Origin of the sequence: Pseudomonas sp. RL_5y_Pfl2_73 (assembly GCF_963970515.1) — a bacterium.
Classification (GTDB): Bacteria; Pseudomonadota; Gammaproteobacteria; order Pseudomonadales; family Pseudomonadaceae; genus Aquipseudomonas.
Genome location: NZ_CAXAPD010000007.1, coordinates 56,324 through 113,994, shown reverse-complemented (window position 1 = coordinate 113,994; position 57,671 = coordinate 56,324). Strand labels below are relative to the sequence as shown.

At 61.4% G+C, this 57,671-nt stretch carries 50 protein-coding genes and 1 pseudogene (2 of these 51 running past the window's edge); 31 read left to right on the top strand and 20 right to left on the bottom strand.

The features are described 5' to 3' along the window. A protein-coding gene (locus AACY42_RS09165; protein WP_339478754.1) for a bifunctional 5-dehydro-2-deoxygluconokinase/5-dehydro-2-deoxyphosphogluconate aldolase crosses the window boundary here: on the bottom strand, window positions 1-1,705 show its 5' portion. 233 nt of this gene lie to the left of the window's left edge; only the first 1,705 of its 1,938 coding nucleotides appear in the window; its start codon is at window positions 1,703-1,705; the stop codon falls past the left edge of the window. A 312-nt stretch (window positions 1,706-2,017) separates the two neighbouring features. Between AACY42_RS09165 and AACY42_RS09160 the strand changes: the two genes are divergently transcribed. Together AACY42_RS09160 and AACY42_RS09155 are read left to right on the top strand one after the other, a co-directional pair. Next, window positions 2,018-2,941 carry a MurR/RpiR family transcriptional regulator gene (locus AACY42_RS09160; RefSeq protein ID WP_014337867.1) on the top strand — a complete coding sequence of 308 codons (924 nt, stop codon included), beginning with the start codon at window positions 2,018-2,020 and terminating at the stop codon, window positions 2,939-2,941. Between the two features lie 29 nt (window positions 2,942-2,970). Further along, a complete protein-coding gene (locus AACY42_RS09155; protein ID WP_339478753.1) occupies window positions 2,971-3,582 on the top strand; it encodes a glutathione S-transferase in 612 nt (203 codons plus the stop codon). A gap of 152 nt (window positions 3,583-3,734) precedes the next feature. Here the strand turns inward: AACY42_RS09155 and hcnC are convergent, their stop codons facing one another. Genes hcnC through hcnA form a run of 3 tightly spaced genes read right to left on the bottom strand, consistent with a single transcriptional unit; the run spans window position 3,735 to window position 6,719 of the window. Further along, window positions 3,735-4,994: a cyanide-forming glycine dehydrogenase subunit HcnC gene (hcnC, locus tag AACY42_RS09150; protein ID WP_339478752.1), complete on the bottom strand. Its 1,260-nt coding sequence runs from the start codon at window positions 4,992-4,994 to the stop codon at window positions 3,735-3,737. Beyond that, complete coding sequence (gene hcnB, locus AACY42_RS09145; RefSeq protein WP_339478751.1) at window positions 4,987-6,396, bottom strand: cyanide-forming glycine dehydrogenase subunit HcnB; 1,410 nt, start codon at window positions 6,394-6,396, stop codon at window positions 4,987-4,989. Before hcnB ends, hcnC begins: the two co-directional genes overlap by 8 nt. Further along, a complete protein-coding gene (gene hcnA, locus AACY42_RS09140; protein WP_445261565.1) occupies window positions 6,393-6,719 on the bottom strand; it encodes a cyanide-forming glycine dehydrogenase subunit HcnA in 327 nt (108 codons plus the stop codon). Before hcnA ends, hcnB begins: the two co-directional genes overlap by 4 nt. 277 nt (window positions 6,720-6,996) lie before the next feature. Between hcnA and AACY42_RS09135 the strand changes: the two genes are divergently transcribed. Further along, window positions 6,997-7,680 carry a response regulator transcription factor gene (locus AACY42_RS09135; RefSeq protein WP_339478749.1) on the top strand — a complete coding sequence of 228 codons (684 nt, stop codon included), beginning with the start codon at window positions 6,997-6,999 and terminating at the stop codon, window positions 7,678-7,680. Beyond that, window positions 7,658-9,049, top strand: coding sequence for a sensor histidine kinase (locus tag AACY42_RS09130; RefSeq protein WP_339478747.1), 1,392 nt, complete (start codon window positions 7,658-7,660; stop codon window positions 9,047-9,049). Before AACY42_RS09135 ends, AACY42_RS09130 begins: the two co-directional genes overlap by 23 nt. Before the next feature lie 195 nt (window positions 9,050-9,244). Here the strand turns inward: AACY42_RS09130 and AACY42_RS09125 are convergent, their stop codons facing one another. From AACY42_RS09125 to AACY42_RS09110, 4 genes are all read right to left on the bottom strand, one after another. Further along, window positions 9,245-9,493, bottom strand: coding sequence for a DUF1652 domain-containing protein (locus AACY42_RS09125; RefSeq protein WP_339478746.1), 249 nt, complete (start codon window positions 9,491-9,493; stop codon window positions 9,245-9,247). 239 nt (window positions 9,494-9,732) lie between these two features. Continuing rightward, entirely contained in the window at window positions 9,733-11,217 is a 1,485-nt protein-coding gene (locus AACY42_RS09120; RefSeq protein ID WP_339478745.1) for a helix-turn-helix transcriptional regulator, read from the bottom strand. Between the two features lie 234 nt (window positions 11,218-11,451). Continuing rightward, on the bottom strand, window positions 11,452-12,735 hold the full coding sequence (locus AACY42_RS09115) for a Zn-dependent hydrolase (protein ID WP_339478743.1): 1,284 nt from the start codon (window positions 12,733-12,735) through the stop codon (window positions 11,452-11,454). 89 nt (window positions 12,736-12,824) lie between these two features. Continuing rightward, the gene (locus AACY42_RS09110) at window positions 12,825-14,309 is read right to left on the bottom strand and encodes an NCS1 family nucleobase:cation symporter-1 (RefSeq protein ID WP_339478742.1); all 1,485 of its coding nucleotides are present in this window, start codon (window positions 14,307-14,309) and stop codon (window positions 12,825-12,827) included. A 613-nt stretch (window positions 14,310-14,922) separates the two neighbouring features. Between AACY42_RS09110 and hydA the strand changes: the two genes are divergently transcribed. The 4 genes from hydA to AACY42_RS09090 all read left to right on the top strand — a co-directional run bounded on the left by hydA (window position 14,923) and on the right by AACY42_RS09090 (window position 20,525). Continuing rightward, window positions 14,923-16,362: a dihydropyrimidinase gene (hydA, locus tag AACY42_RS09105; RefSeq protein ID WP_339478741.1), complete on the top strand. Its 1,440-nt coding sequence runs from the start codon at window positions 14,923-14,925 to the stop codon at window positions 16,360-16,362. 182 nt (window positions 16,363-16,544) lie between these two features. After that, window positions 16,545-17,912 carry an NAD(P)-dependent oxidoreductase gene (locus AACY42_RS09100; RefSeq protein ID WP_339478740.1) on the top strand — a complete coding sequence of 456 codons (1,368 nt, stop codon included), beginning with the start codon at window positions 16,545-16,547 and terminating at the stop codon, window positions 17,910-17,912. Next, the gene (gene preA / locus AACY42_RS09095; RefSeq protein ID WP_339478738.1) at window positions 17,913-19,187 is read left to right on the top strand and encodes an NAD-dependent dihydropyrimidine dehydrogenase subunit PreA; all 1,275 of its coding nucleotides are present in this window, start codon (window positions 17,913-17,915) and stop codon (window positions 19,185-19,187) included. A 240-nt stretch (window positions 19,188-19,427) separates the two neighbouring features. Further along, a complete protein-coding gene (locus tag AACY42_RS09090) occupies window positions 19,428-20,525 on the top strand; it encodes an RHS repeat-associated core domain-containing protein (RefSeq protein WP_339478737.1) in 1,098 nt (365 codons plus the stop codon). A 76-nt stretch (window positions 20,526-20,601) separates the two neighbouring features. On the opposite strand, the gene AACY42_RS09085 is transcribed toward AACY42_RS09090, so the two are convergent. After that, window positions 20,602-21,222, bottom strand: coding sequence for a TetR/AcrR family transcriptional regulator (locus AACY42_RS09085; RefSeq protein ID WP_339478735.1), 621 nt, complete (start codon window positions 21,220-21,222; stop codon window positions 20,602-20,604). Between the two features lie 127 nt (window positions 21,223-21,349). Continuing rightward, window positions 21,350-21,694, bottom strand: coding sequence for a DUF6124 family protein (locus tag AACY42_RS09080; RefSeq protein WP_077507713.1), 345 nt, complete (start codon window positions 21,692-21,694; stop codon window positions 21,350-21,352). A 785-nt stretch (window positions 21,695-22,479) separates the two neighbouring features. On the opposite strand from AACY42_RS09080, the gene AACY42_RS09075 reads away from it, so the two are divergent. The 7 genes from AACY42_RS09075 to AACY42_RS09045 all read left to right on the top strand — a co-directional run bounded on the left by AACY42_RS09075 (window position 22,480) and on the right by AACY42_RS09045 (window position 29,633). Next, window positions 22,480-23,781, top strand: coding sequence for an OprD family porin (locus AACY42_RS09075; protein WP_339478732.1), 1,302 nt, complete (start codon window positions 22,480-22,482; stop codon window positions 23,779-23,781). Window positions 23,782-23,955: 174 nt separating this feature from the next. Continuing rightward, a complete protein-coding gene (locus AACY42_RS09070; protein ID WP_339478731.1) occupies window positions 23,956-24,777 on the top strand; it encodes an NAD-dependent epimerase/dehydratase family protein in 822 nt (273 codons plus the stop codon). A gap of 42 nt (window positions 24,778-24,819) precedes the next feature. Next, entirely contained in the window at window positions 24,820-25,725 is a 906-nt protein-coding gene (locus AACY42_RS09065; RefSeq protein ID WP_339478730.1) for an SMP-30/gluconolactonase/LRE family protein, read from the top strand. A gap of 56 nt (window positions 25,726-25,781) precedes the next feature. Continuing rightward, window positions 25,782-26,750: a TRAP transporter substrate-binding protein gene (locus tag AACY42_RS09060; RefSeq protein WP_339478729.1), complete on the top strand. Its 969-nt coding sequence runs from the start codon at window positions 25,782-25,784 to the stop codon at window positions 26,748-26,750. Window positions 26,751-26,826: 76 nt separating this feature from the next. Continuing rightward, a complete protein-coding gene (locus AACY42_RS09055; protein WP_339478727.1) occupies window positions 26,827-27,354 on the top strand; it encodes a TRAP transporter small permease in 528 nt (175 codons plus the stop codon). Beyond that, window positions 27,354-28,634, top strand: coding sequence for a TRAP transporter large permease (locus tag AACY42_RS09050; RefSeq protein ID WP_339478726.1), 1,281 nt, complete (start codon window positions 27,354-27,356; stop codon window positions 28,632-28,634). Before AACY42_RS09055 ends, AACY42_RS09050 begins: the two co-directional genes overlap by 1 nt. A gap of 129 nt (window positions 28,635-28,763) precedes the next feature. Next, a complete protein-coding gene (locus AACY42_RS09045; protein ID WP_339478725.1) occupies window positions 28,764-29,633 on the top strand; it encodes an aldose 1-epimerase in 870 nt (289 codons plus the stop codon). A 239-nt stretch (window positions 29,634-29,872) separates the two neighbouring features. On the opposite strand, the gene bkdR is transcribed toward AACY42_RS09045, so the two are convergent. Beyond that, complete coding sequence (gene bkdR / locus AACY42_RS09040) at window positions 29,873-30,361, bottom strand: Bkd operon transcriptional regulator BkdR (RefSeq protein WP_339478724.1); 489 nt, start codon at window positions 30,359-30,361, stop codon at window positions 29,873-29,875. A gap of 192 nt (window positions 30,362-30,553) precedes the next feature. On the opposite strand from bkdR, the gene AACY42_RS09035 reads away from it, so the two are divergent. The 6 genes and pseudogenes from AACY42_RS09035 to AACY42_RS09010 all read left to right on the top strand — a co-directional run. After that, window positions 30,554-31,789, top strand: coding sequence for a 3-methyl-2-oxobutanoate dehydrogenase (2-methylpropanoyl-transferring) subunit alpha (locus tag AACY42_RS09035; RefSeq protein ID WP_339478723.1), 1,236 nt, complete (start codon window positions 30,554-30,556; stop codon window positions 31,787-31,789). A 1-nt stretch (window position 31,790) separates the two neighbouring features. After that, window positions 31,791-32,849, top strand: coding sequence for an alpha-ketoacid dehydrogenase subunit beta (locus tag AACY42_RS09030; protein ID WP_060741703.1), 1,059 nt, complete (start codon window positions 31,791-31,793; stop codon window positions 32,847-32,849). After that, window positions 32,850-34,118 carry a dihydrolipoamide acetyltransferase family protein gene (locus AACY42_RS09025; RefSeq protein ID WP_339478718.1) on the top strand — a complete coding sequence of 423 codons (1,269 nt, stop codon included), beginning with the start codon at window positions 32,850-32,852 and terminating at the stop codon, window positions 34,116-34,118. A gap of 18 nt (window positions 34,119-34,136) precedes the next feature. Further along, window positions 34,137-35,519 carry a dihydrolipoyl dehydrogenase gene (gene lpdA / locus AACY42_RS09020; protein ID WP_339478717.1) on the top strand — a complete coding sequence of 461 codons (1,383 nt, stop codon included), beginning with the start codon at window positions 34,137-34,139 and terminating at the stop codon, window positions 35,517-35,519. Between the two features lie 198 nt (window positions 35,520-35,717). Continuing rightward, complete coding sequence (locus AACY42_RS09015; RefSeq protein WP_339478716.1) at window positions 35,718-36,737, top strand: branched-chain amino acid aminotransferase; 1,020 nt, start codon at window positions 35,718-35,720, stop codon at window positions 36,735-36,737. A gap of 199 nt (window positions 36,738-36,936) precedes the next feature. Continuing rightward, window positions 36,937-37,251 (top strand): annotated as a pseudogene (locus AACY42_RS09010) (AraC family transcriptional regulator); the annotation flags it as partial. Between the two features lie 84 nt (window positions 37,252-37,335). Here AACY42_RS09010 and AACY42_RS09005 read toward each other — a convergent pair. Continuing rightward, window positions 37,336-38,091, bottom strand: a complete 756-nt coding sequence (locus AACY42_RS09005) for an ArsR/SmtB family transcription factor (protein WP_339478714.1) — start codon at window positions 38,089-38,091, stop codon at window positions 37,336-37,338. Window positions 38,092-38,173: 82 nt separating this feature from the next. On the opposite strand from AACY42_RS09005, the gene AACY42_RS09000 reads away from it, so the two are divergent. Continuing rightward, the gene (locus tag AACY42_RS09000) at window positions 38,174-39,310 is read left to right on the top strand and encodes a cytochrome P450 (protein WP_339478712.1); all 1,137 of its coding nucleotides are present in this window, start codon (window positions 38,174-38,176) and stop codon (window positions 39,308-39,310) included. 13 nt (window positions 39,311-39,323) lie between these two features. Here the strand turns inward: AACY42_RS09000 and AACY42_RS08995 are convergent, their stop codons facing one another. Next, window positions 39,324-39,665 carry an FKBP-type peptidyl-prolyl cis-trans isomerase gene (locus tag AACY42_RS08995; protein ID WP_003202944.1) on the bottom strand — a complete coding sequence of 114 codons (342 nt, stop codon included), beginning with the start codon at window positions 39,663-39,665 and terminating at the stop codon, window positions 39,324-39,326. A gap of 146 nt (window positions 39,666-39,811) precedes the next feature. Between AACY42_RS08995 and AACY42_RS08990 the strand changes: the two genes are divergently transcribed. Continuing rightward, the gene (locus AACY42_RS08990) at window positions 39,812-40,870 is read left to right on the top strand and encodes a M4 family metallopeptidase (RefSeq protein ID WP_339478709.1); all 1,059 of its coding nucleotides are present in this window, start codon (window positions 39,812-39,814) and stop codon (window positions 40,868-40,870) included. After that, window positions 40,870-41,193: a protealysin inhibitor emfourin gene (locus AACY42_RS08985; protein WP_339478707.1), complete on the top strand. Its 324-nt coding sequence runs from the start codon at window positions 40,870-40,872 to the stop codon at window positions 41,191-41,193. The genes AACY42_RS08990 and AACY42_RS08985 overlap by 1 nt, the downstream gene beginning before the upstream one ends. Here AACY42_RS08985 and AACY42_RS08980 read toward each other — a convergent pair. Continuing rightward, the gene (locus AACY42_RS08980; protein ID WP_339478705.1) at window positions 41,190-41,498 is read right to left on the bottom strand and encodes an RcnB family protein; all 309 of its coding nucleotides are present in this window, start codon (window positions 41,496-41,498) and stop codon (window positions 41,190-41,192) included. The genes AACY42_RS08985 and AACY42_RS08980 overlap by 4 nt on opposite strands. 279 nt (window positions 41,499-41,777) lie before the next feature. On the opposite strand from AACY42_RS08980, the gene AACY42_RS08975 reads away from it, so the two are divergent. Continuing rightward, window positions 41,778-42,881 (top strand): DNA alkylation repair protein, encoded by a 1,104-nt coding sequence (locus AACY42_RS08975; RefSeq protein ID WP_339478704.1) that lies wholly within the window; start codon window positions 41,778-41,780, stop codon window positions 42,879-42,881. A 6-nt stretch (window positions 42,882-42,887) separates the two neighbouring features. Here the strand turns inward: AACY42_RS08975 and AACY42_RS08970 are convergent, their stop codons facing one another. Beyond that, window positions 42,888-44,954, bottom strand: coding sequence for a putative bifunctional diguanylate cyclase/phosphodiesterase (locus tag AACY42_RS08970; RefSeq protein ID WP_339478703.1), 2,067 nt, complete (start codon window positions 44,952-44,954; stop codon window positions 42,888-42,890). Between the two features lie 322 nt (window positions 44,955-45,276). On the opposite strand from AACY42_RS08970, the gene pncA reads away from it, so the two are divergent. Both pncA and AACY42_RS08960 read left to right on the top strand, forming a co-directional pair. Beyond that, window positions 45,277-45,930, top strand: coding sequence for a bifunctional nicotinamidase/pyrazinamidase (gene pncA / locus AACY42_RS08965; protein WP_339478702.1), 654 nt, complete (start codon window positions 45,277-45,279; stop codon window positions 45,928-45,930). 41 nt (window positions 45,931-45,971) lie between these two features. Next, a complete protein-coding gene (locus AACY42_RS08960) occupies window positions 45,972-46,613 on the top strand; it encodes a DUF1345 domain-containing protein (RefSeq protein ID WP_339478701.1) in 642 nt (213 codons plus the stop codon). Between the two features lie 140 nt (window positions 46,614-46,753). Here the strand turns inward: AACY42_RS08960 and AACY42_RS08955 are convergent, their stop codons facing one another. The 4 genes from AACY42_RS08955 to AACY42_RS08940 all read right to left on the bottom strand — a co-directional run bounded on the left by AACY42_RS08955 (window position 46,754) and on the right by AACY42_RS08940 (window position 51,445). Beyond that, the gene (locus AACY42_RS08955; RefSeq protein WP_339478699.1) at window positions 46,754-48,055 is read right to left on the bottom strand and encodes an ATP-binding protein; all 1,302 of its coding nucleotides are present in this window, start codon (window positions 48,053-48,055) and stop codon (window positions 46,754-46,756) included. A gap of 4 nt (window positions 48,056-48,059) precedes the next feature. Then, the gene (locus AACY42_RS08950) at window positions 48,060-48,761 is read right to left on the bottom strand and encodes a response regulator transcription factor (protein WP_339478697.1); all 702 of its coding nucleotides are present in this window, start codon (window positions 48,759-48,761) and stop codon (window positions 48,060-48,062) included. Between the two features lie 217 nt (window positions 48,762-48,978). After that, window positions 48,979-50,163 (bottom strand): pyridoxal phosphate-dependent aminotransferase, encoded by a 1,185-nt coding sequence (locus AACY42_RS08945; protein ID WP_339478696.1) that lies wholly within the window; start codon window positions 50,161-50,163, stop codon window positions 48,979-48,981. Between the two features lie 145 nt (window positions 50,164-50,308). Next, on the bottom strand, window positions 50,309-51,445 hold the full coding sequence (locus tag AACY42_RS08940) for a glycerate kinase (RefSeq protein WP_339478695.1): 1,137 nt from the start codon (window positions 51,443-51,445) through the stop codon (window positions 50,309-50,311). A 193-nt stretch (window positions 51,446-51,638) separates the two neighbouring features. Here AACY42_RS08940 and AACY42_RS08935 point away from each other — a divergent pair, with 193 nt between their 5' ends. The 3 genes from AACY42_RS08935 to AACY42_RS08925 all read left to right on the top strand — a co-directional run bounded on the left by AACY42_RS08935 (window position 51,639) and on the right by AACY42_RS08925 (window position 57,305). Continuing rightward, a complete protein-coding gene (locus AACY42_RS08935; protein ID WP_339478694.1) occupies window positions 51,639-52,661 on the top strand; it encodes an aldo/keto reductase in 1,023 nt (340 codons plus the stop codon). A 152-nt stretch (window positions 52,662-52,813) separates the two neighbouring features. Beyond that, complete coding sequence (gene rarD, locus AACY42_RS08930) at window positions 52,814-53,698, top strand: EamA family transporter RarD (RefSeq protein ID WP_339478693.1); 885 nt, start codon at window positions 52,814-52,816, stop codon at window positions 53,696-53,698. 118 nt (window positions 53,699-53,816) lie between these two features. Next, entirely contained in the window at window positions 53,817-57,305 is a 3,489-nt protein-coding gene (locus AACY42_RS08925; protein WP_339478692.1) for a calcium-binding protein, read from the top strand. A gap of 65 nt (window positions 57,306-57,370) precedes the next feature. Here the strand turns inward: AACY42_RS08925 and AACY42_RS08920 are convergent, their stop codons facing one another. Then, window positions 57,371-57,559 (bottom strand): hypothetical protein, encoded by a 189-nt coding sequence (locus AACY42_RS08920; protein ID WP_339478691.1) that lies wholly within the window; start codon window positions 57,557-57,559, stop codon window positions 57,371-57,373. Window positions 57,560-57,647: 88 nt separating this feature from the next. Between AACY42_RS08920 and AACY42_RS08915 the strand changes: the two genes are divergently transcribed. Further along, a protein-coding gene (locus AACY42_RS08915; protein WP_339478690.1) for a membrane-targeted effector domain-containing toxin crosses the window boundary here: on the top strand, window positions 57,648-57,671 show its start. Its footprint extends 2,646 nt past the window's final position; 24 of the gene's 2,670 nt are visible here — the first part of the coding sequence; it begins with the start codon at window positions 57,648-57,650; the stop codon falls past the right edge of the window.

Sequence of the window (57,671 nt, the reverse complement as noted above, 5' to 3'; positions counted from 1 at the left end):
ACGGGTCGCGTTGCTGGATCAGCTCATCGAGCTGTTTCCATTCCTCCGCGCTCTGGGCTTCGATCTTCCACCACGCGGGAAAAATACCCAGGTTATAGAGGCGCTTGAGGGCACGATAAAGCACGTCCGGGTGCGGCGATGGATGATCCTTGGGCGCAATGACTTCCAGCAGCAATTCATGGCCGCTGACCTGGGAAGCCTTGTACAACCCCATCAATTGCGCTTCCTGCTCCAGACGCAGCAGTGGTTCGTCATCAGGGTGAAACTGCACCAGGCACTTGATGATCTGTTCCTGTGGCCAGGCGATCAGGTTGCTGCCAATGGAGCGCCCGTGTTCGAACGCCAGTGGCCGCGAACCCTGCACTTCCACCGGCCGCGCCACCCACCAGCCACGTCCGGTGGCAGCGTTCAGCGAGTCCTGGCCGAAGCGTTGGTCGGCCAACAGACCGACGTCGGCCTCGATGCCTTGGCGTTGCAAGTCGGCTTCGACCCGCTCCACCGCCTGGATGAACAGTTGTTTGAGGTCACCGATGCAGCTCAGGTCGCGGCCGCCCTTCTGGGCCAGCTCCACCAGTTGCCAGCGATGGTCGAAAGCAAAGATAAACAGTTGTTTCCAGGCCTTGCGGGGCACGCTGACCTGGTGCAGCCGTTGCAGCACGACATCCTGGTCCGGCCGGGTGATCGGCACCGGGCTCTTGAATAAATAGTCGAGCTCGGCCCGGGTCGGCATCGCCGGGGCACAGGCATGGCGCGACACCACCAGGCCGCCGCAGGCATTGGCCAACTGACAGCAGCGCTCATCGCTGGCGTCCTCCAGCCAACCGGCGAGGAACCCCGACATGAATGCATCACCGGCGCCTAATACATTCAAGACCTCGACCCGGACGCCAGGGTAAAGGGCCCCGTCTTCAAGGCGGGCCGGGATGGCGCCATGAATCACCGTGCAACCTTGCGGGCCAAGCTTGACCACCAGGGTCGCCGCCGTCAGCGAGCGCACGGTGCGCAAAGCGCTCAGCAGGTCTTCGCTGCCGCCGGCGATCAGGAATTCTTCTTCAGTGCCAACAATGAGGTCGAAACGCGGCAGAATGCCTTGCACATGCTGACTGACCTTCTGGTCGGCGACAAAACGGGTTTCCCCGTCAGCCTTGCCTGCCAGGCCCCAGAGCACCGGCCGATAGTCGATGTCCAACACGCATTTGACGTTGTGCTTCTGAGCGTAATCCAGCGCCTGGACACTGGTCTTGTAGACGCCATCGGTAGAGAAATGGGTGCCGGTGATCAGCAAAGCCTTGCTGGAGGCAATGAAGGTTTCATCGATGTCTTCGGTGCGCAACGCCATGTCGGCGCAATTTTCCCGGTAGAACACCAGCGGAAAGGTTTCCCGGTCCTTGATCCCCAGCAAGACCATGGCCGTCAAGCGCTCGGGATCGACCTTGATGCCACTGACGTCGCAGCCTTCGCGCGCCAGGGACTCCACCAGGAAGCGGCCCATGTGGTCGTCCCCTACTCGGCTCAACATCGCCGACCGGAGCCCCAGGCGTGCCGTACCGAAGGCGATGTTGGCCGACGAACCACCGAGGTACTTGGCGAAGCTTGCGACATCCTCCAGGCGCGCGCCGACTTGCTGCGCGTAAAGGTCCACGCCCAGGCGTCCCAGGCAGATCACATCCAATTGACGCCCACTGGCAAAACGAGTCTGGCCCATGCTGGCTCCTGTTATTTTTATCAGCCTGCGCTTGTCACCGGAACCGGCGCCAACGCTGTTGGTGAATGCAGACTAAAACGAGCGGCGCGCAACAATCAATAATTATTCTATAATTTTTCAATGTGGAATATTTTTTCCAGAGCGCCCTAACCGAAGCGAGCCAGGCGCAGTGCATCGTTTCAGCACCTGCTGCAACATTTGTCCACCCATGATTTTCCCTGCGCCTACGCTGTAGACTGCGACCAGCCAACCTATTGTCGAGGGCCGGCCTTTTTCGGGCCGCCCTATAAGAACAAGCCAGAAGGATTTTCTATGACCCGCCCCGATGATCTGCCGGCGCCGTCCGAGAGCGCGTCCGAACCCGCCCTCTCGAGCCCACCGATCAATGCCGAGCGCCTGCTGCAACTGATCACCGATGAATACGAAAGCCTGCCGCGCCAGCTCAAACGCATTGCCAGCTACATGAGCCAGCAGAGCGACCGGATCATGGTCGACCGTATCAGCGACATCGCCCGGGAATGCGAAGTGCACCCCTCGGCCATCGTCAGGTTTTCCCAGCGTTTCGGCTTCAGCGGGTTCAGCGAAATGCAGGCGTTGTTCCGCGAGGCCTACACCCACAAGACCACCCCGGTGCAGAACTACCAGCAGCGCATCCGCAGCATGATCGCCAATAAGTCGCAGAAAGCCAGCGGCGGCGACCTGGCCCGCGAATGCGTCAACGCAACCCTGTCGGGCATCGAGCGCCTGGGGCTGGAGCTGGACGACCAGGCGTTCGAAAAGGCCGTGGACCTGGTGGTCAACGCCGACAACATCTACGTGGTGGGTGTGCGCCGCTCGTTCGCAGTCGCCGATTACCTGGTCTACAACCTGCAACACACCAATAAACGCATTCACCTGGTGTCCGGCCTGGGGGGCAGTTACCGCGAGCAGATGCGCAGCGTGCGCGCCAACGACCTGGTCATCGCCATCAGCTTCACGCCCTATGGCAAGGAAACCCAGCACTGCCTGCGCATTGCCCAGCACCACCAGGCCAAGACCCTGATTATCACCGACAGCAACCTGTCGCCGCTGGCCAAACGGGCCAACGCGGTGTTGCTGGTCAACGAAGGCAGTTCGTTCGCCTTCCGTTCGTTGAGTGCCACGTTGTGCCTGTGCCAGGCGTTGTTCATCGCGGTGGCTTACCGACTGGAACTCAAGGTGGATGAAATCCATGAACAGGTCGGGTTCGAGGATTAACACCCACAAGATTTTCTAAAGGAGAAGTCATGAAACTGATCGGCATGCTGGACTCGCCCTATGTGCGGCGCGTCGCCATTTGCGCCAAATGCCTGGGGGTTAAGCTGGAGCAAGAGCCCGTTTCGGTGTTCAGGCATTTTGAACAGTTCCAGCGCATCAACCCGGTGGTCAAGGCCCCGACCCTGGTGCTGGACGACGGCAACGTGCTGATGGACTCCACATTGATCATCGAGTACCTGGAGGCCCTGGCCGCGCCGGGAAACAGCTTGATGCCGGCCGACCTTGGGCAGCGGGTGCGCGCACTGCGCCTGATCGGTTTGGCCATGGCGGCGTGCGAGAAGTCGGTGCAGATCTACTACGAACGCAACCTGCGACCGACAGAGATCCAGCACGCCCCCTGGGTTGAACGCGTGGAAGGCCAACTGGCGGCGGCTTATGGCATGCTGGAGCAGGAACTGGAAAAGCAGCCGTTGGGCACTGATGGCACACTCGATCAGGCCGGCATCACCGTGGCAGTGGCCTGGAGTTTCACCAACCTGGTGGTGCCAGACCAGCTGCAGGGCAAGCCGTTCCCGTTGATCAGCGCGTTTACGGCCTATGCCGAAGGGTTGGAGGCGTTTGTCGGTACGCCGATGGAATAACAGCCGAGCGCGGTGTCTGTGGGAGCGAGCTTGCTCGCGATAGCGGTGTATCAGTCAACATTGCTGCTGGCTGACCTGACGCTTTCGCGAGCAAGCTCGCTCCCACAGGACTTTGTGGTGGATGCGGGTTCTGTAGCCCCCACAGGATTTGCTCAGACCAATTCCATTTCCTTGGGCTTAACCGTCGGCGCCACCTCGAAGCGAGCTTCCAGGAACGGCGTGATGTCCACCGGCAATGGCTCGTTGTTCACCAGCTTATCCAGCAGCACCCCGGTGATGGCCGAGGTCAGGATGCCGGTGCGGAAATGCCCACAGGCATTGAGATAGCCTTGCACCCCGCGCATCGGCCCCAGGATCGGCAATTCATCAGGTGACCCCGGGCGCAGGCCGGCCCAGGTCCGCTTGAGGTTGATGTCGACCAGTTGCGGGATACACCGCACCGCGCCTTGCACCAGCCCTTCGATCTCGGGATAGGTCGTGGTCACGTCGAAGCCTTTGTCTTCGGTGGTGCTGCCAATGAGGATCTCACCGTTGTCTTTCTGCGCCACATAGCAGTCGCTGGTGGTCAGGCAGCCGTTGAGGATCTTCGGCATGCGCTCGGTCAGCAGGATCTGCCCCTTGACCGGTTTGACCGGAATCCGCACGCCAGTGGCCTGCTCACTCAGGTCCGCCGCCCAGGCACCGGCTGCGTTGATCAGGGTCCGGCAGTTGAACGTCCCCGCCTCGGCGGTTTTCACGCCTGTCACCCGCGTACCGCTGCGCAGCACCTCGGTCACGCTGGTGTTGAAGAACAGGTCGACGCCGTTCTGCCGGGCGCCTTCGGTGTAGGCGTCGGCCAGACGGAACGGGCTGACCTGGTGATCGCAGAGAAACTCCAGCGCCCCTAAGGCTTCATGGCTGACGTTCGGCTCCGCCTCACGCAGGGCAGCCTGGTCAAGCCAGCGCACCTGGTCCGCCAGGTGAGGAATGCAGGCGACGATGTGCTCGGCGTACAAACGGTCTTCATCGTCGTAGATCACGAACTTGAGCCCGGTCTCCTCGAACTTGAAATCCATGCCATGGTTGTCGATCAACTCGCGGTGCAACTGCGGATACATCGCGTTGGACTGCAAGGCGAAATCAAAGAACGACTGGGGCAGGATGTGTGGCGTGCTGGCGTCCACCGCCACGGCGGCGCCCTGGGTCTGGCGCTTGCGGTTGGCCGACATCATGCGAAAGAAGATCACCCCGCAGCCCAGGCCCACCGACTCGCCGATGGCCCACAGGCCGCCGGCAGACGCACGGGTCGCGTTGCCGGGACGCTTGGCGTCGATCAGGGCGACTTTCAGGTGTTTGCGCTTGGACAGTTGATAGGCACAGGAGGCCCCGATCACACCGCCACCGGCGATCACCACGTCATAGTCCTTAATCATGGGAAACGGCCTCCATGCCGACATTCTGGAACGCTGAAAAGGGAATCGGATCGATGGGAAAACGCGGCCGCAACCACCCTACGTCGGCACGCCCGGTGGCCTCGCGCAAGCGGTCGCTGCAGTAACCGACGCACATCCGCCCCTGGCAATCGCCCATGCTCACGCGGGTGCGCATCTTCAGACTGGCCATGTCTTGCACGCCTTGCTCCAGCGCCCGGTCGATGTCGGCGCGGGTGGCGTGCTCGCAGCGGCAGATCACCGTATCGGCGGCTGGCAACGCGGTTTGCCCGGCGCCACGCTGGGTGTAGCGATCCACGGCGGCACGAAAGCGGATGATCCGGTCCAGTTGCGCCTGGTAGCGTTCGCGGCGCGCCATGGCCGTGGACGGATCCAGCACGTTGCGTTGCATCAGGATCGACAGCGCTGCGATGCGCCCACTGAGCATGGCGGCTTCACCGCCGCGAATCCCGCCCATGTCGCCGGCCAGGTGAATGTGCGCTTCACTGCTCTGTTGCCAGGCATCGGACACGGCCCGCAAATAGCCGTCGTCGCTGAAACCGTGCTCCAGGCCCATCTGCTGGCTCAATTGAGTCCGCGGGATAAACCCGTAGCCGACTGCCAGTGTCTGGGCCGGTACCTGTTCAGCGCGTTTGAGATCGGGTTCCCAGGTCGTGGAATAAGGCGCCACGGTAACGACGCTCAACTCACCCTCGCCGTCAGCCTGCACCACGCCCCAGCCATAGCGCACGGGAATACGATTGAGCTTGAGGTAGGCCAGCATGCTCAGGCCTTCGAGAAACAGTTGCGGCTTGTTCAGCAACGCCAGGCTTTCCTTGGCGATCCGGCCGAACGCACAGGCCTCAAACACCCCCGCCACCGCCACGCCCGAAGCGTGCAGTTGGCAAGCCACCAGTGGCAGCAACGGACCGGTGCCAGCGATCACCACCGGGCTCGGCGGCTTGACCACACCGCTCTTGATCTGCAATTGCAGGCCGCCAAGCATCATCACGCCTGGTAGGGTCCAACCAGGAAACGGCACGCTGCGTTCATGACAACCGGCCGCCAGGACCAGATGGGAATAGGCGACCTCGCCCAGGCGTTCGTCGGCATCGAGCAGCATCAGCGCCCGGAAACCTTCGGCACCGATGACACGGCTGCTCAATCGCACGTCGATCAGGCCGGCGTGTTGCTGGAATTCACGGTGGAGTTTCTCCAGGGCTTCGCTGTAGCGCGGGCCCAGGTAATCCAGGCGCACGCCATCGCGCAACGGTCCGCGATACACCACGCCACCCAGGCGCGGCGCTTCTTCGAGCAAGGTGCAGCGCACGCCATGGGAGGCCAGTTCAATGGCTGCGGCCATGCCCGCCGGCCCACCGCCGACAATCACCGGATCGAGGCTCATGGTGCCTCCGTTTCGGTGATGCGGTTGACCCGGGTTTCGATCTGCATGCCGGGGCGTACCAAAGTCTGGCAGGCGCGGCGCTTGTGGCGACCGTCGATCTTGACCAGGCAGCATTGGCACACGCCCATGCCGCAGTACGCGCCGCTGATCTGGTCGTGATCGTTGCGGGCCACCTGACGTTGCCCCAGGGACTGGATGACGGTGAGGACGGTTTCACCATGGGCAGCGCTGACAGCCAGCCCGTCCAGGCGCACCGTCATGTCGGCCTGGGCCAGCGGCTGGATATCGAATTTTCGGCGTAGAAGGTCTGAAGGTTGCATCATACTGCTCTTCCTTGAAGATTCTGTGGGGGGCTCGGCTCCTTGCGGCACACCATCACCGGCTCGCATTAATACCCGACCGCGACAGCGCGCCAAAGCAGGGCAGCAGGCGCAACATGATAGTGCACACGAAATTTATATTAGGGCTTATTTGTGACCAAGTGTTGATCCAGGCCAGCGAATCGGCTCGTCGGCTCATGAACTTTTTTTCAGAAAGCCGACAGGCATTCTTTGGCACAATGTTGCGCAATAGCACCAACTTCCCCACACGGTACCGCCCATGAACCGCATTCTGACCATCGAAGACGACGCAGTGACCGCCCGTGAAATCGTTGCCGAGCTGACCCGCAACGGCCTGGACGTCGATTGGGTCGACAACGGCCGCGAAGGCCTGGAACGGGCGGTGAGCGGCGACTACGACCTGATCACCCTGGACCGCATGCTGCCCGAGCTCGACGGCCTGGTGATCGTCACCACGCTGCGCACCATGGGCGTGGCCACGCCGATCCTGATGATCAGTGCCCTCTCCGACGTGGACGAGCGGGTCCGTGGCCTGCGGGCCGGCGGCGACGATTACCTGACCAAGCCGTTCGCCACCGACGAAATGGCCGCCCGGGTCGAAGTGCTGCTGCGGCGCAACAATGGCGCCCGCGAGCCGGAAACCGGGCTGCGGGTGGCTGACCTTGAGTTGAACCTGATCAGCCGCGAAGCCAGCCGAAAAGGGCAACTGCTCAGCCTGCTGCCCACCGAATACAAGCTGCTCGAATTCCTGATGCGCAACAGCGGGCAGATCCTCTCGCGCATGATGATTTTCGAGGAAGTCTGGGGCTATCACTTCGACCCCGGCACCAACCTGATCGACGTCCACATCGGTCGCCTGCGCAAGAAAATCGACCCGCCGGGCCAGGAACCGCTGATTCGCACGGTGCGGGGTTCCGGCTATGTCATTGCTGAACCCTGCTAAGGGCTGGCGCTCCTCCAGCAGCCGCCTGTTGGCGCTGTACAGTTCACTGTTCGTGATCTGGAGCGCGATTCTGATGGGGGTGATGTATTACGAAGTGTTCGGCTACCTCGACAGCTTGGCCAAGCACTCCCTGATGCAGCGCCAGCATCTGTTCGCCCGGATCCACGGCGATCAACTGGAAGATGCGCTCATGGCCAGCCTGACACTGGACGAGCGCGGCGTTGACACCTACGGGTTGTTCGATCCGCAACTGCACCACTTGAGCGGGCCGATCATGCGGATTCCGGCGGACCTGCCGTTGGATGGCAAGATCCACATGCTCGGCGGTTGCGTCGATTCCGAGGACCCGAGCGTGCCTTCCGACAGTTGTGACGCAGTGGCGACCCGGACCCAGGACGGTCGCTGGCTGGTGTTGGCGCGGGACAATGGCTCGCTGTTCGCCGTGACCCGCATCATCTTGCACGCACTGTTCTGGGGTGTATCGCTCACAATTCTGCCGGGGATCGCCGGCTGGCATCTGCTGCGTCGCCGACCGTTGCAGCGGATTCGCAAACTGCAGGCCAGTGCCGAAGCCATCGTTGCCGGCGACCTGACCCATCGCCTGCCACTGTCGAGCCGGCGTGATGAATTGGACATGCTGGCGGCGATCGTCAATGCCATGCTCGACCGCATCGAACGCTTGATGAATGAAGTCAAGGGCGTGTGCGATAACATCGCCCACGACCTGCGCACCCCATTGACGCGTCTGCGCGCCCAACTGTATCGCATCCAGCAGCAAGCGCCGGACGGCTCGCCCGAGGCCCTGCAAATGGACCAGGTGATCGCCGAAACCGACACCCTGATGGCGCGGTTTCGGGGGTTGTTGCGGATTTCCGAGCTGGAAGACCAGCAGCGGCGCTCGGGCTTCGTGCGCCTCGACCCGTTGCAGTTATTGCAGGAGCTGCATGACTTTTACCTGCCGCTGGCCGAGGAAGGCGAACTGACCTTCATCCTCGAGGTACCTGATGCGCTGCCCCTGCTCAACGGCGACCGGGCATTATTGTTCGAGGCCATATCGAACCTGCTGAGCAACTCCATCAAGTTCACTCCGCCGGGAGGCACCGTGATTCTGCGTGGGGTCGATCAGGGCGACAGCACCCGCATCGAAGTGCTCGATTCGGGCCCGGGCATCCCCGAGGCGGAGCGCAAGGCCGTGTTTCGCCGCTTCTACCGCGCCGAGGGCAGCAGCCAGCACGGCGGATTCGGCCTGGGCCTGTCAATTGTCGCGGCGATCATCAATCTGCATGGGTTTACGCTGGAGGTGGGCAGCAGCCAACACGGCGGCGCGCGCCTGGTGCTCGATTGCCGCGCGACGTTGCTCCCGCCATAGGGCCGGAGCAACCCTGGCGAGTGAAGGAGCCACGTAGGACCTGCGTAGAAGCCGCGTAGGAGCTGTCGAGTGCAACGAGGCTGCGATCTTGCTCCAGACAATTGAGTCGAAAGTGAAAGACCAAGACCAACGGCCAAAACCAAAAGATCCCAGGCTTCACCAGCGCCTACAGAGGTTGAGGTGCCAGGTCTTTATTCATGCCGGATCACTGCGATGCAGCGGGATGTTTTCCAGCTCATAGCGCAGCTCGTCGATCAACTTGGCGATGCGCTCTTCCGAGCGGACACTGTCGACGCTCATACCACTGACCACCAGGTCCACCTCCCCGCTCTCACGGTGATACAAGCGCACGGTGAGGGTGCCGTCGCCATTGAGGCTGCATTCGCAGGCCAGCGGCGTGAAGCTTTCTTCGAGGCGGGCGCGCAAAGGGGCCAGATGGGTCATGCGATGCACCTCAGCCCTGGGGGCGCAAATGAACGGTGGACGGCGCCGGCCTCCTGGCCCGCGTAGACATCCTGTCGCTCTCATACTGGGCTCGTTCGCTGCACATTGTGGCGTATTCCTTGACTGTTTCGTGGGGGTACGACATCACAGACGATGTCGCACACTGACAGCCTAAGGAACCGCCCATCCAGGCAAAACCCGAATTTGCACCAGCATGCCCAGTGCATTTGCACTGGCTATCATGGTGCCTTCATTCGCCATTCATTCGCGAACAAACCCCGCTCCCGCGCCCAGACAATCGCCTCACTGCGGCTATGAACATCCAGTTTCGAATACAGCGTAGCCACGTGATTGCGCACGGTATTAGGCGCCAGCTTCAGGCGCGCGGCGATTTCCTTGTCTGCCAGACCTTCGCAAATCAGCCCCAGTACGTCCCGCTCCCGGGCTGTCAGCTCGGTGAATGACACACTGGGCACCTGAGCGTTGATGCTCTTCACATTAGCCAATTTTTCAATCAAGGTCCGACTGAACCAGGAAGCGTCTTTCATTACCTCTTCGATTGCCGCCACCAACTCCAGCTCCGAGCGTTTGCGCTCGGTGATGTTCATCAGCACCAGCAGATAGCAAGGCTTGTCCTGGATGAGCACCGTATCGGCGGCAACCTCACAGTCGATGAGTTCGCCGCCCTTCTTGTGCACCTTGACGTCGACACTTGAAACAGCGGCAGCCTTTTCCAACCGGGCAAACAGCGCGGCGCTGGCGTCCTTGTCGAGAAAGCCGATTTCCTCCACGGTTTTGCCCAACAGTTCTTCGCTGGCGTAACCGGTGGTCTGGAGAAACGCCTCGTTGATTTCCAACAACTGCTGTTCGGCGCTGCACACCAGGGTGGGCACGGGCGACAGGCGGAACGACTTGGCAAAGCGCTCCTCGCTCTGGCGCAGCGCCGTTTCTGCCTTGCGTCGCGGCTCCATGTCCATGAAGGAAAACAACATGCAGTCTTCGTCGTGCAGGTCCAGTGGCTGGCCGGCGACGATCACCTGCTTGCTGGTGCCATCGGGCAATTTCAACTCGGCCGGCATTTGCGGAATGGTCGCGCCCTGCCCCAGACGCTCGATGGCCAGGTCGCGTTTCTCGGCGGCTTCGAGCACATCCAGCTCATACACCGAACGCCCGATCACCTGCTCGCGGCTGTAGCCGGTCATCTCCAGGAACCCCGGATTGACCTTGATATAACGCAGGTCACTGAGGCGACAGATCACCGCCGGTGCAGGGTTGGCGCCGAAGGTTTTCTCGAAGCGCTGCTCGGCGCTGGCCCAATCGGTGGCATCGCTGAGGATCAGCACGAGAAGCTCCGGCTCGCCGTTGCGGTCGGCCAGCACCATGCTGCGGATCCGCTGAACCCAGGTGCGATCCGGGGCGGCCTGGGGCGTGACTTCCACTAGCACATCGCTGAACTCATCGCCACGGGCAACCCGGGCGATGGGGTAGTTGTCCTCGCACAGCGGGTGGTTGTTACGATAACGCAGGTTGAAACGCTGGGCATATTGCCGGGCCGTAGTGCCCAACTCGCTGAGGTCCTCGACCCCGTGCATCGCCAAGGCCGCCGCGTTGGCCCAGGCAATGGTCTGGTCGACCTCGATCAACATCACCCCGTCGGACAGCCCGGCAATGATCTGCAGTAATTGACGCCGGTTGGTATCGGTGGTCAGAACTTGCTGATTCATTGGGTCTCCATGTAGTCGCAAGCGCATGGAAATTACGACCACCCGCAGTGACGACACGTTCCCGTAGGATCTGTCGAGAGCAACGAGGCCGCGATCTTTCCAAGACCCATTGAGTCCAGAGCGAAAGATCCAGAGCAAAAGATCGCAGGCTTCGCCAGCTCCTACATATGAACGCGTTCCCCTGTAGGAGCTGTCGAGTGCAACGAGGCTGCGATCTTTTAATCCTGAAGCCCGTCACGCCGCCATACGCCCCTCGGCAATCGCCTGGGAGGCGGCCAGCATCGCTCTCAGCAGCACCGCGCAGCCGGCGGCGAGGTCGTCGGGGGTGGCGTTTTCGATTTCGTTGTGGCTGATGCCGCCTTCGCACGGCACAAAGATCATCCCGGCCGGGCCAAGTTCGGCGAGAAAGATCGCGTCATGGCCGGCACCGCTGACGATGTCCAGATGGGACAGGCCCAGGCCTTGGGCCGCGCCGCGTACGGCGTCGACGCAGCCCTTGTCGAAATAAAGCGGCGGGAAGTCGGCGGTGGGTTTCAAATCGAAGGTCAGGCCGTGCTGCTGGCTGGTGTCTTCGATCACCTGCTTGACCTCGGCGATCATCGAATCCAGCCGTGCCGGTTCCAAGTGACGAAAATCCAGGGTCATGCGCACTTCACCGGGGATGACATTGCGCGACCCCGGATAGGCTTGCAGGCAACCAACCGTGCCGCAGGCATGGGGTTGATGACCCAGGGCTGCGCGGTTGACGGCACCGACGATGATCGAGGCGCCCACCAGGGCGTCCTTGCGCAGGTGCATCGGGGTCGGGCCGGCGTGGGCTTCGACGCCGCGCAACGTCAGGTCGAACCACTTCTGCCCCAACGCGCCCATCACTACGCCGATAGTCTTGCCTTCGTCTTCGAGGATCGGCCCCTGCTCGATGTGCGCCTCGAAATACGCTCCCACCGGATGTCCACTGACCGGGCGCGAACCCGCATAACCGATGGCATTGAGCGCCTGGCCCACGCTGATGCCCTCGGCGTCGACCTTGGCGAGGGTTTCTTCGAGGGTGAATTTTTCCGCGAACACGCCGGAGCCCATCATGCACGGGGCGAAACGCGAGCCCTCTTCGTTGGTCCACACCACCACTTCCAGCGGTGCTTCGGTTTCGATGTTCAGGTCATTGAGGGTGCGCAGCACCTCCAGCCCGGAGAGCACGCCAAAGCAGCCGTCGAACTTGCCACCGGTGGGCTGGGTGTCGATGTGGCTGCCGGTCATCACTGGCGGCAGGTTCGGATTGCGCCCAGGGCGACGGGCAAAAATATTGCCCACCGCATCGACGCTGACGGTGCAGCCCGCCGCCTGGGTCCATTGCACGAATAGGTCGCGGGCCTGGCGATCGAGGTCGGTCAGGGCCAGCCGGCAGACTCCGCCCTTGACCGTGGCACCGAGCTGGGCCAGGTCCATGAGTGATTGCCACAGGCGGTCGCGGTTGATGTGCTGATGGGTGGATTGCAAAACGTCGATGGCTGCGTTCATGGGGATCTCCTTCGGGCAGTTCTCTCAATGTCAACGTGGTCCAGTGTGGGAGCAGGCTTGCCCGCTCCCACAGGAACCGCATTCATCTGTTATTGCAGCGGTGACTTGGCGACAGCCGGGCTGGCCCCCTGCATACTGCACAACCCGTAATAAATCAGCCCGCCCAGCGCCGAGCCGGTGAACCAGCCGTAGCTGTAGAACCAACTGAACGCATCGCTGCCCAGTGACAACAGCGTCAGCACCACCGGCACGCCAAAGGCGATGAAGCCGTTCCAGTTCCACGCCGGGTAAACGTCGTCGCGGTACAACCCGGCCAGGTCCAGCTGCTGTTTCTTGATCAGGAAATAATCCACCACCATGATCCCGGCAATCGGTCCCAACAGGCTCGAATAACCCAGCAGCCAGTTGGAATAGACCGACTCAAGGCTGACCTCGGACACGATCAGGCCGAGTTTCTTCAGCAGTTCGTGGGCCATCAGCCCCAGTCCCACCAGCCCGGTGAGCATCACCGCCTTGGTACGGCCGATCAGTTTCGGCGCCAGGTTCTGGAAATCGTTGGTGGGCGAGACAATGTTGGCGGCGGTGTTGGTCGAGAGCGTGGCGACAATGATCAGCACCATCGCCAGGGCCACCCATGCAGGGCTCTGGATGTGCCCGATCAAGGTCACCGGGTCGGAGACGGTCACCCCCACCAGCTTTTCCGAGGCCGCGGTCATGACCACGCCGAGGGAAGCGAACAGGAACATGGTCAATGGCAGGCCGATGATCTGCCCCACGATCTGGTCTTTCTGACTCTTGGCATAACGGCTGAAGTCAGGAATATTCAACGACAAGGTGGCCCAGAAACCGACCATGGCCGTCAGCCCGGCAAGGAAATAGCTGGTCACGCCGGCACCTTCGGGACGCTTGGCCGGAACCGCCATCAGTTCAGTCATCGAAACGTTGGGTAACGCCCATAGCAACAGCCCCGCCCCCACCAACACCAGCAGTGGCGCAGACACGGTTTCCAGCCACTTGATCGACTCGGCACCGCGCAGCACCACCCACAGGTTGATGACCCAGAACACCATGAAGCCGATCACTTCGCCGGTGCCCCCCAGGCTCTTCCAGCCTTCGAATACCGAGCCGAGTAACAGGTGGATCGCCAGCCCGCCGAACATGGTCTGGATCCCGAACCAGCCACACGCCACCAGGGCGCGGATCAGGCACGGCACGTTGGAGCCAATCACGCCGAAGGATGAGCGCAACAGCACCGGAAACGGAATGCCGTACTTGGTCCCGGCAAAGGCGTTCAGGGTCAGGGGGATCAACACGATGATGTTGGCAAACAGTATCGCCAGCAGCGCCTCGCCTACCGTCAAGCCGAAATAGGCGGTGAGCACGCCGCCGAGGGTGTAGGTCGGCACGCAGATCGCCATGCCCACCCACAATGCGGTGATGTGCCATTTGTTCCAGGTTCGCTCGTGCACCTGGGTCGGCGCGATGTCGTGGTTATAACGGGGGCTGTCGAGGACGTCGTTGCCGGCTTCAAGCTCGAACAACCCGTCGCGCTCAGTCACTGTTGATCTGGTCATGTCCGCTCCACTGTTTTCATTATTTTTGCTCATCGACTGGCGATGGCCGGAGTACTTGCACGCATGCTACCGACACCCCCGCCAGACCACGACGGCACTCAATAACCGTGCCGAATAACGCGCCGAGCTGACCGGACGATCGATATAACCTTCTCAAACATTTGATATCTAAAGATTTAAAGCCAATTAACCACTCTGCTTCACTTCGTGCTCATCGACTTGAGGCTAGATGACCTGCACGTCCTGTCGAGTTCGAGATTCAAAGTGGTGCACCCCGAATCAAGGCGAGGTGTCTGGACCGCACTTCAAGCGCTTTCAAGACGCTGATTTACCATGATAAATCTCGCTCAAATATCGATCCTGTCAAGTGCGTCAAAATGGTGAACACGCTCACCATTTTGGTGACTTTATAATTTAATCCTTTAAATTCAGTTACTTAATAATCGAACAAACTTATAAAAAATAATCTTGCTCATTTCAACAACTCCAGCTAGCGTCTAATCCTGACAATCGTGACAAGAATACAAATCTGCACGACGTCGTCACCTAACAACCGTGATCGATAAAACATAAAGAACCGGCAACAGTCGGTCATGCCTGCGAGGAACTCGGAATGTCTCTGTTGATCCGTGGTGCCACCGTTATTACCCATGATGAAAGTTATCGCGCCGATGTGTTGTGTGCCGACGGCGTGATCAAGGCCATTGGTGAAAACCTGGAGGTTCCGGCCGGCGTCGAAGTACTCGATGGCAGCGGCCAATACTTGATGCCCGGCGGCATCGACCCCCATACGCACATGCAGTTGCCGTTCATGGGCACGGTGGCCAGTGAAGACTTCTTCAGCGGCACGGCGGCAGGCCTCGCCGGCGGCACCACCTCGATCATTGACTTCGTGATTCCCAACCCCCAGCAGTCGCTGATGGAAGCCTTTCATCAATGGCGTGGCTGGGCCGAGAAAAGCGCCAGCGACTACGGTTTTCACGTGGCAATCACCTGGTGGAGCGAGCAGGTCCGCGAAGAAATGGCCGAGCTGGTCAACCATCACGGCGTGAACAGCTTCAAGCATTTCATGGCTTACAAGAACGCAATCATGGCCGCCGACGACACCTTGGTGGCGAGCTTCGAGCGCTGCCTGGAACTGGGCGCGGTGCCCACCGTGCACGCGGAGAACGGCGAACTGGTCTATCACCTGCAGCGCAAGCTGCTGGCCCAGGGCATCACCGGGCCCGAAGCCCACCCGTTGTCACGCCCCTCGCAAGTGGAAGGCGAAGCCGCGAGCCGCGCCATTCGGATTGCCGAAACCCTGGGCACGCCGCTGTACCTGGTGCACGTGTCCACCAAGGAAGCCCTGGACGAGATCACCTACGCCCGCAGCAAGGGCCAACCGGTCTACGGTGAAGTACTGGCCGGCCACTTGCTGCTGGACGACAGCGTCTATCGCGACCCGGACTGGCAGACCGCCGCCGGCTACGTGATGAGCCCGCCCTTCCGCCCACGGGGGCATCAGGAAGCACTCTGGCACGGCTTGCAGTCTGGCAACCTGCACACCACCGCCACCGACCATTGCTGCTTCTGCGCCGAACAGAAAGCTGCCGGCCGTGACGACTTCAGCAAGATCCCCAACGGCACCGCCGGCATCGAGGACCGCATGGCGGTGCTTTGGGACGAAGGGGTCAACAGCGGCAAATTGTCGATGCAGGACTTCGTCGCCCTCACCTCCACCAACACCGCGAAAATCTTCAACCTCTATCCACGCAAGGGAGCTATCCGCGTCGGTGCCGATGCCGACCTGGTGCTTTGGGACCCGCAAGGCAGTCGCACGATTTGCGCCAAGACCCACCATCAGCAAGTGGACTTCAACATCTTCGAAGGCAAGACCGTGCGCGGCGTGCCCAGCCACACCATCAGCCAGGGTCGGCTGATGTGGGCCGATGGCGACTTGCGGGCCGAGCGCGGCGCCGGGCGCTACGTCGAACGGCCGGCGTATCCGGCGGTGTTCGATTTGCTGAGCAAGCGGGCGGAGTTGAATAAGCCAACGGCTGTGAAACGCTGAAATCCAGGCCTTCGGCCTTCGCGAGCAGGCTCGCTCCCACAGGGATCTGCTGTTCACACAGATTTCGCGCCCACCCAAGATCCAGTGTGGGAGCGAGCCTGCTCGCGAAGGCGTCAGTCCAGACAACGAAAAAAAACACTGCCCACCAGAGGCAGTACCTCAAACACCGTGAGGCCCACTCCATGATCCAGCCCTTGAGTCACCTCCCCCATTCCCAGGAAGACCCGGCCACCCTCGCCGCCCGCTTCAGCGACCTGGCGCCGCCACTCAACGCGCGCCAGGCCCACCTGGAAGCGTCCCGGTGCCTGTACTGCTACGACGCGCCGTGTGTGAATGCTTGCCCAAGCGAGATCGACATTCCCTCGTTCATTCGCAACATCCACCAAGACAACGTCCAAGGCGCGGCGCAGAAGATTCTTTCGGCCAACATCCTCGGCGGCAGTTGCGCCCGGGTCTGCCCCACCGAGGTCCTGTGCCAGCAAGCCTGCGTGCGTAACAACACCCATGAATGCGCCCCCGTGTTGATCGGCTCGTTGCAACGCTATGCCGTGGACAACGCCCACTTCAGCGAACACCCCTTCCAGCGTGCCGCCGCCACCGGCAAGCGCATCGCCGTGGTTGGGGCCGGGCCGGCGGGGTTGTCATGTGCACATCGCAGCGCCATGCACGGCCATGACGTGGTGATGTTCGAAGCCCGGGAGAAAGCCGGCGGCCTCAACGAATACGGGATCGCCAAGTACAAACTGGTGGACGACTACGCCCAACGTGAACTGGACTTCCTGCTGGAAATCGGCGGCATCGAAATCCGCCACGGTCAGAAACTCGGCGAGAACCTGAGCCTGAGCGACTTGCATCAGCAATTCGATGCGGTGTTCCTCGGCCTCGGCCTTGCCGCCAGCAAACAACTGGGCCTGAGTGACGAACAAGCGCCAGGGCTGCTGGCCGCCACCGAGTACATCCGCGAACTGCGCCAGGTCGACGACCTCAGCCAATTACCGCTGGCGGATCGTTGCATCGTCCTCGGTGCCGGCAACACCGCCATCGACATGGCCGTGCAGATGGCTCGCCTCGGCGCCCGGGACGTCAACCTGGTCTACCGTCGCGGCCTTGAGGACATGGGCGCCACCTTGCATGAGCAAGACATCGCCAAGACCAATCAGGTGCGCCTGCTGACCTGGGCCCAACCGCAACAGGTGTTGCTCGATGACGCCGGGCAGGTGCGCGGCATGCGCTTCTCTCGCACGCATCTTGAAAACGGCCGACTGGTCATCGGTACCGACACCTTCGACCTGCCCGCCGACGCCATTTTCAAAGCCATCGGCCAAGCCTTCGACGACAACGCGCTGGTGGATCCGCTGGCCCGGGAACTCAAGCGCCAGGACGGGCGGATTCTGGTGGACGGACACCTGCGCACCAGCATTCCCGGGGTCTACGCCGGCGGCGATTGCACCAGCCTGGACCAGGACCTCACCGTACAGGCCGTGCAGCACGGCAAACTCGCCGCCGAGGCAATCAACGCTCAACTGATGCTCAACGTGGAGGCTGCGTAAATGGCCGATCTGTCGATTGTCTTCGCCGGCATCAAAGCCCCCAATCCGTTCTGGCTGGCCTCCGCGCCACCCACCGACAAGGCCTACAACGTGGTCCGCGCCTTCGAGGCCGGCTGGGGTGGCGTGGTCTGGAAAACCCTCGGGGAAGATCCCGCGGCGGTGAACGTGTCCTCGCGCTATTCGGCCCACTACGGTGCCAATCGCGAGGTACTGGGCATTAACAACATCGAGCTGATCACCGACCGTTCCCTGGAGATCAACCTGCGGGAAATCACCCAGGTGAAAAAGGACTGGCCAGACCGGGCGTTGATCGTATCGCTGATGGTGCCCTGCGTTGAGGAGTCCTGGAAGAACATCCTGCCCCTGGTGGAAGCCACCGGCGCCGACGGCATCGAGCTGAACTTCGGTTGCCCCCACGGCATGCCGGAACGGGGCATGGGCGCGGCGGTCGGCCAGGTGCCGGAGTACGTCGAACAAGTGACCCGCTGGTGCAAGACCTATTGCTCGTTGCCGGTGATCGTCAAGCTCACGCCGAACATCACCGACATCCGCGTCGCCGCCCGCGCGGCCCATCGCGGTGGTGCGGATGCGGTGTCGTTGATCAACACCATCAACTCCATCACCAGCGTCGACCTGGACCGCATGGTCGCCCTGCCCAGCGTCGGCAGCCAGAGCACCCATGGCGGTTATTGCGGCTCGGCGGTCAAGCCCATCGCCCTGAACATGGTCGGCGAAATCGCCCGCGACCCGCAGACCCAGGGCTTGCCGATCTGTGGCATCGGCGGCATCGGCAGCTGGCGCGACGCCGCAGAATTCATTGCCCTGGGCAGCGGCGCGGTGCAGGTCTGCACGGCGGCGATGCTGCATGGTTTTCGCATCGTCGAAGAGATGAAGGACGGCCTGTCACGCTGGATGGACAGCCAGGGCCATGCCAACTTGCAGGCGTTCTCCGGGCGCGCGGTGGGCAATACCACCGACTGGAAGTACCTGGACATCAACTATCAGGTCATCGCCAAGATCGATCAAGAGGCCTGCATCGGTTGCGGTCGCTGCCACATCGCCTGCGAAGACACCTCACACCAGGCCATCGCCAGCCTCAAACAGGCTGACGGCACCCATGTGTATGAGGTGATCGATGAAGAATGCGTGGGCTGCAACCTGTGCCAGATCACCTGCCCGGTGCAGGACTGCATCGAGATGGTGACGGTGGACACGGGCAAACCGTTTCTGGATTGGAACCATGATCCGCGTAATCCCTATCATGTAACGGCTTGAAGACTGGGGTGTCTGGACTGGCGCCATCGCGAGCAAGCTCGCTCCCACAGGGGATCCGGTCGTTCACAGATGTTGTGTACACCAGAGACCCAATGTGGGAGCGAGCTTGCTCGCGATGAGGCCATCAGCCCCAACACAAATCTCAAGGCTCCCCCTTAGGACTAACAGTTCTGCTAGTAGACACCCCCCGAAAAATACCCGAGCCTGACCCTGCCGAGTCCATCAACAAGAGCCAAGTCCATGTCGACGTCAGCGATGAAGATACTGTGCCGCTACCAATACGACCCCCTGGACCGCCTGACAGGCTTGAAACCTGCGGAACACGTGAGCACGCAGCGTTTTTACCAGAACAACGAATTGGTCAATGAAATAGAAGGCCAGGTAGAACTCACGATCCTTCGCCATGAAGCCCAGCCCCTGGCGCAACGCCTGCACATCGCCAACGTCACCGAGACGACGCTGCTGGCAACGGACCAGCAGCGGTCGGTTTTGCAGACGCTGGCCGGCACCGACACCCAGCGCATGGCTTACACCGCCTATGGTCATCGACCTGCGGAAAGTGGCTTGAGCAGTTTGCTTGGGTTCAATGGTGAACGCACTGATCCGGTAACGGGGCATTATTTATTGGGACAGGGTAATCGGGCTTTTAATCCGGTGTTGATGCGGTTTAACAGTCCGGATGAGTTGAGTCCTTTTGGGGACGGGGGGATTAATGCGTATGCGTATTGTGGGGGGGATCCGGTTAATCGGTATGATCCGAGTGGGAACTTTAGTTTCCCTACTATGGGTTTCCCTATTATGGACAAATTGTTAATAAGGGGGATAGGTCGTCTACCGGTACAACGGACTGCATTAGATCTTTCGTCCAGAGCTATTGCCCGACCTGCTTCCCAAGCTTCCCAGAGAATGATGTCTAGCTCATTAATAGAATGGCTACAACAGCCTGGCTCCAGCACCCGGGCCGGAGCTAGCTCAAGCTCCGCCCACTCCCCGGCAGTTCCTAAAAAAATCACTTACGAAGGACCTCGTAGACCTGGGAGACGGGCACAAACAGATGCCGCAGGCGAAGTAAATGTTCTAACTATGCGACATAGACATCGTGCAGAGGAAGCATACATTTATGACGACCTCGCAAGAAGCAAGAAAATACCTCCAATCGTGGAAGATCCTATTCTTCGAAAAGACTTTGAAGCAGCCAAAGCACTCTATAAAACTTTAAAACGCAACAAGACATATAAATCTGATCGGCGCCAATATAACGATGCAGCGTCAAAAAACCAAAGCACCCGACGAGCACTCAAAATCGATAATCTAAAAAAAATCAGAGATACAACGTGAAAAAATAGCAACTAATATCGGGAACAAACTTACTTTCAACCTCACGCTACCGCACGTCATTACGTTGGAGCACAAACTACGGCTCCAACCCAATCCCCCGCAAAATTACACCGGTCACCGTCTGCACCGCTCGCTCAAACTGCATGTCCGACAGCGGCTGGTGATCATTGAGGATATTGATCTGATGGTCAAAGTCGGCGTAGTGCTGGGTCGAAGCCCAGATCATGTACAGCAGGCTTGAAGGCTCCACCGGCAGGATGCGTTTGTCCTCCACCCACTGGCGGATTTTCGCTTCCTTCATCTTGGCCCAGTCATAGAGGCTGGCGTCCAGCGCCTGGCCCAGGGTCGGGGCGCCGTGGATGATTTCGTTGGCCCAGACCTTGGAGCCGTAGGGCCGGCTGCGGGAGTGGTTCATCTTGGCGCGGATGTAGCTGCTGAGCACCACCCGCGGGTCGTCGAACATTTCGAAGCACAAGGCGTCCTGTTTCCACACCTCCAGCAGGTCAAACAGCACGGCGCTGTACAACTCGCTCTTGGTGCTGAAGTAGTAATGCAGGTTGGAACGCGGCAATTGCACTTCGGCGGCGATGTCGGCCATGGCGGTGCTGCCGAAGCCTTTCTCGGCAAAGACCTTCTCGGCGGCCAACAGGATTTTCTCGATGTTACTGCGACGAATCTCAATCTTGTGATTGCCCATGAGGGCTCCCTGGCAACAGCGTTGATCAAGACTAGCATTCACCCACTCTTGAAAACACCGGTGTTCCCTGTGGGAAAGCTGTTGTGGCGAGGGAGCTTGCTCCCTCGCCACAGAAGCGGGTTTTGCGCTATGTCGGCTGGCGCGCTTCGACGTTGTCTAGCGCGCGGTTCGCCAGCATTGCGCTCAGCTCGATCAGTTGCTGGATGCCCAGGGCGATGTGGCGCCTGGGACCTTCCAGGTCGAAGGCCAGGTCACTGACCATGGCGTTGGCCGAGGCCAGGTTTTCGCTGAGGTTGGCGAGAAGGGTTTCGGTGTCGACGCCGTTGACGACGGTGAACAGTTGGCCGGGATCGGCCTCGGGTTTGCTGGGCTTGGGGTTGAGGTAGGAGTCGAGGATGCGGTCGGCGACTTTGTCGAACGCTTTTGAGCTGGATGGATCTGTATCCGGTGGGTTGGGTGTTGGTTTGAACATAGATGAAGCTCCGATGCTGTAGATGGGAGCCAACACCCTCTCGCTACCAAACGAATTAGGGTGGCGGCCATACGAAGGTTGGTAGACCGGGCATCGGAGCCGGCGCCTCCGAAGAGGCCCTGCGCATGGCCACCAAAAAGCGAAGTGCATGATTGCACTTGCAAGCGATGACGCTATGCACCGACACCAGGGCTACCAAACCCGATCGCTGATTCAATCAGCGACCCGGAAACGATAAAGCCCTGGCCCCAAGGCGCACAAGCCGGCGGATTCTGGCGCAGTTGTAGGCAACGGCGCAAGACAACGTAGCCCGATCCCGAACGATCCTACATCTGGATAAACACAGGCCCATCTGGACAGGAAACACGGGCTAACCAGCACCTGCCGATCGTTCCCACGCTCCTGCGTGGGAATGCCGCCAGGGACGCTCCGCGTTCCGCCTCTGGAAGGTGACGCGGAGCGTCACGGGATGCATTCCCACGCAGAGCGTGGGAACGATCACAAGCCTTCCGATCGGGGACATTCGACTAATGTCTTAGACCAGTCATCGCACAACCAAGCACCCTCCTCGCTATTCTCAAGCCCCGGATCCGCCCGGCGCCACGGCCTGCGATCTTGACCTCGATCGGTGACGACCATTGAAACGCCTCATTTTGAAGCACCCCCGAGTTGGATAATTCCGATAATGGCCAGTTGACAACGAGGAGCCGCTTCCAAATAATCCCCTCATGTTGTACGACGACGTATGACAAATAAAAACAACAAAAAAGTAAGGGAGCGTCATAGTGAGCACACGTGTCCGTTTTTCGCCCGACAACCGTCCAAACCGCCGTACCCTTCTCAACGCCAGCCCCACACTGCTATTGCTCGGTTGCAGCAGCCTCGCCGCGTTTCTGCCAACGACCGCCAGCGCCGCAGGCTTCGTCTATGACGCCAAGGCCACGCTGAACCTGCGCAACGCCTACTTCAATCGCAACTTCGTCAACGACAACGCCGCCCAGGGCAAAGCCGAGGAATGGACCCAGAGTTTCATCCTCGACGCCAAGTCCGGTTTCACCCAAGGCACAGTCGGTTTCGGTGTGGACATCCTGGGGATGTACTCGGTCAAGCTCGACAGCGGCCGCGGCACCACCGGCACTCAACTGCTGCCGGTGCACGATGACGGTCGTCCGGCCGATGACTTCGGTCGCCTGGGCGTGGCCCTCAAGGCCAAGGTATCGAAGACTGAACTGAAGGTCGGCGAATGGATGCCGGTGCTGCCGATCCTGCGTTCCGACGACGGCCGCTCCCTGCCGCAAACCTTCCGTGGCGGCCAGGTGACCTCCACCGAAATCAACGGCCTGAGCCTCTACGGCGGCCAGTTCCGTGGCAACAGCCCGCGCAACGACGCGAGCATGGAAGACCTGTCGATGAACGGCCGCGGCGCGTTCACCTCCGACCGTTTCAACTTCGGCGGCGGCGAATACGCCTTCAACGAAAAACGCACCCAGGTCGGCGTCTGGTACGCGGAACTGTCCGACATCTACCAGCAGCAATATTTCAACCTGACCCACAGCCAGCCCATCGGCGACTGGACCCTGGGCGCCAATCTCGGTTACTTCACTGGTAAGGAAAACGGCAGCGCGCTGGCCGGCGACCTGGACAACAAAACCGCGTTCGCCCTGCTCTCGGCCAAATACGGCGGCAACACCTTCTACGTCGGTCTGCAAAAAGTCGGTGGTGACGATGCCTGGATGCGCGTCAACGGCACCAGCGGCGGCACGCTGGCGAACGACAGCTACAACTCCAGCTATGACAACGCCAAGGAAAAATCCTGGCAAGTGCGCCACGACTTCAACTTCGCCGCCGTCGGCGTGCCAGGCCTGACCCTGATGAACCGCTACATCAGCGGCGACAACGTGCACACCACCACTGTTGATGACGGCAAGGAATGGGGTCGCGAAACCGAACTGGCCTACACCGTGCAGAGCGGCGCGCTGAAAAGCCTCAACGTGAAATGGCGTAACGCATCGATTCGTCGGGACTACAGCACCAATGAATTCGACGAGAACCGCCTCTTTATCAACTATCCATTCTCGCTTCTGTAATACCAGGACCCATTGTCATGAGCGCACCCCATGGCAACCTGCGGCAGGGACGCCGATCCAGAGCGGTTCGTCGATCAAGCGTTGACAAGGTAACGGATGGATAAGGATATTCCCCTTCAAGTCATACGATAACCTATAACAACTGTACCTCTCATTGTTTGCTCAGGTAATGTCATGACCACGACACAGATTCGCCACCCCTTCAATCGTCTCCTATTGACCGGCGCCGCCGGCGGCCTTGGCAAGGTCTTGCGCGAACGCCTCAAGCCTTTCGCACGCCACATTCGTCTGTCGGACATCGCCAACATGGCCCCGGCCATCGACGAAAGCGAAGAAGTGGTGCTGTGCGACCTGTCGGACAAGCAGGCCGTGCACCAACTGGTCGAAGGCGTCGATGCCATCCTGCACTTCGGCGGTGTTTCGGTGGAGCGTCCGTTCGAAGAGATCCTCGGCGCCAACATCAGCGGCGTGTTCCACCTCTATGAAGCCGCGCGCAAACACGGCGTCAAGCGGGTGATCTTCGCCAGCTCCAACCACGTCATCGGTTTCTACAAACAAGACCAGACCCTCGACGCCCTCTCCCCGCGCCGCCCGGATGGTTACTACGGCCTGTCCAAGTCCTACGGCGAAGACGTTGCCAATTTCTACTTCGATCGCTACGGCATCGAGACGGTCAGCCTGCGCATCGGCTCGTCGTTCCCGGAACCGCAGAACCGCCGGATGATGAGCACCTGGCTGAGCTTCGACGACCTCACCCAACTGATCGAATGCTCGCTCTACACCCCGCAAGTCGGCCACACCGTGGTTTACGGCGTGTCCGCCAACCGCGACGTGTGGTGGGACAACACCCACGCCGCGCACCTGGGCTACCAGCCCAAGGACACCTCGGAAATCTTCCGCGCCAAGGTCGAAGCACAGCCGATGCCGGCCGCCGATGACCCAGCCATGATTTACCAGGGTGGCGCCTTTGTGGCGGCCGGCCCATTCGACGACTGATTCGCTGTTTTTCATGGGATACGCACGCACAAAGGAATCACCATGCAAGCCGAATTGATTGTCGATGCACGTAACGCCGTCGGGGAAAGCCCGGTATGGGTTCCCGAAGAAAACGCCCTGTATTGGGTGAACATCGCCAGCGGTGGCCTGCAATGCTGGAATGCCGGCAGCGGAAAAATCCAGGGCTGGGAAGCGCCCGAAATGCTCGCCTGCATTGCCCGTCACCAGGACGGTGGCTGGATCGCCGGCATGGAAAGCGGTTTCTTTCGCCTACACCCCAATGATGACGCCAGCCTGGACAGCGAACTGTGCGCAAGCGTCGAGCACAGCCGCGCCGACATGCGCCTCAACGATGGCCGTTGTGACCGCCAGGGTCGCTTCTGGGCCGGCAGCATGGTGCTGAACATGGGTGCCAACGCAGACGTAGGCCGGATGTATCGCTACGAGGCAGGCCAGCGCAGCCCGGTCGAAGCGCAACTGAGCGATTTCATCGTGCCCAACGGCCTGGGCTTCAGCCCGGACGGGCGCACGATGTACCTCTCCGATTCACACCCGCTGGTGCAGCAAATCTGGGCTTTCGACTACGACATCGACAGCGGCACGCCGTCCAACCGACGGCTGTTCGTCGACATGATGCCCCTGGCCGGCCGCCCGGATGGCGCTGCGGTGGATGCCGACGGCTGCTATTGGATCTGCGCCAACGATGCCGGGCTGATTCACCGCTTCACCCCCGACGGACGCCTCGACCGGTCACTGCAAGTGCCCGTGAAGAAACCGACCATGTGCGCCTTCGGCGGCAGCCGCCTGGACACCCTCTTCGTCACCTCGATCCGCCCCGGTGACGACAACGACCCGCAGTCCCTGGCCGGTGGCGTGTTCGCCGTCGACCCCGGCGTCAAGGGCCTGGTTGAACCTGCTTTCGGAGGACGGAAACACTCCGCCAACTGATCTGCTTTGCCGCTTCACATCGATAGACATAAAAACAACAACACTGGAGATTGACCATGAACTTCAAACGCACGCTTCTGATCGCAGCCCTGCCCCTGGCCTTTCTGGCGCAGGCGGCCCACGCCCTCGATATCAAGATCGCCGACATCCACCCCAAGGGTTACCCGACCGTGGTCGCCGAGGAATCCATGGGCAAAACCCTGGAAAAAGAGAGCAACGGCGAACTGAAGTTCAAGTATTTCCCGGGCGGTGTACTGGGTTCCGAAAAAGAAGTGATCGAGCAGTTGCAAGCCGGCGCGGTCCAGATGTCCCGGGTCAGCCTGGGGATCGTCGGCCCCGTGGTGCCGGACGTGAACGTGTTCAACATGCCGTTCATCTTCCGCGACCAGGCCCACATGCGCGCTGTCATCGACGGTGAAGTCGGCGATGCGATCCTCGACCGGATCACCAACTCCGAATTCGGCCTGGTGGCCCTGGCCTGGATGGATGGCGGCACGCGCAACCTCTACACCAAGAAACCGGTGCGCAAGCTCGAAGACATGAAGGGCATGAAGATTCGCGTGCAGGGCAACCCAATGTTCATCGAGACCATCAATGCCATGGGCGGCAACGGTATCGCCATGGACACCGGCGAGATCTTCAGTGCCTTGCAGACCGGCGTGATCGACGGTGCGGAAAACAACCCGCCGACCATGCTCGAGCACAACCACTACCAGAACGCCAAGTTCTACAGCCTGACCGGTCACCTGATCCTGCCTGAGCCCATCGTGATGTCGAAAATCACCTGGAACAAGCTCACGCCAGAGCAGCAGGACATGGTGAAGAAAGCCGCCAAGGCAGCCCAGGCTGAAGAGCGCGTGCTGTGGGACAAGAAGTCCGCCGCCAGTGAAGAAAAACTCAAGGCCGCCGGCGTCGAGTTCATCACCGTCGACAAGAAACCTTTCTACGACGCTACCGCACCGATCCGGGCCAAATACGGCGCGCCGTATGCCGACCTGATCAAACGCATCGAAGCCGTCCAGTAAGGCCTTTCAATTGGTACTCATGAAAAGGCCGGGCGCGCCTGCGGTTCAAAGGCGCACCCGGTTACGGTGGAACCCGATGAAGAATTTGCTGCTGCGTATCAACGACACGATCTACATGACTTGTATCTGGGTGGCCGGCCTTTCTGTCCTCGCCGTCGCGCTGATGATTCCCTGGGGCGTGTTCGCCCGCTACGTACTCGGTACCGGCTCAAGCTGGCCGGAGCCCACCGCCATCCTGCTGATGATCGTGTTCACCTTCATCGGCGCTGCCGCCAGCTACCGCTCCGGCTCGCACATGGCCGTGGACATGGTCACTAGCCGGATGCCACCGCACTTGCAAACTGCCGCTTCGGTTCTCACCCAGCTCTTGATGGCAGCGATCTGCATCTTCATGACCATCTGGGGCGCCAAGCTGTGCATGACCACTTGGAATCAATTCATAAGCGCCATCCCCACCCTGCGCGTGGGCATCACCTACATGCCGATTCCGCTCGGTGGTTTCCTCACACTGATTTTTGTCCTGGAAAAACTCTTGCTGGGCGATCAAAGCCAGCGTCGGGTCGTGCAGTACGACCCGGTTGAAGAAAACGAAGGTGCCGCTTAATGGACGCTCTGATTCTGCTGGGCAGTTTTTTGTTGTTGATCCTGGTCGGCATGCCAGTCGCCTATGCGCTGGGCGCTGCCGCCCTGATCGGGGCGTGGTGGATCGACATCCCGTTCCAGGCCATGATGATTCAGGTGGCGGGCGGAGTGAACAAATTTTCGCTGCTGGCCATCCCGTTCTTCGTGTTGGCTGGCGCGATCATGGCCGAGGGCGGCATGTCCCGCCGACTGGTGGCATTCGCCAGTGTGTTGGTTGGGTTCGTACGCGGTGGCCTGTCTTTGGTCAACCTCGTGGCCTCGAGTTTTTTTGGCGCGATCTCCGGTTCCTCGGTGGCCGATACCGCCTCGGTCGGTTCGGTGCTGATCCCGGAAATGGAACGCCGCGGCTATCCGCGTGAATTCGCCACTGCCGTCACTGTCAGCGGCTCGGTACAAGCGCTGCTGACGCCGCCAAGCCATAACGCCGTGCTGTACTCGCTCGCGGCCGGCGGCACCGTCTCAATCGGTTCGCTGTTCATGGCCGGTATCGTGCCCGGCATCCTGATGAACCTCAGCCTGATGGCGCTGTGCCTGGTGTTCGCCAGAAAACGCAATTACCCCAAGGGCGAGGTGATTCCGCTCAAGCAAGCGCTGAAGATCTGCAAGGAAGCCATGTGGGGCATGATGACCCTGTTCATTATCCTTGGCGGCATTCTCTCGGGTGTTTTCACCGCCACCGAATCGGCCGCCATCGCCGTGGTGTGGGCATTCTTCGTGACCATGTGCATCTACCGCGACTACAAGTGGAGCGAGTTGCCGAAACTGATGCACCGTACGGTTCGCACCATCTCCATCGTGATGATCCTGATCGGTTTTGCCGCCAGCTTCGGCTACATCATGACGCTGATGGAGATCCCGGCGAAGATCACCACCGCATTCCTGACGCTGTCGGACAACCGCTACGTGATCCTGATGTGCATGAACGCGATGCTGCTGATCCTCGGCACCGTGATGGACATGGCGCCGCTGATCCTGATCCTCACGCCAATCCTGATGCCGGTGATCGTGGGCATCGGCGTGGATCCGGTGCAGTTCGGCATGATCATGCTGGTGAACCTGGGTATCGGGCTAATCACACCTCCGGTGGGCGCGGTGTTGTTCGTCGGGTCCGCCATCGGCAAGGTCAGCATCGAAAGCACCGTCAAGGCCCTGCTGCCGTTCTACGCCATGCTGTTCCTGGTGCTGCTGCTGGTGACCTACGTCCCCGCCATCTCGCTGTGGCTGCCGCATCTGGTGATGTAACGCTGCGCGCCAGCCCCCTTATGGTGAGGGTGCTGGCTCCGCTGAAATGCGGCAGGAGCTCCTACAGGGCGCAGTCGCGGCCACTCCCTCGCCATAACGGGTTTTTCCCATTCGAAAGATGCGACTACCATGACGCTGCCTCTCCTATACCTCGAAGACGAACTGACCCGCCTCACCCTGGCCCCGCACCTGGGCGCCAGCGTCGTCGCCTGGACCTTGCGCAGCAGCGGCACGCCCTTGTTGCGTCCGCCCGCTGCGCAAGCCGTGGAAAACGGCCTGCCGGGCAAACTCGGCTGCTTCCCGTTGATCCCGTGGTCGAACCGGATCGCCCAGGGCGGTTTCGATTGCCCCGACGACTGGCTGGCCCTGGAAGCCAACAGCCCCAACGACCCTTTCCCGATCCACGGCAGTGCCTGGCAACAACCGTGGCAGGTGGTCGAACAGAGTGCCCAGCAAGCCTTGCTGCAACTCGACAGCCAATCCCCCTTCGCCTACCGCGCCCGCCTGCGGATCCGTCTGAGCGATGGTCAGCTACACATCGCCATCCATGTCACCCACATGGCCGAACAGGCCGCGTGGCACGGGCTGGGTTTGCATCCGTATTTTCCGCGCACCGTTGGCACTCGCCTGAAAACCTGCGCCAGTGAAGTCTGGCTGTGCGATGCCTCGAAACTGCCAACGGAACTGAGGGACATCCCCGCAGAGTGGGATTTCCAGCACGCCCGTCTACTGCCAGACACGCTGGTCGACAACGGCTTCGGTGGTTGGGACGGGCACTGTCTGATCCAGCAACCGGACCTGGGCTATGAGCTGGAATGCCGCGCCAGTGGCAGTGACTACTTCCTGCTGTACTGCCCCGTGGGCCTGGATTTCTTCTGCATCGAACCGGTCAGTCATCCGGTCAACGCCCATCACCTGTCAGGACGACCGGGGTTGCGCTTGCTGGAGCAAGGGCAATCGATGGCGCTGGTTTTTTCGATGCAGTGTCGGTTGCTCTAATGCCCACTTCCCTGTGGGAGCAAGGCTTGCCCGCAATGAAGTGGACGCGGTCTCCTGGGAAACCGAGGCGCCTGCATCGCGAGCAAGCTTTGCTCCCACAGATGAACATGCGAGCTGGCCCTGTACCTGAAGGTTGCGATTCATCAGTTTTAAGATCAAAAGATCGCAGCCTTCGGCAGCTCCTACATGGGAATGCGATGCTTGCGTAGGCGCAGCCGAAGGCTGCGATCCTTTGAATTTCAGGTGCCCAGGGTCAACCCGTTGGCCGGCAACGGCAGCGCGGTCTTGTAGCGCACTTGCTTGAGGGCAAAGCTGGAGCGGATGTTCGCCACACCCGGGACCTTGGTCAAAAAGTCCATCATGAACCGCTCCAGCGACTGGATGGTCGGCACCAGCACGCGGATCAGGTAATCCGGATCGCCGGCCATCAGGTAGCACTCCATCACCTCCGGCCGATCGGAAATCGCTTCTTCAAAGTGCTGCAACGCCTCTTCCACCTGCTTCTCCAGGCTGACGTGGATGAACACGTTGACGTGCAGCCCCAGCAGGTCGGCGTCCAGCAGCGTGACCTGCTCGCGGATCACCCCCAGTTCCTCCATCGCCCGGACACGGTTGAAGCACGGCGTCGGTGACAGATTGACCGAACGGGCGAGATCGGCGTTGGTGATGCGGGCATTTCCCTGAAGGCTGTTCAGAATACCGATGTCGGTGCGATCCAATTTACGCATGAGACAAATAATCCTGTTTTTTATCATTGTGCAGATTTTTTATCTTCAAATGATCTGAACAGCAAGCCAACAGAGAAAAATATTCTTCTTCGTCGAGCCTATGATTGTTGTAGGACAATTTCCCGTACCCGGGGAAATTCGTCAGCTAGCGCGCCCACTACAAGAAATTCACAAGATCGAGCGTAGAAAGCCATGAACCCAGCGTATGAACCGCTACGCCTGCACGTTCCCGAACCCTCGGGCCGTCCCGGCTGCAAGACCGACTTTTCCTACTTGCATCTGTCCGATGCCGGCACGGTGCGCAAACCTCCCATCGACGTCGAACCCGCCGACACCGCGGACCTGGCCCGCAGCCTGATCCGCGTGCTCGACGACCAGGGCAATGCCTTGGGCGACTGGGCCGCGGACATCCCCGTCGAAATCCTGCGCAAGGGCATGCGTGCCATGCTCAAGACGCGCATCTACGACAACCGCATGGTCGTCGCCCAGCGTCAGAAAAAGATGTCGTTCTACATGCAAAGCCTTGGCGAAGAAGCCATCGGCAGCGCCCAGGCCCTGGCGTTGAACATCGACGACATGTGCTTCCCCACCTACCGCCAGCAAAGCATCCTGATGGCCCGCGACGTGCCGCTGGTGGACCTGATCTGCCAACTGCTGTCCAACGAGCGCGATCCGCTCAAGGGCCGGCAGTTGCCGATCATGTACTCGGTCAAGGATGCCGGTTTCTTCACCATTTCCGGCAACCTCGCCACGCAATTCGTCCAGGGCGTGGGTTGGGGCATGGCCTCGGCGATCAAGGGCGATACCAAGATCGCCTCGGCCTGGATCGGTGACGGCGCCACTGCCGAATCGGACTTCCACACGGCCCTCACCTTCGCCCACGTCTACCGGGCGCCGGTGATCCTCAACGTGGTCAACAACCAGTGGGCGATCTCCACCTTCCAGGCCATTGCCGGCGGTGAAGCCACAACCTTTGCCGGACGCGGCGTCGGTTGCGGCATTGCCTCCCTGCGTGTCGATGGCAACGACTTCATGGCGGTCTACGCCGCCTCGCGCTGGGCCGCCGAACGTGCCCGCCGCAACCTCGGCCCGGCGCTGATCGAATGGGTCACCTACCGCGCCGGCCCGCACTCCACCTCTGACGATCCCTCCAAGTACCGCCCCGCCGACGACTGGAGCCACTTCCCGCTGGGCGATCCGATTGCGCGCCTCAAGCAGCACATGGTGAAGAGCGGCCAGTGGTCCGAAGAGGAACATGCGGCAGTCACCGCCGAACTCGAAGCCGAGGTGATCGCCGCGCAGAAGGAGGCCGAGCAGTACGGCACCCTCGCCGGCGGGCAGATTCCAAGCGCCGCGACGCTGTTCGAAGACGTCTACAAAGAGATGCCGGAGCACTTGAAGCGCCAGCGTCAGCAGTTGGGGATCTGACATGAACGATCACAACAACAATATTGCGTTGGACACCGCCATGACCACTACTACCATGACCATGATCCAGGCCCTGCGCTCGGCCATGGACGTGATGCTCGAGCGCGATGACAACGTCGTGGTGTTCGGCCAGGACGTGGGTTACTTCGGCGGCGTGTTCCGCTGCACCGAAGGCCTGCAGAACAAGTACGGCACCTCGCGGGTGTTCGACGCGCCGATTTCCGAAAGCGGCATCGTCGGCGTGGCGGTGGGCATGGGCGCCTACGGCCTGCGGCCGGTGGCCGAGATCCAGTTCGCCGACTACGTCTACCCGGCGTCGGACCAGATCATTTCCGAGGCGGCGCGCCTGCGCTATCGCTCGGCCGGCGAGTTCACCGCGCCGATGACCCTGCGCATGCCCTGCGGCGGCGGTATTTATGGCGGCCAGACTCACAGCCAGAGCATCGAGGCGATGTTCACTCAAGTCTGCGGCCTGCGCACCGTCATGCCGTCCAACCCCTATGACGCCAAGGGCCTGCTGATCGCCTCCATCGAAAACGATGACCCGGTGATCTTCCTCGAACCCAAGCGCCTGTATAACGGCCCATTCGACGGCCACCACGACCGCCCGGTAACGCCCTGGTCGAAACACCCTTCGGCGCAGGTGCCGGACGGCTACTACACGGTGCCGCTGGACGTCGCTGCCATCACCCGTCCAGGCAAGGACGTGACCATCCTCACCTACGGCACCACGGTCTACGTCTCCCAAGTGGCGGCCGAAGAAACCGGCATCGACGCCGAAGTCATCGACCTGCGCAGCCTCTGGCCGCTGGACCTGGAAACCATCGTCAAATCCGTGAAGAAAACCGGCCGCTGTGTGGTCGTCCACGAAGCCACCCGCACTTGCGGTTTCGGCGCCGAGCTGGTGTCGCTAGTACAAGAACACTGCTTCCACCACCTGGAAGCGCCTATCGAGCGTGTCACCGGTTGGGACACCCCCTACCCGCACGCGCAGGAGTGGGCGTATTTCCCAGGGCCGTCCCGAGTGGGCGCGGCGTTGAAACGGGTCATGGAGGTCTGAATGGGCACGCACGTTATCAAAATGCCGGACATCGGCGAAGGCATCGCCGAAGTTGAACTGTCGGTGTGGCACGTCAAGGTCGGCGACATGGTGGTCGAGGACCAGGTGCTGGCCGATGTCATGACCGACAAGGCCATGGTCGACATCCCTTCGCCGGTGCATGGCCGGGTCATCGCCCTGGGCGGTGAGCCGGGTGAAGTCATGGCGGTGGGCAGCGAACTGATCCGCATTGAAGTCGAAGGTGCGGGTAACTTGAAAGAATCGGCGCAACCGGCGCCAGCCGCGGCAGCTGCGCAGGCGCCGAAGCAGGCGCCAGTGGCCACGCCTGAACCGGTGCTGGAAAAAACCGCCGTGCCCCGCCCGGCTCCGCAAGCCCCGGTGGCCCGCGACGCCGACGAGCGTCCACTGGCGTCGCCGGCCGTGCGCAAACACGCGCTGGACCTGGGCATTCAATTGCGCCTGGTCCAGGGCAGCGGTCCCGCCGGGCGGGTCCTGCACGAAGACCTCGAGGCTTATCTGGCCCAGGGTTCGTCGACCCAGGCCAAGGGCGGCTTCGGTTATGCCGAACGCCACGACGAGCAGCAGATTCCGGTGATCGGCATGCGTCGCAAGATCGCCCAGCGCATGCAGGAAGCGACCCAGCGCGCCGCCCACTTCAGCTATGTCGAAGAGATCGACGTCACCGCCCTGGAAGAGCTGCGGGTGCACCTGAATGAAAAACACGGTGCCAGCCGCGGCAAGCTGACCTTGCTGCCGTTCCTGGTCCGCGCGTTGGTCGTGGCGCTGCGCGATTTTCCGCAAATGAACGCGCGCTACGACGACGAAGCACAGGTCATCCACCGCTCAGGCGCCGTGCACGTGGGCGTCGCCACCCAGAGCGACGTTGGCCTGATGGTGCCGGTGGTGCGTCACACCGAGGCCCGCAACCTATGGGACAGCGCGACGGAAATTTCACGCCTGGCCTCGGCGGCCCGCACGGGCAAGGCCAGCCGCGATGAGCTGTCCGGTTCGACCATCACGCTGACCAGCCTCGGCGCACTCGGCGGCATTGTCAGCACGCCGGTGTTGAACCTGCCGGAAGTGGCGATTGTCGGCGTGAATAAAATCGTCGAGCGGCCGGTGGTGATCAAGGGCCAGATCGTGATCCGCAAGATGATGAACCTCTCCAGCTCCTTCGATCACCGAGTGGTCGACGGCATGGACGCGGCGCAATTCATCCAGGCCCTGCGTGGCTTGCTCGAACAACCCGCCACTTTGTTTGTGGACTAATCATCAATGGAGCAGGCGATGCAAACTTTGAACACGACGCTGCTGATCATCGGCGGCGGCCCCGGCGGCTATGTGGCGGCGATCCGCGCCGGCCAACTGGGCATCTCGACCATTCTGGTGGAAGGCCAGGCGTTGGGCGGTACCTGCCTGAACATTGGTTGCATTCCATCCAAGGCGTTGATTCATGTGGCCGAGCAGTTCCACCAGACCCGGCACCACAGCCAGGGTTCAGCCTTGGGCATCAAGGTGGCGGCACCGACCTTGGACATCGGCAAGAGCGTGGAATGGAAGGACGGCATCGTCGATCGCCTCACCACCGGCGTCGCGGCGTTGTTGAAAAAGCACAAGGTCCAGGTCATTCACGGCTGGGCCAAGGTGATCGATGGCAAGACCGTCGAGGTCGGCGACACTCGCATCCAGTGCGAACACCTGCTGCTGGCCACCGGTTCGAAAAGTGTCAACCTGCCGATGCTGCCGGTGGGCGGACCTATCATTTCTTCCACCGAAGCCCTCGCCCCCACCTCGGTGCCCAAGCACCTGGTGGTGGTCGGCGGTGGCTACATCGGTCTGGAGCTGGGCATTGCCTACCGTAAGCTCGGCGCCGAGGTCAGCGTGGTCGAGGCCCAGGAACGGGTCCTGCCAGCCTACGACGGCGAGCTGACCCAACCGGTGCACGAGGCGCTCAAGCAGTTGGGCGTAAAGCTGTACCTCAAGCACAGCGTCGAAGGTTTCGATGCCCAGGCCAGCACCTTGCAAGTGCGCGATCCCAATGGCGAGACGCTGAACCTGGACACCGACCGGGTGCTGGTGGCCGTTGGTCGCAAACCCAACACCCAGGGCTGGAACCTCGAAGCACTGAACTTGGCGATGAACGGTTCGGCACTGAAAATCGACAGCCGTTGCCAGACCAGCATGCGCAACGTCTGGGCCATCGGCGACCTGAGCGGTGAACCGATGCTCGCCCACCGGGCCATGGCCCAAGGCGAAATGGTCGCCGAGCTGATCGCCGGCCAACACCGGGAATTCAACCCGAGCGCCATCGCCGCGGTGTGCTTCACCGACCCGGAACTGGTGGTGGTCGGCAAGACACCAGACGAGGCCAAGGCGGCCGGACTCGATTGCATGGTGTCGAGCTTCCCGTTCGCCGCCAACGGTCGGGCCATGACCCTGGAATCGAAAAGCGGTTTCGTCCGGGTCGTGGCGCGACGGGACAATCACCTGATCGTTGGCTGGCAAGCGGTCGGCGTCGGCGTGTCGGAGCTGTCCACCGCGTTCGGCCAATCCCTGGAAATGGGTGCGCGCCTGGAGGACATCGCCGGCACCATCCACGCCCACCCGACGCTGGGCGAGGCCGTGCAGGAAGCGGCGTTGCGGGCGTTAGGGCATGCGTTGCATCTGTGACAGTTGTGGGTGAATAACTTGTGGGAGCAAGGCTTGCCCGCTCCCACAATCCCTCACAACGACCGCAGGGCTGTTTTCAGCAGCAGGATCCATGTAACAGGCTGCGAAACACCCCCGGAATGAAGTATTGTTCTCCCCATCCAAAAAACGTCAGAAGCCTTGAACCGTTTCGACGGTTGTTAAGAACTAGAGGGTGTCATGGGTAACGAAAGCATCGATTGGGACAAACTGGGCTTTGACTACATCAAGACCGACAAGCGCTACCTGTCGCACTGGCGCGATGGTGCCTGGGACGCGGGCACCCTGACCGAAGACAACGTGCTGCACATCAGCGAGGGCTCCACCGCCCTGCACTACGGTCAGCAGTGCTTCGAAGGGCTGAAGGCCTATCGCTGCAAGGACGGCTCCATCAACCTGTTCCGCCCGGACCAGAACGCCGCCCGCATGCAGCGCAGCTGCGCGCGCCTGCTGATGCCGCACGTCGACACCGAGCAGTTCGTCGAAGCCTGCAAGCAAGTGGTCCGCGCCAACGAGCGCTTCATCCCGCCGTATGGCACCGGCGGTGCGCTGTACCTGCGCCCGTTCGTGATCGGCGTGGGTGACAACATCGGCGTGCGCACCGCACCCGAGTTCATCTTCTCGATTTTCTGCATCCCGGTCGGCGCCTACTTCAAGGGCGGCCTGACCCCGCACAACTTCCTGATCTCCGGCTTCGACCGCGCCGCCCCACAAGGCACCGGCGCAGCCAAGGTCGGTGGCAACTATGCCGCCAGCCTGATGCCTGGCTCCCAGGCCAAGAAGGCCAGTTTCGCCGACTGCATCTACCTGGATCCGCTGACCCATTCGAAAATCGAAGAAGTCGGTTCGGCCAACTTCTTCGGCATCACCCACGACAACAAATTCGTCACCCCAAAATCCCCTTCGGTCCTGCCGGGCATCACCCGCCTGTCGCTGATCGAACTGGCCAAATCGCGCCTGGGCCTGGAAGTGATCGAAGGTGACGTGTTCATCGACAAGCTGTCGGATTTCAAGGAAGCCGGTGCCTGCGGTACCGCTGCGGTGATTACCCCGATTGGCGGCATCAGCTACAAGGACAAGCTGCACGTGTTCCACAGCGAAACCGACGTCGGCCCGATCACCCAGAAGCTGTACAAAGAGCTGACCGGCGTGCAGACCGGCGACGTTGAAGCCCCCGCGGGTTGGATCGTCAAGGTTTGATCAATAGAAGGCGCCTGCTCCCGCCGGGCTCTGTAGAAACTCGGTAGAAACTCTGTAGGAGCTGTCGAGTGCAACGAGGCTGCGATCTTTCCCCAGACACTTGAGTCTCAAGCGAAAGATCAAAAGATCGCAGCCTCCGGCAGCTCCTACAGAGCCCAGCGCGAGCTTGCTCCCGCGCCGCGTGGACCCGCGCCAATGTTACCTGGCCGCCGAACTGTGCCACGCGTTGCCTGCCGTACCCTGTGCGCTGACCTTGAGCCCGCGGAACCGCGCCCTGCTGGAAGCGCTGCGCAGCGATCCACCGAGCCAACCGCAGGCCCCCCACGTCGGCAGCTACCTGCCCTCCTCGGATGATCCACTGCTGGCCCTCCTGCTGCGAGCCTTGGAGGCGAACCCCAGCGACCCACGCTCCTTGCCGCAACTGGCCCGCGCCGCCAACACCACGGAGCGCACACTGATGCGCCGGGCCCAGCGGGACCTAGGCATGTCCTTGGTGGAGTGGCGCCGGCATATGGCTGGATGATGAGGCGATGCAGGAATCGCCATCGCGAGCAGGCTCGCTCCCACAGGGGATCTTGGGTGTGCATGAGTCTTGTGTTCAGCGCAGACCCACTGTGGGAGCGGGCTTGCTCGCGATGACGGCGGTGGGTTTAACATCGATTTCGGCACTCACGCCAAACCGCCCCGCCATCTCCCGCCGACCACTGGCCGTCACCCCCAGCGCCCGGCTATCCAGGTCCTGGATCACCCATTTGCGCTTGATCGCCACTTGCAGCAACGCCGCCCCCAAGGCACCCCCCAAGTGCGGACGGCGCATGCTCCAGTCCAGGCAGGGACAGGCGAATCGGCGGCGTTGCGTGGCGAGGTGCTGGACATCGATGCCCAAGCCCTCGAACACCGCCTCGCCGGAGTCACTCAGCCGATAGCCATCGCCTTCCACCTCTGTCAGCCATCCCGCCTCGATCAGGCGGTCATGCAGGCGCACCGCCAAGGTGCCGGCCATGTGGTCGTAGCAGGTGCGGGCAAACTGCAGGCGATCCGGTGTGCGCGGGGTGAAAGTCGGTGCGGTGTTCTGGCCGATCACCATCAGCGCCTCCAGTGCCTGGGCGACGCGCGGGTCGGTCAGGCTGTAATAACGATGACGGCCCTGGACATGCAGGCGCACCAAGGCCATTTGCTTGAGTTTCGCCAGATGGGCGCTGGCGGTCGAGGCGCTGACTTCGGCGATGCTCGCCAACTCGGTGCTGGTACGGGCATGACCGTCCATCAACGCGCACAGCATCCGGGTGCGAGCCGGTTCGGCAATGGCCGCGGCCACTTGGGACACGCCCAGATCATGATGCTCTGCGTTCATATTTCGCTCCCTGACGAATCAAGCCATGCATCGACTGGAGATAGTAGCAACACTTTCTCCATTACGAACAAGGCAGCGCTTCATGGACCCGATCACCGCCGCGACGCATTCCGACCCTTACCCTTTTTACGGCGCCCTGCGCGCTGCCGGCGGGCTGGCCTTCGACCCCGGGCTGAACCTGTGGATCGCCAGCAGTGCCGAGGCGGTGTGCGCGGTGTTGCAGCATCCCGATTGCCATGTACGCCCGGCCCACGAGCCGGTGCCAACGGCCATCGCCATGGGACCGGCCGGGCGGGTGTTCGGGCACCTGATGCGCATGAACGAAGGTGAACGGCAGCGTTGCCCGAGGGCGGCAATTGCACCGCGGTTGCAGGACATCGATTCCCGACAGGTCGAGGCCCTGGTCAGGGCCCGCTTTCTCCAAGAGGGCGCCGAAGGCCTGCACCAGGCCCAGTTCACCGGGCCGTCCAGCGTGGTCGCGACGTTGCTGGGTTTCAGCCCGATGGACTGTCACCGGGTCAGCGAATTGACCGGGGATTTAGTCGCCGGCCTGTCGCCCCTGAGCCACACACCACAATTGGACGCGGCGCACGGGGCCTGCGAGCAACTGGCCCGTTTGTTCCAGGAGCGGATCGAGGCGCAGGACAACCCTTTGTTGCGGGGCATTGACCAAGGCTTCGAAGACGTTGATCCGGACAGTAAAATCGCCAACCTGATCGGTCTGTTCTCGCAAACCTATGAAGCCACCGCTGGCCTGATCGGCAACGCGTTGCTGGCGCTGATCGACGATCCAGCGTTGCGCCAGACGCTGCGGGAGGCCCCCACACAGATCGGCCCACTGCTGGCCGAAGTCCAACGTTTCGACCCGCCGGTGCAGAACACTCGCCGCTTCATCGCCGCGCCCTGCGAAATCCTCGGCACTGCGCTGAACCCCGGGGAGGGGGTTCTGGTGCTGCTGGCCTCGGCCAACCGCGACCCGCAACTCAACCCACAACCAGATACCCTGCTGCTCGACCGCCCGAACCGTCGCAGTTTCAGCTTCGGCAACGGGCGCCATGAATGCCCAGGCCAAACCCTGGCCATGGACATCGCCCGCGCCACGCTGGCTGCGATTCTTGAGCGCGACCCTCCACTGGATCAGTTGACCTGGTGCTACCGTCCCTCCGTCAACGGCCGCCTCCCGCTGTTCAGCGAGCGCTCCTGTGCCGACACACCATGACCCTCTCAGCCCATCAATCGTCCCGAGTCAGGACTTCCAACAACTCGATTTCAAAGATCAGGTTGGCGTTAGGCTTGATGTGGGCCCCCATGGACCGCTCACCGTAGGCCAGGTGGGCCGGTACCCACAACTTGCGCTTGCCGCCGACTTGCATGCCCATCAGGCCCAGATCCCAGCCCTTGATCACGCGACCGGTGCCGATCACGCATTGGAAGGGTTTGCCGCGACTGTAGGACGAATCGAATTCGGTGCCGTCTTCGAGGGTGCCGCGGTATTGGGTGGTGATCAGCGCACCTTTGACGACGCTTTTGCCGTCGCCCTGTTCCAGGTCGATGATTTGCAGCTCTTCATTCATGGCGGTATCCCTCGTGTGATCCAGGCGCGGGGTTTTCGCAGAAATCCGAGCGCATGGCAAACGTTGTCTGCCCTACGCCAGGGAACCGCTGAGGCGACTTCGGTTCACATGGGTATCGACCCTGCATTTCAGATAAGGATTTTCTGATGTTCGATTCTCGCCCGCTCCACGGTTTCATTCCGCCATACATCCTCAATCGCATCATCGCCCACGGCTCCGAACAGCAACGCTCCAGCGCCCTCGGCACCTTGACCCACGTGCGCAGCCTGCGGCACAACCCCGGCCCGCCCGGCAACCTCGCCGCCGCGAAGCTGCCCAAACCCGGCAAAGCCGGACAGCCGCAACGCAACGTGCATGACGCCCAGAACAGCATGGAACTGCCCGGCCAACCGGTCCGCCTGGAAGGCCAGCGGGCCAGCGGCGACCCGGCCGTGGACGAAGCCTACGACGCCCTCGGCGCCACCTATGATTTTTTCTGGAAGGTCCTGGGGCGCGACTCCATCGACAACAAAGGCTTCGCCCTGGTGGGCAGCGTGCATTATGGCCAGGGCTATGAAAACGCCTTCTGGAACGGCGCGCAGATGGTGTTCGGCGACGGCGATGGCGAAATTTTCCAACGTTTCACCCGTTCCCTGGACGTGGTGGCCCACGAGTTGGCCCATGGCGTCACCGAAAGCGAGGCCGGCTTGATCTACGCCAACCAATCCGGTGCGCTGAACGAGTCCATCTCCGATGTATTCGGTGTGCTGGTCAAGCAGTTCGTGCTCGAACAGACTGCCGACCAGGCCGATTGGCTGATCGGCGCCGACCTGCTTACCGACAAGATCAACGGCGACGGCCTGCGCAGCATGTCCAACCCCGGCAGCGCCTACGATGACCCGTTGCTGGGCAAGGACCCGCAACCGGCGCACATGCGTGAATTCGTCATTACCCGTGAAGACAACGGCGGCGTGCACATCAACTCCGGCATCCCCAACCGGGCCTTTTATCTGGTGGCGACTACGCTGGGCGGATTTGCCTGGGAAAAGGCTGGTCGGATCTGGTATGAAACCTTGTGCGATAGAAGATTGGCCAATGACGCGTCCTTCAGCGCCTTCGCCCGCCTGACCGTCGAGCACGCCCGCCAGCGCTTCGGCACGCGGGAAGTGCAAGCGGTACAGAGCGGCTGGGCCCAGGTCGGCGTCGACCTGACACAGGAGAGTTGATGAAAACCCTTCCAGATCTCGACGACAAGGCGGTGGTACGGCTGTCGCGCCAGGGCGGCGTGGCGGCCATCCATGCGCTGACCCGACCACGGGAAATCGAGTTCGCCCAATGCAACCTCGAGCAGCGCACACGCATCAGTTCGGTCCTGAAGGGCTGCCTGCCGCTGACCTCTTCCACGCCCGGGCGCGGCGACCAGCGTTTTTTCCAGATCGAGGTGCACTATCGCGCCAATGACCAGGACGACGAGATGGTGCTACAGGTGCCTGAGGACCAGGCACCCGGCGAGCTGGTTCGCCTGTGGGACAAAGGCGAAGTGCTCTAACGTGTGGCCGGCACGATCTTGACGATTGCGCCGGACACGGTTTCGATCAGCAAGTACTTGTCGTCGATATGCACCCATTGCTGCTCGTTTGTCGGTTGCTCGAGTTGCTTCTGTTTCCAGTCTTTCATGGCTCGGTCCGCACGCTGGTAATCCGCCGGTACCCGGTCGTTCTCCACCAGTCTGCGGCCATTGCTCGGCGAATGCTCCAGGGCATCCCCAGTTTTCTCGACTGCCTGCGCAACAGGCCCAAGGGCTCCAAGGCCGGCGACCAGGACCAGGCTGGCGATCAGGGTGGGTTGGCGCATAGAAAAAAACTCCAGTTATCCGAGTGACTGAAGCTGGGACTTCACGGGCGGCGAATCATTCCTTAATTCCTGGAAAACTGTCCCCCTGCTTGCTCCCGCTGAACCCCGTAGGAGCTGGCGAAGCCTGCGATCTTTTGATCTTTCGCTTGAGACTCAAGTGTCTGGGTAAAGATCGCAGCCTCGTTGCACTCGACAGCTCCTACACAGCTCCTAGATGGCTCCTCCCTCGCCACAGGTCGTGCATGGCATAGTGGCAACCTCTGGACTACGGATCTCGCCATGACCACCTCTACCCCGTCATCCCCTGCCCTCAAGGAAATCTTCAACAGCGCGCGCCTGGAACACATCGCTGGCGAAATGCGTGCGGTGTACCCAGCGTTCGATGCCCCGGCGTTTTTGCACATGGCCAACGACGGGCTGGCTGAGTTGTCGGTGATGCAGCGCATGACCCGGGTCAGTGAGTGCCTGCATGCGGTGCTGCCCCTCGATTACGAAGCGTCGCTGGAGGTGCTGCGCGCCTTGGCCCCACGCCTGAACAGCATGTTCGTCAGCATGTTCCTGCCTCACTACGTGGCGTCTTATGGCCGGCATCGCTTCGACGTGTCGTTGGACGCGCTCAAGTACTTCACCCGGTTCGGCTCGTCGGAGTTCGCCGTGCGGCACTTCCTGCGCGACGACCTGGAACGCACCCTCAAGGTCATGCACGACTGGGCGCTGGACGCCAACGAGCACGTACGCCGCCTGGCCAGCGAAGGCAGTCGGCCGCGCTTGCCGTGGTCGTTTCACCTAGCGCCGATCCAGGCCAACCCTGACCACGCCGCCGTGATCCTCGACACGCTCAAGGCCGACGATAGCCTTTATGTGCGCAAGTCCGTGGCCAACCACCTCAACGACGTCACCAAGCAGCATCCCGACTGGGTGCTGGATCAGATCGAAGGTTGGCCCCTGCAAAACCGCCACACGGCGTGGATCGCCCGGCATGCACTGCGGAGCCTGATCAAACAGGGCAACCCCAGGGCGCTGGGCGTCATCGGGGTCGGCGGCAAGGCACAGGTCCAGGTGCTGGATTTGCAGGTAACACCGGCGGTGATTCGCCTGGGGGAGCAGGTCACGCTGTCCTTCACGGTGCAATCAACCCTGGAGCAGAGCCAACGCCTGGTGATCGACTATGCCGTCGACTACGTGAAAGCCTCGGGCGGCACCTCGGCCAAAGTCTTCAAGCTCAAGACCTTCGACCTGCCCGCCCGGGGTTGCGTGAACCTCAGCCGCTCCCAGCACATTCGCGAGTTGACCACTCGCAAACATTACGCAGGCCGGCATGCCGTGCACCTGCTGGTCAACGGCGAGCGGCTCGGTAGCACGGCGTTCGATATCGTGCCTTGAAGTGGCTCAGCCCGCCGCCAGCCGTTGTGCCTGGCGAATGTCGTGGATGAAGCGCTCAGCCGGCAGTGGATGCCCCAGCAGATAGCCCTGCAGCGAATCACAGCCCAACTGGGTCAGGAAGTCTTGTTGCACATCGGTCTCCACGCCCTCGGCGACGATCCGCAGGCCCAAGGCCTGGCCGAGGGCGACGATGGCCGAGACAATCGCCGCGTCATCGCTGTCGTGTTCCAGGTCACGCACGAAGCCGCGATCGATCTTCAACTCGTTGGCCGGTAGGCGCTTGAGGTACATCAGGCTCGAATAGCCGGTGCCGAAGTCGTCGATGGACAGGTCCACGCCCATGTCCGAGAGCTGTTGCAGCACCGTCATGCTCGCGTCGGCATCGCTCATGGCGGTGGTTTCGGTGATTTCCAGGGTCAGGCTGTTGGCCGGCAACTGATGCGTCTCCAGCGCCTTGGCCACACTCTGCACCAACCCTGCATGACAGAACTGCAAGGCCGAGAGGTTCACTGCGATGCGCCAATCGGTGTACCCGAGCATGTACCATTCGCGCATCTGCCGACAGGCTTCGTTCAACACCCATTCGCCGATGGGGATGATCAACCCGGTCTTTTCCGCCAGGTCGATGAAGGTGTCGGGCATCAACAGACCCTGGGTCGGATGGGTCCAGCGCAACAAGGCCTCGGCGCCGACCGGCCGGCCGTTGGCGGCATCGAACTTGGGCTGGTAGTACAGGCTGAATTGTTGCTGTTCGACGGCGACGCGCAGGTCTTGCAGCAACTGCAACTGCTTGCGGGCGTTGCTGTTCATCGACGCATCGAAAAAACTGTAGCCGTTCTTGCCGGCGCCTTTGGCATGGTACATCGCCGCATCGGCGTTCATCAGCAATTCGTCGGCACTTTGGCCGTTGCCTGGATACAGCGCAATGCCGACGCTGGCGGATATCTGCAAGTCATGGTCGGCAACCCGGAAGGTATGGCCGATCAACCCGACCTGGCGCGCCGCCAGTCGCAAGGCATCGTCGGGCTCGGTCAGTTGCACCAGCAGCACGAACTCGTCACCGCCGATCCGCGCCAGGGTGTCCCGGCTGCGCAGGTCTTCGCGCAGGCGCAGGGCCACGTCCCGCAGCAACAAATCGCCCATGTGGTGGCCAAAGGCGTCGTTGACCGGTTTGAAGCCATCGAGGTCGATGAACATCAAGGCGAAGCAACCGCCCCGCTGCATGGCCTGGTCGATACGATCAGCCAGCAATACGCGGTTGGGCAGTCCGGTGAGGGGGTCATGCAGGGCCAACTGGGTCAGTTCCCGGTTGGCCAAGGTCAGGGACTGGGCCAACTCGGCGGTCCGGGCTTCCAGGCGCGCGTCGAGAATCGACGTCAGCAAGGCAATGGCCAGCACCGCCAAGGTGGTGATCAGCACCAGATTGTCCAGGCCCTTGCTGCTCAAGCCGTCCAGGGAGCCACAAAAGCTGCCCTCGCTGAATCGCGCCCCGGCCATGCCGGTGTAGTGCATGCCGACAATGGCGATGCCCATGACCACCGCGGCGCCCGCACGAGCCAGGCGCACGTGGGGGGTATTCTGGCGCAAGCGAAAGGCAATCCACAGCGCCGCCGCCGAAGCGCCGACGGCGATCACCAGCGAAGCCCCGAACAGCGTCGGGTCATAGTCGATGCCCGGCTGCATCCGCAGCGCGGCCATGCCGGTGTAGTGCATGCTGCTGATCCCGGCGCCCATGATCAGCGCGCCGAACGCCAGTTGCCACGCCGGCAATCGTGGCTGGCTGACCAGCCATAGGGCAAAGCCGCAGGAAAGAATGGCGATCAACAGCGACAGCGCGGTGATCGATACATCGTAGCCAAGCTGGATCGGCAAGGTGAACGCCAGCATGCCAATGAAATGCATGGACCAGACGCCCACCCCCATCGCCAATGCACCCCCGGCCATCCACAGGTGTGCGGCGCGTCCCCGGGTGGTCGCAATGCGCCCGGCCATGTCCAGTGCGGTGTAGGACGCCAGAACGGCAACAAACAAGGAAATAAAGACTAAGGCGGGGGAGTAACTGCCGATAAGCATGGTTTTTTTCTCGTGACTGCAAGGCCGAACTGCTTCCATGCCCGGTGGAAAGCCGGCGATTGTACGCAATCATATCGCCGATGCACGGGCAAAATATCAAAAGGCCATCAACGCTGGAATGTTTTCGACGAAAGACATCTCCCCAGACTTTTCAGGACTCACACCTAGTTTAAGGCCGTACAGAGCACCTCGTGGGAGCGGGTTCGCGAAAGCGGACGACCAGCTTACATTAATGTTGCATGTCACGGCGCTTTCGCGGACAAACACCTGGCCCAGAGCCGTTCGGCTACTCTCGAAGAACCACTTCCAGGAGGATCCATTCATGAGCGTTCCCGCCAACCGGGCTTTGACCACCGCACTCGTAGTGATTGATGTACAGAACGATTTCATCCCCGGCGGCCAACTGGCGGTGCCGGGGGGTGATGAGATCGTACCGCTGATCAACCAGCTCGGACAATCATTCAGGCACGTCGTCCTCGCGCAGGACTGGCACCCGGCCGGGCACGCCTCGTTTGCGTCCAGCCATCCGGGCAAGCAACCGTTCGACATCGTCCAATTGCCCTACGGCGAACAGAAACTCTGGCCCGACCACTGCCTACAGGGCAGCAACGGTGCCGCGCTGCACCCGGCACTCGACCTCGCCCATGCCAAGCTGATCATTCGTAAGGGCTGCAACCCGGACATCGACAGTTACTCCGCCTTCATGGAAGCGGACCACCAGACCCCCACCGGTTTGACCGGCTACCTCAAGGAACGCGGCATCGACACGGTGTACCTGGTGGGGCTGGCCCTGGATTTCTGCGTGATGTTTTCGGCACTGGATGCCCGGTTGGCGGGGTTCAACGCGTTTGTGGTGCTGGATGCCTGTCGGGGCATTGATAGGGACGGCTCGATGGAAGCCGCGATCCGGCGGATGCAGGAAGCGGGCGTGCAATTGATCGAGTCCAGCGCGATAGAGGGCCGCCCCTTCGCTTGATGGCTCATACTAAGCGTCTCCTCTGCGCACAGTGAGTCTCCATGCCCTTTCTCGCCCGTACCCACCCGCGTCTTTCCAGCGCCACGGTCCTTGGCCTGGCGGTGGGTATCCTGGTTCCCGTGGACTCGATCATCAGCAAAATCCTGATCGGCTGGAATGTCGGCGTCTGGACCTACCTGGCGCTGATGTCCTGGCTGACCGTGCGGGCCAAAGCGCCCGACGTCCGGCGCATCGCCGAAATCGAAGATGAAAATGCCGGGCTGGTCCTGCTGGTGGTCTGCATCGCGGCATTGGCCAGCCTGGCGACCATCACCCTCGAACTGGCCGGCAGCCGCGACCTGAATGCCGCCGGCAAGGCGTTGCATTACGGTTTCACGGCAATGACCGTGATCGGATCGTGGTTGCTGATCGGGGTGATCTTCAGCGTGCACTACGCGCGCTTGTATTACACCTGGGAGGGCAAGGGGCCGGCGCTACGGTTTGCCGAAGGGCTGACCACACCCAACTATTGGGATTTCCTGTATTTCTCTTTCACCATCGGCGTGGCGGTGCAGACGGCGGACGTGGGCGTCGCCACGCGGCAACTGCGTAAGATCGTCCTGGCGCAATCGTTGATCGGGTTTGTGTTCAACACGGCGATCCTGGGGTTTTCGATCAATATTGCGGCGGGGTTGTTTGGGTAGGAGCTGCCGAAGGCTGCGATCTTTTGATCTTGATCTTGATTTTGATCGTTCGCTTGCGACTCAATTGTCCGGGACAAGATCGCAGCCTCGTTGCACTCGTCAGCGCCTACAGACGGGTTGGGCGATATACCGAGCCGGCATCAGGACGCAGTTGGCAGCCACAGCCTGAAGCGCGCCCCACCCAGCGGCGAAGCCTCGACCGACAGCGTGCCGGCCTGGGCTTCCAGGGCGCGACGACTGATGGCAAGGCCGAGGCCGAAGCCGCCGGTGGCGCGGTCGCGGCTGCGGTCCAGGCGATAAAACGGCTCGAACACCCGCTCGCGTTCGCTGTCAGGAATGCCGATGCCATCGTCGTCGACCCAGATCTCACAGCCTTGATCACTGACCAGCACGCCGACCTGGATGCGCTTTTCGCAATAACGCATGGCATTGCGTAGCAGGTTCTGCAAGGCCCGTGCGGTCAAGCGTGGGTCCAGTACGAAACGCTCCAGCGCCCCGTGCAGCAGCACGTCGATCACCACGTCCGGCGCTGCCAAGTCCTCGTCGACACTGCCCAGGATGCTGTCGATGAACTCGTCCAACGCCACTTCGACCCGTTCGGGCAGGCGTTGCGGGTTCTGCAGGCGACTGTAGGACAGCAGCTCCAGCACCAACTCATCCAGTTCGCGAATGTGCGCCACCAACCCTTGCAGGCGCTCGCGACTGGGCGCCGGCAGCTCATCGGACAATGCCAGGGCCAGCCCGAAGTCGAGCCGCGTCAGCGGCGTGCGCAGTTCGTGGGACACGGCGTTGAGCAGGTCCCGTTGTTGGTTGAGCAGGTTCTCGATGTCCCCCGCCATCGTGTCGAACACATGGGCCAGGCTGCCGATGTTCGAACTGGAGGCAATGTGCGTACGTTCCCCCAGATGACCTTTGCCGAAACGCTCGGCGGTGCGCCGCAGGCGTTCCAGGTCGCGCCAGTGCGGCCGCAACCAGAGCAACAGGCAGGCGAGCATCGTCGCACCGATCAATACGTTGATGCTCCAGTACAACCAACTGACGTCGGACGGGTCCGGCGGCACGACCAGCTTCACCGCCGTGTGCTCATCCAGTGGCGCCGCCGCTAAGGTGCGCCAGGCCCAGTCGCCAATACGCACCACGTTCTCGCCGCGCTTGAGGCGCGCCTGTTCATCGACACTGAAGCCGCCGTCATCGACAGCGGCCAGCTCGATGCGCAGCGGCTCGAACTCCTTGTCCATCTGCGCCGCCAGCGCCGGCCACTGCTCGCTGGGCACGGCGCGGAACTGCTTGACTATCAAGGTTTGCAGGCCACGGGAATAATCAAGGTTGTAGGTCAGGAAACGCTCATGGAACAGGCGGATCACCAGTTCCGGCATCAGGTAGATCGCCGCGCTGTAGGACACGATGGTGACCAGGTAAAGGCGAATCAGCAGCTTCCACATCGGCTCAGCATTCCCACTCGGAACGACTGAACAGATAGCCCTTGCCCCACACGGTTTTGATCTTGCGGGCTTCGTCGGCATTGTCGTCGAACTTGCGCCGCAGCTTGGAAATGGCCACGTCCACCGAACGGTCGGTGCCATTGAACTCGATGCCGCGCAGGCGCTGCAGGATCTGGTCGCGGCTCAGCACTTCGCCGGAGTGCCGGGCCAACACCACCAGCAGGTTGTATTCGCCGCTGGACAGCTCCACCGCTTGTCCGCGCCAGGTTACGGTGCGCTCGGACAGGTCGATGCAGAGGTTGCCCATGAGGATGCGGTCGTTGACCGTCTGCGGCTCGGTGAGGCTACTGCGGCGCAACAAGGTCCGCACCCGCGCCAGCAACACCCGCGGCTCGCAAGGCTTGGTGACGTAGTCGTCGGCGCCCATCTCCAGGCCCAGGACCTGGTCGTGGCTGTCGTCCCGGGCAGTGAGCATCAGGATCGGCAAGGTCGCCGAATCAGCCCGCAACAAGCGGCAGACCTGCAAGCCGTCCAGCCCCGGCAGCATCAGGTCGAGGATCACCAGGTCCGGCGGATCGACGCGCGCCCGTTCACGCACATGATCGCCACGGCTGAGCACGCTGACCTGATAACCGTTGCGCTCCAGGTAACTGGCGATCAGTTCGGAGAGTGCGGAGTCGTCTTCGACCAGAAGGATGTTGGGCATGGGTGTTTCCAGAAAGTGCTGTGGCGCCGGAAATGACGCTATCGTGAGCAGGCTCGCTCCCACAGGGGCCTGAGCGCACTAAAGACTCAATGTGGGAGCGAGCCTGCTCGCGATGAGGACCTGCCAGGCGCAGAAAATCTCAAGCTGCCAAGGATATACGCCCTCGCTCATCGACGAGCAAAACCCTTACACAATTTCACACAGCCACAACAAAACGTTACCGCTGGGCCCGCAGCAGATCCACCGCACACGAGGCGATCCGCTGGCACGCATCCGTCAGTTTCAGTTGATCGACCACCAACCCGATCCGGATATGCCCCGCCGCACTGGGCCCGAACGCCTCGCCGGCCAGCACCGATACGCCGTAGTCATCCAGCAGCCGCTCGGCAAATGCCTGGGCGTCGAGGCCGGTCTGACGCACGTCGACCATCACAAACATGCCGCCATCGGGCCGCACCGGCTTGAGGCCCGGGCAGTCGTCAAGCATGGCGCAAACCAGGTCCCGGCGCTGGCGAAATTCCTCGTGCATCTGCGCCACTTCCGGCAAGTTCTGCTCCAGCGCGACCTGGGCTGCCCGTTGCACGAAGTCCGGCAGGCCGAACACCATGCACAAGGACAGGTTCGCCAAATGATCGGCAAGGGATTCAGGGCCGATGACCCAGCCGATGCGCCAGCCGGTCATGGCGTGGGATTTGGACAGGCTGTTGATCGTCGCGGTGCGCTCGGCCATGCCCGGCAGGCTGGCCGGGCTGATGTGTTCGCCGTCGTAGAGCAGGTCGCTGTAGACCTCGTCACTGATCAGCCACAGGTCGTGTTCGATGCACAACCGGGACAATGCTTGCCAGGTGGACATCGGCAGGCTGGCACCGGACGGGTTGTTCGGGCTGTTGAGCAGCACCGCCCGGGTACGTGGAGTCACAAGACGGGCAACGTCCGCAGGTTCAACCCGAAATCCGTTCTCCGGGCGGACCGCCACCGGCACCACTTTCGCCCCGCAGGCACCGAACACCGCCTCATAGGTGACATACATCGGCTCGGCGACGATGACTTCGTCACCAGGGTTTAGCAGGCATTGCGCGACCGCATACACCGCGCATTGCGCCCCCGGCAGCACGACGACCTGTTCGGCCCCCGCAGGCTGGCCGCAACGCAGGCGATGACGCCGGGCAATGCTGGCCCGCAAGGTGTGCAGGCCGCGGGGGTCCGAATAATGGGTCTCACCGGCCCGCAGGCTGCCCACGGCGGCGTCGACAATGGCGCGCGGGGTGTCGAAGTCCGGATCACCCACTGACAGCAGCAACACATCCATGCCCTGTTCGCGCATGGCCAGCGCCCGGTCATGAATCTGCCAGGCGGCGGCGCCGTCGCCGGTGATGCGTTGGGTTAAAGCAGAGAAGCGCATGTATCTCTCCTGATAGCGCGATATCCAGCCTCAACCCTATCTCAAATTCAACCGTGTGGGAGCAAAGCTTGCTCGCGATATTGGCGACTCGATTCCTGGGGGACCGCAGCGCTTGTATCGCGGGCAAGCCTTGCTCCCACAGGGTCTATCGGGCGGCCACCCGCCAAAGCCGTGCAATGTCCCCGGCACGCTCGCTCAACAGCCGCGGGGCATCGGTGCAGGCTTCTTGCAGGGTCATCGGCCCGCTGGCCAGGGCGAAGGCGGCGTCGATGCCGTGTTCATACAGCGCCTGGTAGCCCTCCCCCAGCGTGCCGGCAATGACCACCACCGGTACGCCATGCTGGCGGGCGATGCGGGCCACGCCGAAGGGGGTTTTGCCGCGCAGGGTCTGGGCGTCGAAACGGCCTTCGCCGGTAATCACCAGGTCGGCGCCCTTGACCGCCTCGGCCAGTCCGGTCAACTGGGCGACGACGTCCACGCCGGTACGAAACTGCGCCCCCAAGAACGCCTTGGCCGCGAACCCCAGGCCCCCGGCGGCGCCACTGCCCGGCTCGTCGCGCACATCCTTGTTCAACGCCTGGGCGCAGTGTCCGGCGAAATGCCCCAGGGCCCGATCCAGCGCCTGCACCTGCTGGGCCGAGGCGCCCTTCTGCGGACCGAAGATCACGGAAGCGCCGTGGGGTCCGCACAATGGGTTGTCGACATCGGCGGCGATCTCGAAGCTGACCCGGGCCAGGCGCGGGTCCAGGGCGCTCAGGTCAATGCGCGACAGGCTCGCCAAGGCCCGGCCGCCGGGTGGAAGAGGCTGGTCATGTTTATCCAGCAACGCCACGCCCAGGGCCTGCATCGCACCGGCCCCGGCGTCGTTGGTGGCACTGCCGCCGATCGCCAGGATCACCCGACCGGCGCCTTCATCGAGGGCCGCGCGAATCAGCTCGCCAGTGCCGTAGGTGCTGCTGGAACAGGCGTCGCGTTGCTCCGGCGGCACCCGTTGCAAGCCACTGGCCTCGGCCATTTCGATGATCGCGGTGCGGCTCTCGGCCAACCAGCCCCAGCGCGCCTCGACAGCGACCCCCAACGGACCACGAACCCGGGTGCAACGCCACTCACCGTGACAGGCCGCCAACACCGACTCCACCGTCCCCTCCCCGCCGTCCGCCATCGGGCATTTGATCAACTGCGCATCCGGCCAGACCTCGGCCAGCCCCTGGACGATGGCATCGGCGACGCCCTGGGCACTGAGGCTGTCCTTGAACGAGTCTGGGGCGATGACTATTTTCATGTGATTCTCCGGTTCCGATGCACAGTATGCTGCCCGTTGACCCCCGCCGTGACGCCGGTCCGCGGCCCAAAAAGCACCGGGCATTATTGTTCAAATTCACAGTTGATTTAGGGGTGTTTGAGAATTCTGTTTGATCCGTGCGGTGGTTCTGGGGTTTGATTGAGCCTTTCCCCATGGATAAAAGGATCTTGTCATGAGCTACCGCACGCTAGGCCACTCCGGGTTGCAAGTCTCGACGTTGACCCTGGGCACCATGATGTTCGGTGAGCAGACCAGCACCGAGGATTCACTGCGGATCATTGACAAGGCCTGGGACCAGGGCATCAACTTCATCGACACCGCAGACGTCTACACCAACGGCCGTTCCGAAGAGATCGTCGGCGAGGCGATCGCCAGTCGCCGCCAGGAATGGGTGTTGGCCACCAAGGTCGGCTTCGGTCCAGCGGACGGCGTACCCAATCGCAGCGGCCTGAGCCGCAAGCACTTATTCAATGGCATCGAGGCCAGCCTGACACGCCTGGGCACCGATTACCTGGACATCTATTACCTGCACCGCGAAGACCACAACACCCCGCTGCACGTTACTGTGTCGGCCATCGGCGATTTGATTCGCCAGGGCAAGATCCGCTACTGGGGCCTGTCGAACTACCGTGGCTGGCGTATCGCCGAGGTGATCCGGATCGCCGACAGCCTGGGCATCGACCGACCGGTGATCAGCCAACCGCTGTACAACATCGTCAATCGCCAGGCGGAAACCGAACAGATCACTGCCGCACAGAACTACGGCCTCGGCGTGGTGCCGTTCAGCCCCCTGGCCCGCGGGGTACTCAGCGGCAAGTACGCACCAGACGTGGCCCCGGATGCCAACAGCCGTGCCGGACGCCAGGACAAACGCATCCTGGAAACCGAATGGCGGATCGAGTCCCTGCGCATTGCCCAGCAGATCCTGCAATACACCCAAGGCCGCGGCGTAGGTATCGTCGAGTTCGCCATCGCCTGGGTGCTGAACAACAGCGCCGTGACCTCGGCCATCGTCGGGCCGCGCACCGAGGAGCAGTGGGATTCGTACACCAAGGCCCAGTCGGTGAAGATCAGCGCAGAAGATGAAGCGTTCATCGATTCGCTGGTGACGCCGGGGCATGCTTCAACGCCCGGGTTCAATGATGTGGGCCATTTCGTGCCGGGACGGGTGCCTGTGGGAACCGGGCTTGTGTGAGCAAGGCTTGCCCGCGATGAACGATAACCCGGTTCACTGTTAAACCGTGGCGAGGCGATCGCGAGCAAGCCTTGCTCCCACAGACTTTGCTCCCACCGTCAACTCCCACACCACAGGTAGGGTGTTGATTGATCGCCCTCAAGAGAATCACCGTGTCCAAAGGCATCGTTTTATCGGTTTCAGCCTCTGCGCTGTTCGCCGTCATGTACTACTACACCTCGTTGCTCTCACCGCTGACCGGCGTGGAAATCTTCGGCTGGCGCATGCTGCTGACAATGCCCTGCATGACCGCATTCCTGCTGGTGACGCGGGAATGGAAACTGGTCACGGCGCTGATCCAGCGCCTGATCGCCACGCCACGGCTGTTGATCGCGGCAATAGCCTCATCGACACTGTTGGGCGCGCAACTGTGGCTGTTCATGTGGGCACCGCTCAATGGCTACAGCCTGGACGTGTCGCTGGGGTACTTCCTGTTGCCGCTGTCGATGGTGTTGACCGGACGCATCGTCTATGGCGAACGCCTTTCCTACCTGCAGAAAGTCGCCGTGTTCTTCGCCACCCTTGGCGTGTTCAACGAGTTGTATCAGGTCGGTGGTTTTTCCTGGGCAACCTTGCTGGTGGTGATCGGCTACCCGATCTATTTCATCCTGCGCAAACGCATCAAGACCGACAACCTCGGAGGACTCTGGCTAGACATGACCCTGATGCTGCCCGTGGCGCTGTGGTTCGTGCAAAGCGGTGAACAGGGTTTCAACGTGTTCGATCAATACCCGCGGCTGACATGGCTGATCCCGTTGCTCGGGTTGATCAGTGTCAGCGCGCTGGTGTCCTACATCATGGCCAGCCGACTGCTGCCGTTCAGCCTGTTCGGCTTGTTGAGTTATGTCGAACCGGTGTTGTTGCTGGGCGTTGCGCTGCTGCTGGGCGAAAGCATCAAGGCCGGTGAATGGCTGACCTACATCCCCATCTGGATGGCCGTGGCGGTGCTGGTGTTCGAAGGCTTCAAGCACTTGGTGCGGCAGCAGCGCAAAGCCTGACGACCTACTCGCATCAGGACACATTTTCAGCCGAACCGCCAAGGTCGGCACGGTTTACCATGCGCTTACGAATGTCAGGAGGACATTCGGCAGAACCTTACGATAAAAGGAATTATCGATGTCACTTTCTTCTGGCAAGGAATCCGCCCAGCACGAGGTGAAGCGGATCACATCTGTACTGGTCACCGATCTCGTCCCGAATCGGGGTGCGGCTTCCGCCAAGCCTCGGCCCCAATCCGCTCCCGTGTCGCAGGCGCACCTTCTTGAGTTGGACAGGCGCCTGGGCTCCGTAAAAATCGGCGAGTTGAGTGTCAGCCGCGTCGAACTTCATCGAATGGGTGCACAGCTCGACGGCTCTAGCGCCGGTACCGACTTGCCGCCGCTCCTGCAGCCGGACGGCGCGTTGATCGACACCATCCAGTTCGACCCGCTTAAAGTCGAGCAGCACATCAAGGCCCAGCCCTCGGCCGAGGCTCCCGACGCCACGTTGATGCTCTTCGAACTCGCCTCTGTGCGGTCACCCGGCACACCCCCCCTATTTGATACACGACCGGGGAGCGCACCCAGTTCGTCGATGACCCAACTCGACAAATTGCTCAACACCTTGAGAGCGGCAGAAGCGAAAAAAAACCAGCCGGCTGCGTCAAGCATGCCGAAGTGGGTCAATAAACTGAAGTCCAAGACTATGGTGACCGCCGGCCTGGGCATGCAAGTGTATGGCATCTATTCTGGCCTACTGGGGATCCGTGACGGTCTACAAAAAGGCGACGCGACTGAAGTCGGGGTCAATGCTGGAGAAATTGCCGGCGAAGCAGCCTCGATGCTCGTCGAACGCGGGCTCTCGCAAACCGGGACAATGTTGGTTCAGAACAAGGAGGTGCTGCGCCAAACACTGCGCAACGGTGACAAGGTGTTGAAGGGCTTCCTGGCGACATCGCAGGGCGTATGGCTGATCCGCGGCGCCAGCCTGATGGCCGCCGTCCTCACGCTGCCCTTCGATATCTACCTTGCTATTAGAGCCTTGGACGCTGCGGTCACCACCACGGGCAAGCAGGCGATGGATCACTATGTCAATGCCGGCTTCAGCCTGACGAGCGCCGGCCTCTCGGTGGCGATCGGCGTCGCGGCGCTGGCCGGTTTCAATTCCGCCGGCCCTGTTGGATTGCTGGCATGCGCCACACTGATCCTGGGCGCCCGAATCTATGGCGCGGTCCGTCAGGTCGACGATATCGACGATTACATCGAGCTCAGTGTCGGCGAGCGCTGGCGCTCGGGCTGGTTCGCTTTCACCGGGCAAGATCTGGATGCCAGCGTGCTGGAGCGCTATCAGGTCGAACATACGCGCGTCAGCTATGCCAAGGCCTTGAAGGAACAAGCCCAGAAGCTGCTAGACGGGGAAATGAAATCCAGCGTAGAAGCCATCGTCAGTGGTCGATTCGATGTCGAGATGCGACCGGTCAAGCATTGGAAATTCTATTGGAAAGACGGCGAGGAGCCCTATCAGGCGATCAATACACCGACCGTGGTGGACAGCGACGACGTGATCTACGCCGCTAATGGACTGGATAAGGTCCCTGGCGTCAGCGTCGGCGAACCGGGAAAAAACAAAGGCATCTACTGGCAATTGGGAGGCGGTGACGACCAGGTTTTCGGCGTCCGTGATAAATCCAATTACTTCAGTTTCACGACCGGTAAAAAGAACCTGACAGGCGGCGATGAAAATGACGCCTTTATCTTCCAGGTCGACGAAACCCTCAAGACCCCCACCACAGATGCCATGAACGCGTTACACGGTGGCGCCGGTACCGACACGGTGTCCTTGCAGGGGCAGGTCCCGTCGTTGAACACATTGACCTACATCGGCCATGAGATCGATCTGCGCGACGGAATTTCGCTTTTGAAGGCCCCCGACGACACCGCACCGGTGCGCTACGCAACGATGACCGAGATCGAAAACGTCGAGACCGTGCCCGGCGGCAGCAGTCGGGTCCTGGGCAGCCGGGAGGCAAATACAATCACCCTCAACGGTTCCAATGACACAGCCACTGGCCGAGAGGGCGACGATGTGTTTCGCCTTATGGGCTACAACAGCCGAGTCGACGGCGGCCAGGGCAAGGATCGCTACTTCGTGGCGCTCAAAGGCGGCGAAGTGGAAATAACCGAAGATGGCCAGGAACTGAGCATCATCGAACTGGATTGCGCAATGGAAGCCATTTCGCATTGGCAGGTCCAAGGCACATCGTTGAACGTAAAAATACTTCGCGGCGCCGACGGATACGACATGCCCCGGCAAGTCAGCATCATCGATGCCTATCAGACGGTTGATACATACCGAATCCTACGTAATGACGCTGTGTTATTCATCACGCAGGACGGTTTTACCCTCAAGCCGGATCTGCCGGGCAAGCTGGAATCCATGCACGATCACGACATCAGCATGGTTGTGCTGGAACACGGCGTATCGCCAACCGCTCCGGTCATCTTCAACGGCGGCGTCGGCGTTCTACCGCACGCCTCACTCGAGAATTACTTCATCCCCAGAGGATGTAACGACCCGGCTTTCGAAATCCAGGAACGACGGGATAAAACCACCACCACACTGTATCTGGACTATGACAGCACCGAACTGCAGGACGTACGCGACGTCACCAGCCGGGACGTCGGTCACTTCAGCTACCTGACCTATAGCGATATGAGCCTGACCCTGCAATTGAGCGATAACACCCAATTAACGCTGAAGCATTACTCAAAGAACGGCGCGGGTGCGCCAACGAACGTAGCGGGCATACTCATGTCTTCTGGCGTGACGCTGGTGCATTCGATCATCCTGGTGCTTCGCGATGGCACGTCCTACAGGGTTCTCCAACCACGGACTTCCTATCTCGATGACCATCGACAACCTGGTAAACGAGTGGTGGATGGCAGCCATGCGTTACGCAGGCGAAATGGTCATTATCTTTTCAATCGTCCCATGGACGAAGTCATACGGTTAGCCGCCAAACCACAAAAAATCACCGTACCGGAGCGCCGGCACAACAACATATACGTGCTGGAGGGCAATGCCAGCGCCTACGAAATCCACCCCAGCCCCGGAGCGACCCTCCGGTTGTTAACAACAAGCGAGATAGAGTCGTCGGCATGGACCGTGTACACCGACACATTATCCAAAGACCTGGATTACACCGATCTACGTGTTGGCGAAGGCTGGATATTGATTGACGATGTGCGACTACTCGTCGAACAAACGCCCGCCTCCGGCAAACCCAAGGAGAGCGTGTACGTAGTGCTCGCATCCGGCAATTGTTACCTGATTGACCTCAGTGAGGCAAAAGCGAGGCTGCTGAGCATGGACATTCGGCGCCCCACCCTTATTCCTCCCATTCTGCAGGAGATCCTGGCTCACCAAGCGGACGATCGCCTGGCAACCACCTTCCTCAGCGTCGAAGGCATCTGCCTCATCGATGGCACGCCAGGGGCGATTTTCTACGACACCTTGGAGCAGCGATGGGTCGTCGACAGTGATGACACTCGGCAGGTTCTTAGCTCGGAGCTGACCATCGCAACAGCGCTGGGTTATCACAGGAAACACACCGATAACGTCTTTTGAAAAACCAACCGCCTCAGAAACCACGCCAACGTGCCGAGGTGGTACGGCGCGGGTACTTGGGGCCTTTACGACACGGTAATCAAGGAGGAAAAAATGTCTCCCCAAAAGCCCACACGCCCAAAGACAACGGGCAGGCTGTCGCCAGATCCCGATATCCAGCCGCCCAAAATACCGCGGCTGTCCGAACCTGCGGGGTTGCCGGGTTCGGCGAGCACCTCGCGCCCCACCACGTCGTCGCGACCAGGCAGCTCCACCCACCATCCTCCCGAGCAACCGAGCGTCGAAGTGAGCGACACTTCAAGGGGGGCTCCGACGACTGCTGCGCGCCCCCCGGAACCGTCGTTGACCAGCTACGTAATCGATCCG

Coding starts and splice junctions, on each gene's coding strand:
- AACY42_RS09160 (WP_014337867.1), top strand. CDS start 2,018: ATGACCCGCCCCGATGATCTGCCGGCGCCGTCCGAGAGCGCGTCCGAA.
- AACY42_RS09155 (WP_339478753.1), top strand. CDS start 2,971: ATGAAACTGATCGGCATGCTGGACTCGCCCTATGTGCGGCGCGTCGCC.
- hcnC (WP_339478752.1), bottom strand. CDS start 4,994: ATGATTAAGGACTATGACGTGGTGATCGCCGGTGGCGGTGTGATCGGG.
- hcnB (WP_339478751.1), bottom strand. CDS start 6,396: ATGAGCCTCGATCCGGTGATTGTCGGCGGTGGGCCGGCGGGCATGGCC.
- hcnA (WP_445261565.1), bottom strand. CDS start 6,719: ATGATGCAACCTTCAGACCTTCTACGCCGAAAATTCGATATCCAGCCG.
- AACY42_RS09135 (WP_339478749.1), top strand. CDS start 6,997: ATGAACCGCATTCTGACCATCGAAGACGACGCAGTGACCGCCCGTGAA.
- AACY42_RS09130 (WP_339478747.1), top strand. CDS start 7,658: ATGTCATTGCTGAACCCTGCTAAGGGCTGGCGCTCCTCCAGCAGCCGC.
- AACY42_RS09125 (WP_339478746.1), bottom strand. CDS start 9,493: ATGACCCATCTGGCCCCTTTGCGCGCCCGCCTCGAAGAAAGCTTCACG.
- AACY42_RS09120 (WP_339478745.1), bottom strand. CDS start 11,217: ATGAATCAGCAAGTTCTGACCACCGATACCAACCGGCGTCAATTACTG.
- AACY42_RS09115 (WP_339478743.1), bottom strand. CDS start 12,735: ATGAACGCAGCCATCGACGTTTTGCAATCCACCCATCAGCACATCAAC.
- AACY42_RS09110 (WP_339478742.1), bottom strand. CDS start 14,309: ATGACCAGATCAACAGTGACTGAGCGCGACGGGTTGTTCGAGCTTGAA.
- hydA (WP_339478741.1), top strand. CDS start 14,923: ATGTCTCTGTTGATCCGTGGTGCCACCGTTATTACCCATGATGAAAGT.
- AACY42_RS09100 (WP_339478740.1), top strand. CDS start 16,545: ATGATCCAGCCCTTGAGTCACCTCCCCCATTCCCAGGAAGACCCGGCC.
- preA (WP_339478738.1), top strand. CDS start 17,913: ATGGCCGATCTGTCGATTGTCTTCGCCGGCATCAAAGCCCCCAATCCG.
- AACY42_RS09090 (WP_339478737.1), top strand. CDS start 19,428: ATGTCGACGTCAGCGATGAAGATACTGTGCCGCTACCAATACGACCCC.
- AACY42_RS09085 (WP_339478735.1), bottom strand. CDS start 21,222: ATGGGCAATCACAAGATTGAGATTCGTCGCAGTAACATCGAGAAAATC.
- AACY42_RS09080 (WP_077507713.1), bottom strand. CDS start 21,694: ATGTTCAAACCAACACCCAACCCACCGGATACAGATCCATCCAGCTCA.
- AACY42_RS09070 (WP_339478731.1), top strand. CDS start 23,956: ATGACCACGACACAGATTCGCCACCCCTTCAATCGTCTCCTATTGACC.
- AACY42_RS09065 (WP_339478730.1), top strand. CDS start 24,820: ATGCAAGCCGAATTGATTGTCGATGCACGTAACGCCGTCGGGGAAAGC.
- AACY42_RS09060 (WP_339478729.1), top strand. CDS start 25,782: ATGAACTTCAAACGCACGCTTCTGATCGCAGCCCTGCCCCTGGCCTTT.
- AACY42_RS09055 (WP_339478727.1), top strand. CDS start 26,827: ATGAAGAATTTGCTGCTGCGTATCAACGACACGATCTACATGACTTGT.
- AACY42_RS09050 (WP_339478726.1), top strand. CDS start 27,354: ATGGACGCTCTGATTCTGCTGGGCAGTTTTTTGTTGTTGATCCTGGTC.
- AACY42_RS09045 (WP_339478725.1), top strand. CDS start 28,764: ATGACGCTGCCTCTCCTATACCTCGAAGACGAACTGACCCGCCTCACC.
- bkdR (WP_339478724.1), bottom strand. CDS start 30,361: ATGCGTAAATTGGATCGCACCGACATCGGTATTCTGAACAGCCTTCAG.
- AACY42_RS09035 (WP_339478723.1), top strand. CDS start 30,554: ATGAACCCAGCGTATGAACCGCTACGCCTGCACGTTCCCGAACCCTCG.
- AACY42_RS09030 (WP_060741703.1), top strand. CDS start 31,791: ATGAACGATCACAACAACAATATTGCGTTGGACACCGCCATGACCACT.
- AACY42_RS09025 (WP_339478718.1), top strand. CDS start 32,850: ATGGGCACGCACGTTATCAAAATGCCGGACATCGGCGAAGGCATCGCC.
- lpdA (WP_339478717.1), top strand. CDS start 34,137: ATGCAAACTTTGAACACGACGCTGCTGATCATCGGCGGCGGCCCCGGC.
- AACY42_RS09015 (WP_339478716.1), top strand. CDS start 35,718: ATGGGTAACGAAAGCATCGATTGGGACAAACTGGGCTTTGACTACATC.
- AACY42_RS09005 (WP_339478714.1), bottom strand. CDS start 38,091: ATGAACGCAGAGCATCATGATCTGGGCGTGTCCCAAGTGGCCGCGGCC.
- AACY42_RS09000 (WP_339478712.1), top strand. CDS start 38,174: ATGGACCCGATCACCGCCGCGACGCATTCCGACCCTTACCCTTTTTAC.
- AACY42_RS08995 (WP_003202944.1), bottom strand. CDS start 39,665: ATGAATGAAGAGCTGCAAATCATCGACCTGGAACAGGGCGACGGCAAA.
- AACY42_RS08990 (WP_339478709.1), top strand. CDS start 39,812: ATGTTCGATTCTCGCCCGCTCCACGGTTTCATTCCGCCATACATCCTC.
- AACY42_RS08985 (WP_339478707.1), top strand. CDS start 40,870: ATGAAAACCCTTCCAGATCTCGACGACAAGGCGGTGGTACGGCTGTCG.
- AACY42_RS08980 (WP_339478705.1), bottom strand. CDS start 41,498: ATGCGCCAACCCACCCTGATCGCCAGCCTGGTCCTGGTCGCCGGCCTT.
- AACY42_RS08975 (WP_339478704.1), top strand. CDS start 41,778: ATGACCACCTCTACCCCGTCATCCCCTGCCCTCAAGGAAATCTTCAAC.
- AACY42_RS08970 (WP_339478703.1), bottom strand. CDS start 44,954: ATGCTTATCGGCAGTTACTCCCCCGCCTTAGTCTTTATTTCCTTGTTT.
- pncA (WP_339478702.1), top strand. CDS start 45,277: ATGAGCGTTCCCGCCAACCGGGCTTTGACCACCGCACTCGTAGTGATT.
- AACY42_RS08960 (WP_339478701.1), top strand. CDS start 45,972: ATGCCCTTTCTCGCCCGTACCCACCCGCGTCTTTCCAGCGCCACGGTC.
- AACY42_RS08955 (WP_339478699.1), bottom strand. CDS start 48,055: ATGTGGAAGCTGCTGATTCGCCTTTACCTGGTCACCATCGTGTCCTAC.
- AACY42_RS08950 (WP_339478697.1), bottom strand. CDS start 48,761: ATGCCCAACATCCTTCTGGTCGAAGACGACTCCGCACTCTCCGAACTG.
- AACY42_RS08945 (WP_339478696.1), bottom strand. CDS start 50,163: ATGCGCTTCTCTGCTTTAACCCAACGCATCACCGGCGACGGCGCCGCC.
- AACY42_RS08940 (WP_339478695.1), bottom strand. CDS start 51,445: ATGAAAATAGTCATCGCCCCAGACTCGTTCAAGGACAGCCTCAGTGCC.
- AACY42_RS08935 (WP_339478694.1), top strand. CDS start 51,639: ATGAGCTACCGCACGCTAGGCCACTCCGGGTTGCAAGTCTCGACGTTG.
- AACY42_RS08925 (WP_339478692.1), top strand. CDS start 53,817: ATGTCACTTTCTTCTGGCAAGGAATCCGCCCAGCACGAGGTGAAGCGG.